This window comes from Syntrophotalea acetylenica, assembly GCF_001888165.1.
Lineage (GTDB): Bacteria > Desulfobacterota > Desulfuromonadia > Desulfuromonadales > Syntrophotaleaceae > Syntrophotalea > Syntrophotalea acetylenica.
The window spans coordinates 1,720,371-1,777,377 of record NZ_CP015455.1 but is presented as its reverse complement, the minus strand read 5'-3'; the positions used below and the strand labels follow the sequence as shown (position 1 = coordinate 1,777,377).

Genomic DNA, 57,007 nt, shown 5'->3' with positions numbered 1-57,007 from the left:
CCCTTTTCCGCCGCGGTTCGCTACCCTCAATATTACCACGTTTCCATCACGCGTTATCAGGACGTCAGCACCGACGTTTGGTGCCGGGTTTTATTCTTCCCGGAGAAAACGGCGCAACAGATGATCAATGGTGGCATGTATTTCAGCCTGGCCGTCTACGCGTAACACGCCTGGCTCGTTTCCGGTTGCCTCGAAACAGGCCGCCTGCTGATCGTACAGCGCACACCGCCCGTCGGAGGCATCTGTTTCGTGCTTTTGCCGGTGGTCGAGGCGTTGCAGGGCCACCGCACGATCACAGGTCACTTCCACTGTCCACACCCGGTACCCTGCGTTTTTTGCCTCCAGGCGAAAACGTTCCCGATCCCGGCGGGCATGGAAACTCGCGTCAACGATCACCGGGCGGCCTGTCTTCAGAGTCTCAAGGGCTCGTTCCCGCAGGGCATCGTAGGTGGCCTGGCTGGTCTCGCTGCTGTAGAGTCCCTTGCCGTAATCCTCGGCGCGGCGCTGTTCGGGAGACAGTCCCGCGAGTTCCTTGCGAATTACGTCGGATCGCAGCAACCGGGCGCCCATGGGAATGGCCAGTTTGCGGGCGAGCGTTGTTTTGCCGGTTCCCATCAGACCGCAGGTGAGCACCAGTTGCGGAGTGCGGCAAAGATAGCCGAGGGCCTGATTGAAGTATTGTTTTGCCCGTGCCGCGGCGGCTTCGCGGGTGGAGGCATCGGCGCCGGCGTCTGCGCTCAGGAAGGATTCGACCTTGCCGCGCACATAAGCCCGGTAAATCTGGTAGAAAGGCAGCAGCAGGTCGGTATCCGCCGTTTGACCGACGATTGCGAAGTAATTTTCTCGAACGATGGTCGCCAGATCATAGTGATTACGCATTTCGAGATCCATGACCAAAAAGGCCAGATCGGCCAGGATATCGGCGATGCGGAAGCGCCTGTTGAATTCGATGCAGTCGTAAATGGCGATCTTGTCGTCCATGAAGCAGATATGCTCGCAGTGGAGATCGCCATGTCCATCGCGAACCCAGCCCTGTCGCTCGCGCCGCCGGAACAATTCGGCCTGGCGGTTCTCAAAGTCCAGGATATGCCTTTTGAGCAGATCGAAGCATTCCGAAGAGATGGTTTTGGCGATGAAGGGCTCGGTCTGAAGAAAATTTTCCTGCCAGTTGTTTCGCACCACATCGAGATGGCTGATGTCTGTTGCGGGGCCGATACTTTGCAGTTGCTGGTAAAGCCGCGCCACATGACGTGCCAGTTCGGCGACGCGCCGGGGCAGGGCGGGGTCATTGCGGGCCAGCAGGCGCGGCAGCATGTTGTCTTCGGGAAGGCGTTTCATGACCACGGCATATTCGATGGTATGCCCCGGTCCGTTGATCGTGATTGTGCCGTTTTGTTCGCGGATCTCCGCAACCTCCAGATAAATCCCGTCGCAGAAGCGCTGGTTGAGGCGTAGCTCTTCCTGGCAGAAAAAGGCGCGTTTTTCGAGGGTCGTGAAATCAAGAAATCCGAAATCGACCGGTTTTTTGATTTTGTAGACGCGGTCGCCGACAAAATACAAACGTGAAATATGGGTCTCTTTGAAGTCGATGCCGGCCACCTCGGAATCAAAGGTACGAGGTGCGAGAAGGGCCTTGTGAAGGGTTTGTGAATCCATTTTGTCTCCCGGTATAAATATACGATATCGCTGTGATTTTAACATAAGGACGATTCCTGTAAAGAGGTTTTGTGCCGGGGGTAAAGTGATTGACGGTATCGGTATGGTATGCTAGTTTCATTCTCGTTTTCTCGTGGCCGGCGTCTTTGCATCGATTACTTCCGTCGCCGTTTTCTCGTTTACCTAAAAGCCTTCTTTATTCCCTCTGCCCGTGGGGGCTCCGGATGTTCAAGCAGGGTTTGACGTTTTTACTGGTTGGTATTGCGTTGGTCGGATGTCTGTCCGCGTCCTGGTCGGGACAGCCCCCTCTTGATGAGAAAACAGTCAGCTCGCAACAGGGCGGATCGAAGCAGTCCACTTTTTCGAGCAAGGCTCTCTATGAGTTTGCCCGGGCCCGGCTGCTGGCCCTGGCAAACCGCTTGCCGGAGGCTGAAGAAGCGCTTCGCAAGGCGATTCACTACGATCCACGTTCGGCATATCTGCGGATGATGATGGCGGAAATCATGCTGGCGCGGGGCGACCAGAAACAGGCCGAGAAGTCCCTCGGTGACGCGCTTGTTCAAGATCCGGATTATGTCGATGCGCACTTGCTGCTGGGGAACCTTCTATACAATCGGCAGGCATTCAGCGAGGCGATCGTGCACCTGAACCGGGTGCTGGCACTCGATCCCTCTCTTGAAAAAGTGTATCTGCAGCTTACCGCGGCTCATGTGCGTCTTGAGGACAGTGAGGGTGCCATCCGGGTTCTGAAGAAAATGCTTCAGAAAAATCCCGATTCCGTTGCCGGGGGGCTTGCTCTGTCGCGACTTTATCGACAGCTCGGGCTGACATCGATGGCCGAACGTACCTACCGCGAATTTCTTCAGCGGCATCCCCAGGAGGTTCAGGGATATGTCGAGCTGGCCCGGATTTTCCAGGATCTGGGGCAAAAGGAACAGGCTTTGGCCGTATTGAAGCAGGGCATGGCCGCCAACCCCTCCGCGGATGATTTTCGTTATCAGCTTGTGCGGGTTCTGGTGGAATCGGGGCAGCCCGATCAGGCACTCGATATATTGCATGCCATGCTCAGGGAACAGCCCGACCGTCTCGAGGCGCGCCGCATGCTCGGTCTGCTGCTGATGGAAAAAAAGGCCTGGAAGGAGGCGGGTGAAGCCTTCGAATTGCTACTGGCTGCCGAACCGATGCATGAGCAGGGTCTCTTCTATCTGGGGGTGGTTCGCGAAAACCAGGAACAATGGTCCGACGCCATCGCCGCTTTTCTCAGGCTTCCCCCGGAATCGGAATTTTTTCTCGATGCCACCAGCCATCTGGGCTACCTGTATTACAGGGACGGACAGCGCGATAAGGCCATCCGACTGCTTGAAGACCGCCTGCGGGACAATGACGGGACTCCTCAGCTGTACACTTTTCTGATCAGCCTGTATCATGAGCGGGGAGACGATACCAGTGCCGGTCCATGGCTGAAGCGGGGGATGGAAAAGTTTCCCGACTCCGCCGAACTGCATTACCAACGCGGGTTGCTTCTGGAAAAACAGGACAACCGTAAAGGCGCCATCCAGGACATGCGGAGGGCTATCGAGCTGGACCACAAGCATTATGAAGCGATGAATTTCATCGCTTACAGTTTTGCCGAACAGGGCGAGAACCTGGAGGAGGCCCTTACTCTGGCACGCAAGGCCCTTGACCTGAACAATGAAGCTCATATCATCGATACCCTGGGTTGGGTCCTTTTCAAAATGGGACGTTTCAGTGAAGCTCGCAGGGAACTGGAGGCTGCAGCGGCCCTGCTGCCCGAGGATGCACTGGTTCTTGAGCATCTTGCGGATCTGTATGGAGCAATGGAAATCTGGGAGAAAGCCGCCGCCGTTTACGAGCGTGCATGGAAGTTGAGGCCGGATGATGGGGATCTGGAAAAAAAGCTGCGTGGCGCTCAATCGCACCTGTGAGCCCGGATGGGGCAGGCTGGTTGCTGGCCTTCTGGCGCTGGGCCTGTTATTGGCAGGGGGCTGCGCGCCCCTGCGACCTCCCGTTGAAGGTTTGCCTGCCGTCGATGCGTTGACCTTGATGAAAAACCTTGAGGTGCAAGGTCGCCGCTTTCATTCCCTGCAGGGAACGGCTTCCCTGCGCGTTGTCAGCGGCGAGGAAGAGCAGAATGTCAAGCAGGTCCTGCTCATCCAGCGGCCGGATCTTTTCCGGGCCGAGGTGCTCGGGTTGTTCGGGCAGCCGGTGGTGACCGTTGCCGCGGCCGATGATCGGTTGTCGGCCCTGGTTCCCGGCGAATCCGCCTTCTATACGGGGCCGGCCACGCCCGAGAATCTTTATCGACTGGTGCGGTTCCCTCTTGAACTGAGGGAGTTGCTCCAGTTTGTGTTCTGTGATGTCCCTTTGTTGCCGGGATACAGCGGCCTTGTGGAGGTTGATGAAGGTCTTTACAGCATGCGCCGCCACGCCCAGGATGGACGCGAGCAGCGATTGTATTTTGACCGACAGAAACAGTTGCGCCAGGTGTCTTATAGCAGCGACGGCATGGAGCTGTTAAGGGTTGAATACAGAACCGTTCGCCCGGAAGACGGGTTGCCTCAGCAGATATATATGAGCCTGCCTGCGGTTGACATGGAACTTGAGCTGATCTGGAGGGATGTGCGGGTTAACGCCGAGATTCCCGCGATCCGCTTTCGCCTGACGCCCCCGGCCGGCGTGCAGATCAGGAACTTGCCGTGAAATGCATCGAACGCTGTCGGTTCATTTGTCTGCTTTGTGTTCTGGCCGCAACTCTTGGTCTGGTCGCCGCTTGCGATACGCACCAGCCTGGTGTCTCATCGTCTGACCCGACCGGATCACCGGCTTATGGCGATACTCTGTTAATGGGCAGTATCGGCGAACCGAGCAACCTGTTGCCGGTACTGGCTTCCGACTCGGCTTCGAGCGACATCAACGGGCTGGTCTACAACGGTCTGGTCCGTTACGACAAAAATCTGCAGCTCGAGGGGGAACTCGCCCGCGCATGGGAGATCTCTCCGGACAATCTCACCATCACCTTTCATTTGCGACAGGATGTGCGCTGGCACGACGGCCACCCATTTACCGCAGAGGATGTGCTGTTCACCTATCGGCTGCTTGTCGATCCCACCGTTCCCACGGCTTATGCCGAACGCTACCGGCAGGTGGTGCAGGCACAGGTTGTCGATCCGTACACCTTTCGCGTCCGTTACGGCAAGCCTCTGGCCAGCGCCCTGATCAGCTGGGGTTTCCCCATTCACCCGAAACATCTTCTGACAAACAGGGATGTGACCAGAAGTCCCCTCACGCGGGCTCCAATCGGCACCGGACCCTATCGCTTCGTGGAATGGAAATCGGGGGAAAAAGTCGTTCTGGAGGCCAATCCCGATTATTTTGAAGGACGCCCCAACATTCACCGCGTGGTGTACCGCATCATTCCCGATCCATCCACCATGTTCCTCGAATTGCGATCCGGTGGCATCGATTACATGGGGCTGACGCCTTTGCAGTATGTCCGGCAGACGGAATCCCCCGCCTTCCGCAGGCGTTTTGAAAAATTCCGTTATCCCGATTTCTCCTATACCTATCTCGGCTTCAATCTGCGGCGGCCGCTTTTTCAGGACGTGCGGGTACGTCGCGCCGTAGCTCACGCCATCAACAAGGAAGAACTGGTTGAGGGTGTGTTGTTCGGCCTCGGCACGCAGGCCACGGGTCCCTACAAGCCGGGTACCTGGCCACACAACTCCAAAGTCCGCCGCTACGCCTACGATCCTGACCTGGCACGTCGCATGCTGGCCGAGGCCGGCTGGGTCGATACCGATGGTGACGGCATTCTCGACCGGGACGGCAAGGCGTTTGCTTTTACCATTGTGACCAACCAGGGCAACGACACCCGGGTCAAGGCAGGGGAGATCATTCAGCGCCGTCTGCTGGAGGTTGGGATCTCCGTTAAATTGCGGGTCATTGAATGGGCATCCTTTCTGAAGGAATTTATCAATCCCGGGAATTTTGATGCCACCATTCTCGCCTGGAACATCACCCTCGACCCGGATGCCTACGATGTCTGGCATTCGAGTAAAACCCGCGCCGGAGAACTCAATTTCATCGGTTTCCAAAACGACGAAGCGGACCGTTTGCTGGAAGAGGGCAGACATACCTTCGACCAGGGTCGACGCAAGCGTATTTATGACCGGTTTCAGGAGATTCTGGCCGACCAGCAGCCGTATGTTTTCCTTTATGTTCCCGAAGCCTTGCCCGTGGTCGCCCGGCGCTTCCAGGGCATTGAGCCGGCCCCGGCCGGCATCATGCATAATTTTATCCGTTGGTACGTGCCCCAAGACCAGCAGAAGTACCAGCGCTGATTGAGATGTCGTCATGATTGTTCCGATCGTAAAACGTCTGCTGTTGATGGTCCCCTTGCTGCTGGGCATCACGCTGATATCCTTTGTCGTGATTCATCTCGCACCGGGGGAGCCGACCGATTTGCAGACCCAGCTCAATCCCGAGGTCAGCGCCGAATTGCGTGAGCGGCTGCGCGCTCAGTACGATCTGGACAAACCGTTGCTGGTGCAGTACGGCAAATGGTTGGGACGGCTGGCCCGTTTCGATTTCGGCGAATCCTTTGTGCAGGACCGCCGCCCCGTTGCCGAAAAGATTGTCGAGCGGCTGCCGGTCACCATCATGATCAATCTGCTTTCCATCAGCCTTATACTGCTGGTTTCCGTGCCGCTGGGAGTGATTTCCGCAGTGCGCCGCAATTCCCTGTTCGATCGGTTTACCACCGTTTTTGTTTTCCTGGGGTTTGCCACGCCGTCGTTCTGGCTGGCGTTGCTGCTGATGGATTTTTTTGGCGTGCGTCTCGGACTGTTTCCCATTGCTGGCCTTAAATCCCTTGGCCATGAATATTTCAGTGCCTGGCGGCAGGTGGCCGATGTTCTGCATCATCTGGTTTTACCGGTATTTGTTTCGGCATTTGGAGGGCTTGCAGGGTTTTCCCGCTATATGCGCGGCAATATGCTGGAGGTGATCCGCCAGGATTATATTCTCACGGCGCGTGCCAAGGGATTGTCGGAGAAAGCCGTCATCTTCAGACATGCCTTGCGCAATGCCCTGTTGCCGGTCATCACCATACTTGGTCTTTCGGTGCCGGGCCTGATCGGCGGCAGTGTGATTTTTGAAACCATTTTCGCCATCCCCGGAATGGGCAAGATGTTCTACGATGGCGTTATGATGCGGGATTATCCCCTGATTATGGGAGTTCTGGTGATTGGTGCGGTATTGACCCTGTTCGGCAATCTGATTGCCGATGTTGCCTATGCCCTGGCCGATCCACGCATCCGGAAACGTTGAAAGGTTCAATGGTTTGCCGCTTAAGAGCTTGACATGGGATGAGGGCCATGCCCCCCCGGATCCAGATCGAGAGGTGCTCGATGCGTGACAAGAGAGCGAAGCTGGGACGGTTATTGCTGGATGCCGGACTGGTTGGCGAGCAGGAGTTGAAGGCGGCGCTGTGCTACCAGAAAAATCAGCGATGTCTTTTGGGTGCATCCCTGGTGAAGCTGGGTTTTCTCTCCGAGGATAAACTGCTCGATTTCCTGGCGGAGAATCTGCAGTTGCCACGGATAAACCTTGACGGTTTTTTTTCCCCTCCGGAGGTGCTTGATTGTGTGCCCATGGAGCGTGCTTTCGCCTTTACGGTTTTTCCACTGGCGCGACTCCAGTCCAGTAGCGGGCCGGTGCTGCGCGTGGCAATGGCCGATCCCTGCAACCTGACAGTTATTGATGCTCTTGAGTTTATGACGGGTTTCAGCATTTTGCCAGTGCTCGCATCCGAATCCGCCATTTATGGCGCCATCCAGAGAAATTATGTTCAAAATCATCCCGCCGGGGCTGGTTTTAAAAAACAAGCATGCAATGAAAGTAGCCAGGAAACAGATGTTTATCGTGATAAGCTTGATAAATTGATTGAACTTTTGGAAAACAAGGGAATATTGTCCCCCGAAGAAATTCAACGTCTTGGTCGGGAATGATCATGGACACTTTTACGAACGTTGCAAGCGGCCCCGGGATTTTTTGGGGACAGCTGAGAAGCAACCGACTGGCATTGGCGGGAGCTGCTATTGTCGTGTTGATGTTTGTACTGGCTCTGCTGGCTTCCTTCGTCGGACGGGATCCCGGTGCCATCGATGTGGGGCATCAATTGCTGGCGCCTTGCCCGGAATACCCCCTGGGAACCGATGATCTGGGGCGCGATGTGCTGGCGCGTATTCTCCATGGTGCGCGCATTTCCCTGCTGGTAGGTTTTGTGGCCGTTGGCATATCGACCTGCATCGGTATTGTGATTGGTGCGCTGTCCGGCTATTACGGTGGCTGGATCGATGGCGTGATCATGCGTTTTGTCGATATCATGTTGTGCTTTCCCAGCTTTTTCCTGATCCTGGCGGTGGTGGCTTTTCTTGAGCCTTCCATCTGGAATATTATGATCGTCATTGGTCTTACCAGCTGGATGGGGATCGCCAGGCTGGTCAGGGCCGAGTTTCTTTCCTTGCGCGAACGGGACTATGTCCTGGCGGCAAAGGCTCTGGGCGCCCGCGACGGACGGATTATTTTCCGGCATATTCTGCCCAACGCCCTGTCGCCCATTCTGGTGTCCGCCACGCTCGGCGTGGCCGGGGCGATTCTCGTCGAGAGCGCACTGTCGTTTCTCGGCATCGGGGTACAGCCGCCGACACCTTCATGGGGCAACATGCTTATAGCCGGCAAGCAGACCCTCGGGACGGCCTGGTGGCTGTCGGTGTTTCCGGGGCTGGCCATTCTGGTTACGGTGCTGGGATACAATCTTTTGGGGGAGGGCATACGTGATGCTCTCGACCCGCGCCTCAAGCAATGATCGATAGGGCAGGTATGGCGGACAACAGCGGAAAAAATGCTCACATGCTTCAGGAAGCCGCGCAACTGGTACTGAACCGATGCGAGGCATTTCGTAGAAATGACTTCAGGTTTATTTTTTCAACTTATCACAAAGACGCCCCTTTTTTGCAGGCCTTCGCCACTTGTGAGGAATATCTCCAATATGCAAGGCAGCATTTGCAGGGGGCTTTCCGGATCCTTTCCTGCCGGGTGATAGGAATGCGGAGTGTTGCTGGCGATGAAGCCCAGGTGCTGTTCTGTCTGGAGGTTGCCTGCAGCGGCGTGGTGCAGAGCACCGTGGAACTGGCCTGCATCAGGCGCGTAGGAGAAAAGTTGCATTATCATTCGGGGGCCAAGCGCAATCTGTCGGAATTCTCCGGTCGGGTCGAGAACATTACATTCGAGGATTTCCTGGATTCCGATTCGCTGCTTTTTTTCTGAAAATCAGGGGCTGTCACACCCATTCGCTAGGTGAAGGAAAACTCTATGGACGCTCGTTCCTCGACTCGTAAAGGGTGGGCCAGTCGGGCGGGTTTCGTTCTGGCCGCGGCCGGCAGCGCGGTCGGTCTTGGAAATATATGGAAGTTCCCTTACATAACAGGTACTTATGGCGGCGGCGCATTTGTCCTGGTTTACCTTGGGTGTATCCTGTTGCTGGGATTGCCGATCATGGTTGCCGAGTTGATCATTGGTCGCTGCGGTCAACGTGACGCCATCGGTTCTTTTCTGGTTCTCGAGGGACCGGACAGTCGCTGGAAATGGGTTGGCGCTGTCAGTGTGGTGGCTGCGTTTTTGCTGCTGGCGTTCTATTCCGTGGTGGCGGGATGGAGTTTTGATTATGTCTTCAAGGCCGCCAGCGGCGAGTTTTCAAAAGGGGGAACGGAACAGATCGGCGGCCTGTTCCTGAAGCTCACCGCCTCCGCTTTTCGGGGGCTGTTCTGGCAGGCGCTGTTTCTTGCAGCGACCGCCGGCATTGTGATCGGCGGCATACGGGGCGGCATCGAGCGCTGGAGCAAGATTCTCATGCCCGCCCTGTTCGGGTTGCTGATTCTGTTGTTTCTGCATAGTATGTTTTCGCCGGGCGGGATGTTGGCGCTGCGGTTTCTGTTTACGCCGGATTTTTCCTTGCTCACTCCCCGAGCCCTGCTCGGTGCTTTGGGTCACGCTTTTTTCACCCTGTCGCTCGGGGCGGGGGTGATGATCACCTACGGTTCCTATCTCGATGCCGAAGCCGACCTGTTCGGTCTTTCCTTTCGTATTGCCGCGCTCGACACGCTGGTGGCCCTGCTGGCCTCGCTGACCATTTTTTCCGTCGTGTTTTCCGCCGGGATGCCCATTGACGGGGGACCGGGACTGGTGTTCAAGACCCTGCCCATTCTTTTTCTGCAGCTTCCTTTCGGCAAACTGCTTGCACTGCTGTTTTTTCTGCTGCTGGCTTTTGCCGCTCTGACTTCGGCCATTTCCATGCTGGAAGTAGTTGTCGCCTATGCGGTCGATGAATGGTGCTGGCCCAGAGGACGCGCTACCGGCGTCGTTGGTCTGGCGGCGTTTTTCCTCGGTATCCCCTGCGGATTGTCATTCAACGTTCTCAAAGGATTCGCCTTGTTGCCAGGGCACACGGTGTTCGAATCTCTCGATCTGCTCGTGTCCTCCTACATGCTGCCCCTTGGGGGCTGATGGTGGCCGTTTATGTCGGATGGCGGTGGACCCGTGACAGGCAGTGCTCGGCCTTCGTTAATCTGCATCCGGAAGGCCGGCTGTTTGCAGCCTGGCGATTTGTGCTGCGCTATTTCGCCCCCGCTGCGGTTTTGATCATACTTTTCAATGAAGCCGGATGGCTGGGCTGAACATGCCTGAGTTGCCTGAAGTCGAAACCATACGGCGGGGGATCAGTCCCTGGCTGCTGAACCGGACGGTAACCCAGGTCATTGTGCGTCAGGACCGGCTGCGCTGGCCGGTACCCCCCGACCTGGAAAGCTGCCTGATCGGCCGGCCTTTTACCGCCGTTATGCGCCGGGCCAAGTATCTGCTGTTGAAAAATGCCGCAGGCTGGCTGTTGATTCACCTGGGCATGAGCGGTACATTGCGTATCCTGGAGTCGACGGCGGGCGTGACGCTTCACGATCATGTCGATCTGCTGCTGGATAACCGGCGCTGCCTGCGGTTAAATGATCCCCGGCGTTTCGGTGCGGTATTGTGGGTCGATGGCAGCCCCGAAGAGCACCCGCTGCTGGCTCATCTCGGACCCGAACCTTTTTCGGAGGCTTTTGACGGAGCGCTGCTGTATGCCCGCTCGCGGGGTCGCGCGCTGGCCGTCAAGAATTTCATTATGGACCAGCGCATCGTGGTTGGCGTCGGCAATATCTACGCCAGCGAAGCGCTGTTTCGTGCAGGCATCCATCCCGCCCGGCCGGCCGGCCGGATCTCCCGTGCTCGCTATGACGCGCTGGCCGTGGCGGTGCGGGAAGTGCTGTCCGCCGCCATCGAGGCTGGAGGCACCAGCTTGCGCGATTTTACCAACGAGCACGGCCGACCGGGGTATTTCAGCCAGCAACTGCTGGTTTACGGTAAAAAAGGACAGGCGTGCGTGCAATGCGGCGCCGTCATACGTTGTGAAGTCATCGGCCAGCGCAGCAGTTATTTCTGCCCTCATTGTCAGCGCTGATTCTTTCGGCAATCGCATGGCAAGATTGTCGTGTTCCCGGGCCACAGGAGGTGAGTTTGAAGGATTTCCGCTTTACCATGCCTTACAGGGTGCGCATTGCCGATATCAATTACGGCGGTCATGTGTCCAACGCCGCCGTTCTGAGTTTTTTTCAGGACGCGCGCATCGGTTATCTCGGCACGCTCGGCGCTTTCAGCGAAATGGATATCGGAGGGTGCGGCCTCATTCTGCCCGAAGCCCATGTTCTGTATCGCGCCGAAATGTTTCTCCAGGATCAACTGACTATCGGAGTTCGGGTCAAGGAACTGAAAAATTCATCCTTTATCATGGATTATCGCATCGAAAGGGACGGAGTTCTGACCGCGGAGGGGAACACGGCCCTGGTCGCGTTTGATTATGGCAAGCGCCGCCCCTGTCGCCTGCCGTCCGGTTTTCGTGACGCCGTGCTGTCGTTTGAACCGCTGATGGGCGCTCCAACGGATAATGACACGGGAAAATAGAGCCGTTTTCATTCGGAGTTTCCGTAGGGATACCAGGCTATTGCGCTCGTGACGGGCGCTTCGCGAATTTTAAAGAATTCCGGTCGGGAAGGCACTGGCGGCGGCGACCCCTTAATAGTTGACAAAATTGATCAGGCATGTTATCCCTAGGCCAGAATTGATCCTGTTTGAACCGCTGCGGGGGGCTTTGGTGATTAAAACGCTCAAGGAAGATATCCGGACTGTTTTCGATCGTGATCCGGCGGTACGCAGCGTGCCGGAAATCCTGTTTTGTTATCCGGGGTTTCACGCGCTGTTTTTTTATCGTCTCGCGCACGCCCTGTGGGTGCGCAAGGTGCGTTTTCTGGCGCGCTTTGTGTCCCATCTTGGGCGCATGTTTACCGGCATAGAAATCCATCCCGGGGCCCGCATCGGACGCCGGTTTTTCATTGATCACGGCATGGGCGTGGTTATCGGCGAAACGGCTGAAATCGGTGATGACTGTACCCTTTACCACGGGGTGACGCTCGGCGGGACCTCCTGGGCGAAAGAGAAGCGGCATCCGACTCTTGGCAACAATATCGTCGTGGGTGCCGGAGCAAAGGTGCTGGGTCCTTTCCGGGTCGGCGACAACAGCAAGATCGGAGCCAATTCCGTCGTGGTGCGGGAGGTGCCGGACAATTCCACCGTCGTTGGCGTTCCCGGCCGCATTGTTTATGCCAACGGGGAAAAAATCGGAGCACAGATCGATCTTGAACATGGTCAGTTACCCGACCCGGAAGGTAAAGCACTTTCTTGCATGTTTGACCAGCTGCGGGCTCTGGAACGGCGGGTGCGCGAGCTTGAGGGTGCCGGGGTGGACAAGTCGGACCCCCGGGAGCAGAAGGTTATCTGAATCCATGCGTTTGTCCAGCAAAGCCCAGTATGCCGTGCGAGCCATGGTGCGCCTCAGCCTCGAAGGCACGGATGTTCCGGTGTCCAGCAAGACCATAGCAGACCTCGAAGGTATATCCCTGACCTTTCTGGAACAGATTTTTTCCAAATTGCGACGCGGCCGGATTGTCAGAAGCGTGCGCGGCCCCGGCGGGGGCTTTGTGCTTGCGCGTCCCGCTGAAAAAATTCGCGTGGATGAAATCATCGAGTGCGTCGAAGAGCCCCTGATGCCGGTTGCCTGCATGGACGAGGAAGGGGCATGCCTTTGCGAGGAGCTGTGTTTTACCCATAAGGTCTGGGCCGGTCTGGGGCGGCGCATCAAGAATTTTCTGGCATCGATCACCCTTGCGGAACTGACTCGCGAGGCATCGCTGCTCCAGGGAGAAACCCGCGAGCAGCGGGATATATGAGATTGGACTGGGAGGATCAGCAGTGAAACGGATCTACATGGACAACAATGCCACCACCGCCGTGAGGCCGGAAGTTCTGGACGCCATGCTGCCTTTTTACCGGGAGCATTTCGGCAATCCTTCGAGCATCCACTGGGCGGGGCGGGAAACCGGCGCTGCGCTCGAAGCGGCCCGCGAAAAGGTGGCAAAGCTTATCAATTGCAGCCCGGCGGAGATTGTTTTTACCTCCTGTGGCAGCGAGGGCAACAATCTTGCCATCAAAGGTGCGGCAGAAGCCCTGCGGGAACGCGGCAACCACATCATCACTACCGCTGTGGAGCATCCTGCCGTATTGAGCACCTGCAAATACCTGGAAAAGCATGGCTATGAGGTGACTTATCTGCCCGTGGACGGCGATGGCATGCTGGATATCGTCGCTCTCGAGGCTGCTATCACTGAAAAAACCATTCTGGTTTCCGCCATGTGGGCCAACAACGAAACCGGCACACTGTTCCCCGTCGATAAAATCGGCGCCGTGGCCCGCAACCACGGTATCTGTTTTCACACCGACGCCGTGCAGGCTGTCGGTCGGGTACCGGTCGACGTGGAGGCGGCCAAGGTCGATCTGCTGAGCATTTCCGGTCACAAGATCGGCGCTCCCAAAGGGGTGGGGGCCCTGTATGTGCGCAAGGGCATCCGCCTTGTTCCGCTGATTCACGGGGGACATCAGGAACGCAACCGTCGCGGCGGCACCCATAACCTGCCCGGCATTGTCGGGCTTGGCGTCGCCTGCGACCTGGCCGGTCGCGATCTGCCGGAAGTGTCGCAGAGGTTGCGCCGCCTGCGTGATCGTCTGGAACAGGGACTGCTTGCCGCGATCCCGGAAAGCCAGGTCAACGGTCATCCTAGCGAACGGTTGCCCAATACCTTGAATGTAAGCTTTAATTATATCGAAGGCGAAGCGGTGCTGCTGTTTCTCGATATGCAGGGAATCGCAGCATCTTCCGGATCCGCCTGCATGTCCGATGCTTTCGGGCAGTCCCACGTCATCGACGCCATGGGCGTCGATCCGATGATGGCTAATTCGGCGATCCGGTTTGGCCTCGGTTATGACAATACCTGCGAGGATGTCGACCGGGTGCTGGAGATCCTGCCGGCAATCGTCAAAAAACTTCGCGACATGAGCCCATTTTACCATGAGCGGGATGCCGCCAGCGTTACAGCCTGAAACTGATAGCCCAGTTTGTCTCTGTCCCGGGGCGGGCAGGACCGGATTTCATGAAAAGGAGACCCTATGTATTCGGAGAAGGTCATCGACCATTTTACCAATCCCCGGAATGTCGGTGAAATCGAAAATGCCGACGGCATCGGCGAAAAAGTAAGTTCTTCCTGCGGTGACCGCATGAAAGTGTTTCTCAAGGTCGAGGATGATATCATCAAGGACATCAAGTTCCAGACTTATGGTTGTGGCGCGGCCATCGCTTCCTCTTCCATGATGTCGGAACTGGTGCTGGGAAAAACCCTGCAGGAGGCGCTTGATCTGACCAACGATCAGGTTGCCGACGCTCTTGGAGGGCTGCCAGCGCCCAAACTGCACTGTTCGAACCTGGCGGCTGACGCCCTGCATGAGGCCATCAAGAACTATCGTGCCGCCAAGGTCTGATATTTTCGTTTTATGTTGAATGAATCCGGGGGCCATTCGCACATGTGAATGGCCCCTTGGGTATCCCATAAGGCCGGATATGCCGAAGCAAGCAAAACATATCGCGGTGGCGATGAGTGGTGGCGTCGACTCGACCGTTGTCGCTGCCCTGCTGCAGGAGCAGGGTTACCAGGTTTCCGGCCTGACAATGCGGGTTTGGGACGTCAGCCCGCTGGCCGATGGTCAAGACCCGCCTCATGTCACGGATGCACGCAGGGCCGCGGCCCATCTCGATATCCCGCTGCATGTCATCGATCTGCGGGATGCCTTCCGCCAGCAGGTGGTCGGACCTTTCTGCGATGCTTACCATGCCGGACGCACCCCCAATCCCTGCGTGCTTTGCAATCGGGTTTTCAAGTTCCGCCGCCTGATCGACGAAGCGGACCGTATCGGTGCCGACGCGCTGGCGACCGGGCATTACGCCCGCATCCTTGATGATGGCGGAGCCCGCCTTCTGGCCAAGGGTACCAGCCTGCCAAAGGACCAGAGCTACTTTCTTTTTACCTTGACCCAATCGCAGCTGGAAAAGGTTGTTTTTCCGCTCGGAGGGATGGACAAGAACGAAGTGCGGGCCCATGCCGACCGGCTTGGTCTGCATGTGGCGCAAAAAGGTGACAGCCAGGACATCTGCTTCATCCCGGACGGGGATTACGCCGCCTTTCTGGAACGCGAGGCCGGAATGCCCTTCGTCGGCGGGGACATTGTGCATGTCTCCGGCAAGGTGCTTGGCAGGCATGGCGGAACCTGCCGCTTTACCGTCGGACAGCGCCGTGGACTCGGTGTCGCCTGGCCGCAGCCTCTCTACGTAATCGCCATCGACGCCGCGCAGCACCGGGTTTTCGTTGGCGAAAGGGAATGTCTCGAGGTCGACCGGCTCATAACCGAGGGAACCAACTGGATCGTTGCCGAGCCACCACGGCCGCTGCGGGCCCGCTGCCGCATCCGTTATCGGCATCAGGAGGCGCCCTGCACCCTGGTTGTGCTGGGCGGCGGACAGGTGGAAGTGCGGTTCGATGCGCCTCAGACCGGCGTTGCGCCCGGACAGGCCGCCGTGTTTTACGATAGCGACAGGGTGTTAGGCGGGGGCTGGATTGTATGAACGACAGTTTCGCCATTGTCACCCTGGGGTGCAAGACCAACCAGTTCGAATCCGCGGCCATGGCCGAGCAGTTGGAGCGGGCAGGCTACCGGAGGATCGATTTTGCTGCCGGCGCGCAGCTGGTGATCGTCAACACCTGTACTGTAACCGCGGCTACCGACAGCCAGTCGCGTAATCTGATCCGGCGGGCGCGGCGCCTCAATCCGGCATGCCGGGTCGTGGTCACCGGCTGTTATGCCCAGGTCGCTCCCGGTGACCTGGAAAATCTGCCAGGTGTCGATCTGGTGCTGGGCAACGAGGAGAAGGTCGATCTGGTCCGCAGGATCGACGTTCCGGGACCAAGGGTGCAGGTTGGGGATATCCGCCAGGCGCGAGGCGTACCCCTTGATCTGGACTCCTTCGGTAGCCGCAGCCGCGCCTTTGTGCAGATTCAGAACGGTTGTGACGCCTTCTGTTCCTATTGCATCATTCCGCATGCCCGCGGCTCCAGCCGCTCCGCCAGCCCCGAACAGGTGGTTGGGCAGGTCTCCAGATTCTGTGCCGCCGGTTTCCCGGAGGTTGTGCTGACCGGCATTCACATAGGTGGATACGGACGGGATCTGCGCCGACCCATGACTCTTGCCGACCTGGTCCGGCGCTTGCTCGACGAGACGCCGGTGCGGCGTTTGCGCCTTGGATCCATCGAACCTCAGGAGGTTTCGGATAATCTGATCGGCCTGGTCGCGGACTGCGACAGGCTGTGCCCGCATTTTCATATTCCCTTGCAGGCCGGTGATGACGGTGTCCTGAAGGCCATGAACCGTCATTACTCCGTGGCATTTTTCCGTGAATTGATCCGGCGGCTTAAAACGCGGATTCCCGACGCGGCTGTCGGTCTGGATGTGATTACCGGCTTTCCCGGCGAGAGCGCAGGCGCCTTCGGCCGTACACTGGCACTGGTAGAGGAACTGCCGGTAACCCATCTGCATGTGTTCCCCTTCAGCCGCCGTCCCGGCACGCCGGCCGCCAGCATGAAAGCTCAGGTATCCGGTGCCGTGGCCCGGCAGCGTGCCGCGCTGTTGCGTGAGCTTGGCGAGGAAAAACAGAGCCGGTTCGCTCAAGGCTTTGTTGGCCGACATCTGGAGGTGGTTCTGGAAGGGTGCAATGACGGGGTGCGCAACGGACTGAGCCCGCACTATCTGCCGGTTTCGTTCACCGGCGGCAGCGGCGGAGAAAGGTGCCTGACCCTGCGTATTGACGCAAGCCGCGGCGGGGTGCTGCTGGCCGCCCTGCCGGATTGACCTGGTTGCAGCACAAGAAAAGCCCCGTATCACGGGGCTTTTCTTGTGCTGTTTTGCAAATCGTGGTTGGCTATTTGGAACGAATGAATTTGCTGCTGTCAACGCCGCATTTGGGACAGTATTTGGGGGCCGCTTCACCCTCGTGCTTGAGGCCACAGACGGTGCATTGCCAGGTTTTTGCAGGCATGATTCACTCCTTTGGCTGAAATTGAACAGGGTTGAGATATAACTCCGAAATTTCCCCATATGTAACCAAAAAAGTTATAATTGTCAAGGCAAATCCTGTAACCCTGCCGAATTTAATCGCCACCTGTGAGGTTGTTCATGCAGGTCTTTCGCAACAACCAGGGACGGTCGCTCATCAATCCATCCACGCCCAGCCCGAGCAGGCGCAGCATATCGGCGGCCTCGTTGACGGTCCATACGTGGACCTCGATGCCGAGAGCATGGGCGGCCGCAACGGTCTGTGGCGTGACCAGCCGCAGGCCCTGGTAGGTTTCGGGGATCTGCAGCGCCTCGGCCGGGGGAGCATAATCCGTTTTGCAGCCGCCCTGCAGCCAGTCGAAAAAGGCGACCAGTTCCCCGTAACAGAAACTGGTGGGAATGCCCCGAGCAGTGCATGAAGGTCGCAGGCGGCACATGACCGCATCCTTTTCCGCCGCCAGTAAAACCCGGTCTTCCATCCCCGTGCGGCGGATAATCTCCAGAGCTGCCTTCACCAGGGTGTCGGAATCCTGCTTCAGTTCGATGTTGAACAGAGCATCGGGAAAAGTGCGCAGGATTTCTTCCAGGGTGGAAATACGGATTCCCCGGTCGCGATGTGGAAAACTGCGGCCACCGTCCGGGCTGAAAGTGGCGCCGGCATCGCAGCTTTGCACCTCGGCCAGCGTCAGCTCGGCGACGTTGCGATCCACGCCGCAGGTGCGCAGCAGCGAGGCATCGTGCAGAACCACAGCCTGTGCGTCGGCCGTGGCGTGAATATCGAGTTCCAGGTAGGGCATGCCTGCGGCGACGGCATCGGCGAAAGCGGGCAGGGTGTTCTCGGGGAATTCGGCACAGCTGCCCCGGTGGCCGAAGAGGCGGGGCAGAGGGGCATCGAAATAGCGGGTATTCATATTCTTGCCTCCAAAGCGGCCTGACGTCCGCGAGAGACGTTGACGGTAAGCAACAGGACGATGCCCGCCAGGAAGAAAAGTCCCAGACCGAGAATCGCCAGGCGGTTTGATCCGGTCAACTGCGCCAGCAGTCCGAAGGAAAAAGGTCCGAGGATCGAGGCAAATTTACCGCTTACGGCATAAAAACTGTAAAATTCCGCGTATTTGCCTGCAGGAAGCAGGCTGCCGTACAGAGAGCGGCTGATGGCCTGGCTACCGCCGAGTATCAGAGCAACCGCCACTCCCATCACCCAGAATTGCCAGGCTTGCTGCATGCGAAACGCATAAAGTGTTATCCCCAGAAAGCAGAGCAGCGACAGCAGCACGGCATTTTTGGCGCCGTGGCGGTTCGCTATCCGGCTGAACAGCAGGGATCCGGGCATGGCGATAAACTGAATCATGAGAAAACAGGCGAGGATGGTGGTGGTTCCCAGACCCAACTCGTCCTTGCCGAAGATCGCGGCCACCGCGATAATGGTCTGAATGCCGTCGTTAAAAAACAGATAAGCCAACAGAAAGCGCAGCAGGTCCGGATAGTTCAGCAGTTCTTTCCAGACGTTCCACCAACTGCGCAAACCCAGCTGAAAACCTGCATTGCTTCTGGTCGGGGGGACCATATCTTCCCGCAGGAACAGAAAAGTCGGCAGGGAAAAAAGCAGCCACCACAAACCTGTCAGGAAGAACCCCAGCCGTGTGGCCTGGGCCGGGGATGTCAGTCCGACCAGGCCGGGAGAACGGATCAGAACAAAGGTCAGAAGCAGCATCAGTCCGCCGCCGATATAGCCCAGGGCGAAGCCCTGCGCGGACAGGCGGTCCATCTCCCGTCCCTGCGCCAGCGCCGGAAGGAAAGCGTTATAGAAAACGTTGGCGGCGGCAAAACAGGCATTGGCGAGCATGAACAGACCAGCCGCCAGCAGGTAGCGTTCAGGCCCGGCCAAAGCCAGCAGGCAGGTGGCGAAGCTTCCCGCGACGCTGAGAAGGGCCAGCCACAGTTTGCGCCGTCCGGTGCGGTCCGCCAGGGCGCCGAGGCCGGGGGCGGCGAGGGCCACCAGTATCATGGACCCGGCTACGGCGTAACTCCACAGCGCGGTGGGGGTCAGAGGTCCGCCGATAATCGGTAGCACAACCCCCTGCGGCGGCACCAGCGATACGAAATAGACCGGCAGTACCGCCGCTAAAATAACGGTTGCAAAAGCCGAGTTGGCCCAATCGTACATGCACCAGCCAAACCGCGCCCGGCGCAGCGATGAGGGGGATCTTTTTTCCACGGAATCGTGCATGTCAGCGTTGTCCTGATTGGGTGTGGATCTTTGTCACAAAAGGTCGTTTCAGGGGCCTGCGGGATTTTCAGGTTCCGCAGGCTCGTCCTGGCACATGCTGTTGCCGCGCATGTACTGCACGTAGGCGCAATCTTCCGGCAGCCAGTCCGCGTCCCTGACGATTTCCGGGGTCAGTTTGATGCACCCTTCGCCAACCTCGAACCTTTTATGGTAGACCTTGCAACGCCGGCTCACCACATCGAGGAAACGGCAGGCGATGTCGGAGGTGTGCCAGCGCCCATGTCTGTCAACCACCTTCTCAAAACAGCAGGCACCGCATTGCCGGCAGATAGCTTCCCATTTCGTCAGGCGCATTCCGAGTAGCCGCAGGCGTGACACACGCAGCAGCCCCCTTCATGCTCCACCGGTCCGCCACATTCCGGGCAGGCGCCACCATGGTTGACGGGATTGGCGACGGCGGCCCCCTCCTCGGTTTCCGTTTGCATGTGCATTATAATCGCCCGGGCGACGGCGTCGGCACAGCTGGTGACGCGGTTTTCTCCGAAGCCGGCCGGCTTGTGACAGGTGATGCCGATCAGCTGTTTGATCACCTGGCGGGCCTGCACGCCGCTGCGCCAGGCCAGGGAAACCAGCCGGCCGATGGCCTCGCACTGGCTGGCGGCGCAGCCCCCGGCTTTACCCATGGTGGTGAACAGTTCGAACAGGCCCTTGTCGTCCTGGTTGATGGTCACATATAGCGGACCGCAACCGGTGGTCATCTGGTAGGTTTTGCCGGTCAGGGCACGGGGCCGTTCACGTTTGTGGCCGGTTTTGCCAGATTCGACGGGCATGTTGGGCTGCTCCGTCGGTTCGGAACTTCTGGCCACCGAAAGCACCTGCATGTCGCGCGATCCGTCCCGGTAGATGGTTACTCCCTTGCAGCCTTGCATGTAAGCGAGGCGGTACACCTTGGCAACCTCGTCGCGTGTTGCCGAGTGAGGGAAGTTGACGGTTTTGGAGACGGCGTTGTCGGTGTGTTTCTGAAATGCCGCCTGCATCCGTATATGGTCTTCCGGGGTGATGTCATGCGCCGTGACGAACAGCTTCCGCACCTTTTCCGGGATTTCCTCAAAACTCTGGATGGTGCCTTTTTGCGCGATGGCTTTCATCAGTTCCGGGCTGTAAAAGCCCTCTGCACGGGCCATCGCTTCAAAAAGCGGATGCACTTCGACAAGGATATCCTGGTCAAGCACCTGCCGCAGGTAGGAGACGGCAAACACCGGTTCGATGCCGCTCGAAGTATTGGCAATGATAGAGATGGTGCCGGTCGGCGCGATGGTGGTGCAGGTGGCATTGCGCAACTCAGCCTCGCCGTCCTCGTCGAAACGGCTGCCGGGAAAATTAGGAAAGGCGCCGCGTTGTTCGGCCAGCTTGCGGGACGCATCGCGCGCCTGGTCGGCGATGAAGCTCATCACCCTGTCGGCAAGCTCGATGGCCTGGTCGCTGTTGTAAGGCATGCCAAGCAGGATAAGCATGTCGGCCCAGCCCATGATGCCGAGCCCTATTTTGCGGTTGGCGCGGGTCATTTCGGCAATCTGCGGCAACGGATAGCGATTGATCTGAATGACATTGTCGAGAAAACGTACCGCCATCGCTACCGTATCGCCGAGCTTTTGCCAGTCGACCTGGCTGTCGTCAGTAACCATGCGCGACAGGTTTATCGAACCGAGGTTGCAGGATTCGTAGGGCAACAGCGGCTGTTCTCCACAGGGATTGGTCGCTTCAATATCGCCCACATGGGGAGTGGGATTGTCACGGTTGAGACGGTCGAGAAAGATAATGCCCGGCTCTCCACTGTTCCAGGCCATATCGACGATGCGATCAAACACCTTGCGGGCATCGAGTTTTTTGATCGGCTCGCCGGTGCGCGGATTGATCAGGTCATATTCGCGGCCATCCTCCACGGCCTTCATGAATTCCTCTGTCAGGCCGACGGAGAGGTTGAAATTGGTTAAAACCGTCAGGTCTTTTTTGACCATGATGAAATCCATGATGTCCGGGTGGTCGACCCGCAAAATTCCCATATTGGCGCCGCGCCGTGTGCCGCCCTGCTTGATGGTTTCAGTGGCGGCGTCAAAAACCTTCATAAACGAAATCGGTCCGGATGAAACGCCCTTGGTGGACAACACAACGTCGTTGGCCGGGCGGATGCGCGAGAAGGAGAACCCGGTGCCGCCGCCGCTTTTGTGAATCAGAGCGGTTTGCTTGATGGCTTCAAAAATGCTCTCCATGGAATCCCCGACCGGCAGCACGAAACAGGCGGCAAGCTGGCCGAGTTCCCGTCCGGCATTCATCAGAGTGGGTGAGTTCGGCAGAAACTCCAGGCGGGTCATGGCGTCATAGAAGCGATCAGCCAGGGCGGCGGCTTCTTCCCCATGTCCGAATTGATCTTCGGCCGCGGCTATGGCTGCAGCAACGCGCCGGAACATGTCCGCCGGCTGTTCGAGGATGCGGCCCTCGGGGCTCCGCTTGAGATAGCGGCGCTCAAGAACAGTGATGGCATTATTGCTGAGACGGGATTCCAGATCCGCAGTGGTCAACATGGATGCAGTCCTTTTAATTAGTTAAGATGTGTGCCGCCAATATCCTGTGGCAGGCCATCTATAAACCACAATATGTTGGGTCTGTCAAGATATGCGTGAGGGCTGTTTGCCGGGCACCGGCAATCCGGAGGGGCATGCCCAATGCCAATATGTACAAAATGAATTTTACCCGGAAAGAAGGGTTGTTGTACAATACGCCGGCAGTCGAACGGGCGGCATGCACATCCTGCCGGTCCGGAGCTTTCGCCAACCGGAAAGGGGTTGCCAAACCTGCTGTCCAATGGTAGTTTCACACAGTTTTTTTCGCGCTGCGTACGCCATGTCCTCTGATCTCGCCGAATTGCTGCGTCACCCAAAATTCTTGTATTCACTCTTGTGAGGGAGCGTCATGAAAAAGGTTTTTGTTCTCGATACCAACGTTTTGCTGCACGACCCTCAGGCCTTGCTTCGATTCAAGGACAACGACGTGGTCATACCCATTACGGTGGTCGAGGAAATCGATACCTTTAAAAAGGATCTCAACGAGACCGGGCGCAATGCCCGTGAAGTTTCCCGCCTGCTTGACAGTTTTCGTGCCAAAGCGCACCTGGTCGACGGCGTGCGGCTGGACGACGGCGGGATGCTGAAGGTTTTTATCTATACCGAGCAGGCCATGCGGCGCATGCCCCCGGAATTGCGGGTGGACCGGGGCGACAACCGTATCCTGGCCGTCGCCCTGCAAATGAAGGAAGAGTGCCATTGCCCCGTGGTGTTTGTCACCAAGGATACGAATCTGCGTATCAAAGCCGATGCGGTGGGGCTCAATGCCCAGGATTACGAGTCCGACAAAGTCTCCATCGAGGAACTCTACACCGGCATGGCCGAAGTGGTTCTGCCCCGCGAGCAGGTCGATCGCTTTTACGGCCAGGGGCATGTCGACATTGATGGCGATTATCGCGAAAACCAGTGTCTGACCCTGGTCGACGAAAGCAATACCTCGCATACCGCCCTTGGACGTTACGAGGCGGCTCTGGGGCGGGTGGTACCCCTGATCCGGCTTCCCAAGGAAGGTTTGTGGGGCATCACCCCGCGCAACCGGGAGCAGCAATTCGCCTTCGATCTGCTGCTCAACGACGATATTCAGCTCGTGACGCTGGTGGGCAAGGCCGGTACCGGCAAAACCCTGCTCGCCATTGCCGCCGGTCTTGCCAAGTCGGCGGACGAGGGCGGTTACAGCCGGCTGCTGGTTTCACGTCCCATCTTTCCTTTGGGCAGGGATCTGGGTTTTTTGCCTGGTGACGTCGAGGAGAAACTGGCGCCCTGGATGCAGCCCATTTTCGATAATGTCGAACTGCTGCTTGGCATGGTGGACGAGCATGGCAAGCGCAAGCGCGGTTACAAGGAACTGGTCGAAATGGGGTTGTTGCAGATCGAACCTTTGACCTACATTCGGGGACGGTCGATCCCCAAACAGTTCATGATTGTCGACGAAGCACAGAACCTGACTCCCCATGAGATCAAGACCATCATCACACGGGCGGGGGAGGGAACCAAAATCGTACTGACCGGCGATCCTTACCAGATCGATAACCCTTATATCGATTCTTCGAGCAACGGCCTGACCTACACCGTTGAGAAATTCAAGAGCCAGTCCATCGCCGGACACGTAACCCTGATGCGTGGAGAGCGCTCGCCACTGGCGGAACTGGCGGCCAATCTGCTCTGACCGGCCGCCGGCTCCCGTTAAACAGACCCTCTCGGAAAGTAGAATTTTTTGCATGTTGTTGCTGACCATAGAATCATCTTGTGACGAGACCTCGGCGGCGGTGGTGCGCGACGGTCGCCAGGTTCTGTCGAACGTCATCGCTTCCCAGGTCGATGTGCATGCACTGTATGGCGGCGTTGTGCCGGAGCTGGCTTCCCGCAAGCATCTGGAGGCCGTGACCGTGGTGATTGACGATGCCCTGCGTCAGGCAGGCGTTGGTCTTGAAGCCATCGAAGGCATGGCCGTCACCCGCGGGCCGGGCTTGATTGGCGCCCTGCTGGTGGGCCTTTCCGTAGCCAAGGCCATGGCCGTGGCTCTGGAAATCCCCCTGGTCGGGGTGCATCACATGGAAGGCCACATCCTCGCGCCGCTGCTGGAAAACGACATTGCCTTTCCCTATCTGGCGCTGGCTGTTTCCGGCGGGCACACGCATCTGTACCGGGTGGATGGCATTGGCCGTTACCGAACACTGGGCCGCACCCTTGACGATGCGGCGGGAGAAGCCTTCGACAAGGTTTCGAAGCTGCTCGGGCTCGGTTATCCCGGCGGCGCGGTCATCGACCGGTTGGCTGCCGAGGGCAATCCCCGCGCCTTTGATTTTCCCCGTCCATTGCTGAAAAAGCCGAATTACGATTTCAGCTTCAGCGGCATCAAAACGGCACTGCTGTACTATGTGCAGGGCCAGAATGGCCCCATCGAGGGGACGCACCTGTGCGACGTCGCGGCCAGTTTTCAGCAGGCGGTGATCGAGGTGCTTTGTGAAAAGACCCTCCGGGCGGCACGGGATACCGGATTGAACCGCATCGTCGTGGCCGGCGGTGTGGCCTGTAACAAGGGGCTGCGACGCCTGATGGGAGAACGGGCCGCGCTGGACGGATTCCAGGTGTTTTTCCCCAGTCCGTCTCTTTGTGCCGACAATGCGGCCATGCTTGGCGTGGCCGGGGATGCCTACCTGGCGGGAGGGTGCGCCGCCGACCAGGACCTCAATGCCAAGGCCAGCTGGCCCCTTGACCAGGCTGGCTGGGCGCAACAGCCGTAACCGCGAAATGGATAACATCGTATGTACCGGCGATGGCCTTTGGCCAGGCAGCTCAAATTGTTGGTTCTGAAATTCATGCGGCTTCGCGGTACCCCGAAGAAGTCGCCAAGGGGTTGGCGCTCGGTATTTTTATCGGATTGACCCCGACATTTGGCTTTCAGATGCTGCTGGCCGTGTTTCTGGCGGTGATTCTCAACGAAAACAAGTTCGCCGCCGTACTGGGCGTCTGGGTGACCAACCCTTTTACCGCGCCTTTCATTTATGCCCTCGAATACGAATCGGGGCGCATTCTGCTCGGCATGGATTATGTGCGCATGCCCGAATCCCTGAGCTTTTCCGCCCTTAAAAGTCTTGGCTGGGAAGTCATGCTTCCTCTGACTTTTGGCAGTCTGCTGTGGGCGATATTGTGTTCCGTGGCGGTTTACCTGGCTGCGATTCGTATCATTCCGCTGGCGCAGAAGTGGAAAATTTCCCGCTGGCCGAGACGCCCCCGGCGCGGGCAGGGGAGAGAGCTGTGAATCACCGTCCCAAAAAACGTTTTGGTCAGAATTTTCTGCAGGATCGCCACATTATCGACGGCATCCTTGCGGCTGCCGCGCTGGAACCCCGGGACCGGGTACTGGAAATCGGTCCGGGACTCGGTGTTCTGACCGACCGTCTGCTGCCGTCGGTGGCGCGACTGCACGTCATCGAGATCGACCGGGATCTTGTCGAAGGCCTGCAGGCACGTACCGCGCCGCACCTGACGGTGCATGTGGGGGACGCGCTGGCGCTGGACTGGGAAGCGATTCTGTGCGAACCTCCGTACAAACTTGTAGCCAACCTGCCGTACAATATCTCCAGCCAGATCCTTTTCAAGATTCTCGATCACCGGCACCTTTTTTCGCGACTGGTGCTGATGTTCCAACAGGAAGTCGGGGACCGGTTGTGCGCCGCGCCCGGCGGCAGGGATTACGGCATTCTTTCCGTACTGTGCCAGGTATGGTTCGATATCCGTCGGGTTTTGCGAGTGGCACCCGGAGCCTTTTATCCACCGCCGAAAGTATATTCCTCAGTGCTGTGCTTCGAAGCACTTGCCCGTCCCCGGATCGAGATTGCAGATGAGCGGTTTTTCCGGCGCACGGTCAAGGCGGCATTTGGTCAGCGCCGCAAAACTCTGCGCAACAGTCTTGCCGGAGGCGGTCTCGGTTTCGACGGGCTCGAGGATGCGCTGCGCGAGGTCGGGATCGATTCGGGTCGTCGCGCCGAGACCCTTTCGCTCGAAGAATTCGGCCGGCTTGCACAGGTGCTGGCACGGCATGTTTCCCCTGCCTGAAAACCCGCAACCGGCCTACCAGTCGCCACAACAAATGCCTGACTTGTTTACACGACGCAAAACCCCTTCCGCTCCGGAAGGGTTTTTTTTATGGTGTGTCTTCGGCAGGGCAGGGACGGCGTGATGTATAATAGAGGCAAATATAGTCCAGGGAGAGTTTGTGGTGAGTCTTTTCATTCGCAAGGCGGCAGACCATAAGGCGGCCGTATTGACCCGACTGCTGGCGGTTGCGCGTCGGCAAAGTCCGGCCGACATGCTGTTGCGTAACGGAAAAGTCATCGATCTGGCAACGGGTGACATTGCTGAAGCGGATATTGCCATGGTCGGTGCCTATATCGCCGCGGTCGGCAAGAAACTTGACGGTATTGAAAGTTATGATCTCAAGGGCCTGTTTGTGGCACCTGGCCTGGTGGATGCGCATGTGCACATCGAAAGTTCCATGTTGCGCCCCCGTGAATTCGCCCGTCTGGTCGTTTCGCGGGGGGTAACGACAGTGGTTGCCAATCCTCATGAAATCGCCAATGTCTGCGGGCTTTCAGGGATTCGTTTCATGCAGGACGATGCACGGCAGACCCCCGTCGACATATTCATGACCATACCTTCCTGCGTGCCGGCGACCTTGCTGGCAGGCTCCGGCGCCAGCCTGGGGCCGGAGGATTACAGCCGGCTTCTGGCTTGTCCGGATGTGGTGGCTCTTGGCGAAGTGATGGATTTCCAGGGGGTCATCACAGGCGAGCCCCGGCTGCTGGCGGAACTCGACGCCGTTCGCGGGTTTCCCGTCGACGGCCATGCTCCGGCGGTCGAAGGTGGCAATCTGGATGCCTATGCGGCCGCCGGCATAACTTCCGATCACGAATGCTGTACCGAGGCCGAAGTGAGGGACAGGCTGCAACGGGGGATGTGCGTTTTTCTTCGGGAAGGCAGCGCGGCTCGTAATCTGCAGACCCTTTTGCCGACAGTTTCCTGCGTAACCGAGCGTTTTCTGGCGCTATGTACCGATGACCGGGATGCGGCGGATCTGCTGTCCCGCGGCTCCATAGATCAGATGGTGCGTACCATGGTTGCAGCCGGGGTTTCGCCGCTGACGGCGCTGCGCATGGCCTGTCTCAATCCGGCGGTGCACTACGGCCTGCTCGATCGCGGTCTGATTGCCCCCGGCCGCAGGGCCGATCTTGTAGCGTTTTCCAGCCTCGACAATTTCCGTCCGGAACGGGTCTGGCATGCCGGCCGACTGGTGGCTGTGGGCGGGCAATGTGTCGACGAAAAATCCGGCGGCACAGGCGACGAAGTTGCGCCCTGGCTGAAAAATACCATGCATGTCGACTGGTCAAGGGTCGATTTTCGTATATCCGGTCCGGGTTGCAAGATGCGGGTAATCGGTGTGGTGCCCGGACAACTGGTAACCGAACAGCGGATTCTTCACGGCTTGAGCCGGGAAGGGGAGATGGTGGCTGACCCCGAACGGGATCTTGCCAAGCTTGCGGTGATCGAAAGACATCGCGCCACTGGGCGATGTGGCAAGGGATTCGTCCAGGGGCTGACCCTGCGGCGCGGTGCAATGGCTTCAAGCGTGGCGCATGACCACCATAACCTGATCGTGGCTGGGATGGACGATATGTCTATGATGACCGCCGCCCGGGCCGTGGCCGAATCCGGTGGCGGCCAGGCGCTGGCAGTGGGCGAGCGGCTGCTTTGGCAGCTGCCGTTGCCTGTCGGCGGGTTGATGTCCTTGGCCGCCGCCGAAGAACTGGTGTCTTGCCAAAAGTTTCTGAATCAAGCCCTGAAAGAGGTGGGTTGTGCGATTCCGGGGCCATTCATGACGCTGAGTTTTCTGGGGCTCGAGGTCATTCCGGAGTTGAAATTGACCGACTTCGGCCTGGTGCATGTGCTGTCGCGGCAGCTGGTGCCACTGTTTCTCGAAGACTGAGGAGGAAGGCATGCCGGGATCTCCACGCAGGATATTGATCGGTGAAGAGGCCATTCATCGGCGCGTTGCTGAGCTCGCGGCGCGGATTTCAAGCGATTATGCCGCGGTTGAAGAGCTTTTTATGGTCGGCGTGCTGCGGGGCAGCTATATTTTTCTGGCCGATCTGTCCCGCGCCCTGAAGATACCGCGGCGCATCGATTTTATAGCTCTTTCGTCTTATGGCAAAGGAGCCGTCAGCGGCGCCGTGCGTCTGATCATGGATGTGCGAACCGATATCACGCAAAGACACGTGCTGATCGTGGAGGATATCGTCGACACCGGGCATACGCTTGATTATCTGCTGCGATTGTTCCGGGCGCGAAAACCCGCCTCGCTGAAAACCTGTACACTGCTACGCAAGGCCGGCACCATGCAGGTGCAGGTGCCCGTTGATTATGTCGGGTTCGATATCCCCGACGTCTGGACGGTCGGTTATGGACTGGATTTTGCGGATAAATTCCGGGCCTTGCCCTACATTGCGCAACTTTCATCCGATGAATGCGAGACGCTCTGATGCCGTGGAGCACCCTCCGTCCCGGAAGATCATCTTTTGTCATAACGATGTTTTTAAATGCCTGATAAATATCCGGAAACATCGCAGTGGATCGCCTCCGATCCTGTTTACGAAAAGCCGTTTCCGGGTTTTTCGCGCAGCCTGTCGCTTTTGCCAACCTATTGAAAATTCTTAAAGACCGTTACCCCTGGATTTATTTTTTCCGATATCGGTAAAAAAGAGATTGAAATGATATTTTATCGGTGGTATCTATCTCTTGGCCGTTATTTGGCGGAATCATGCATTGAACAATTCAAAGAATTGGATGTTTTGTTTCGCTTTCTGCCGGCCACGTTTGCATTGTGTTTTGGAGAGGAGGAGAAATAGCCAGGTCGCACGGCTTGGCTATTTCCCCGCAAACCTGCATTTTTTATCAAAAACCAGCATAAGCGTGCGTTGTCCTGCATCGCGCGTCGTTTCATGTAGCATGTCAACCGGGATCCGGGTGTCCCGAACGGCAGAATGGGGTGCGTCCGGCTGAAAAACCGGGCTGCGCGGTTCTGCGGGTATGTTCATGTCCGGATGTAAATGCACGGAAACCATGCTGCTGTCGCTCAGGATGTGCCATCTCGAGTTGCTGCCGGGACGTTTCGCGCCTTGGCGTGCTGTATTGCGCCCGAAGAGGCCCCAGCGTTTTTTCTCCCATCCCGCAGGATGCCGCATTCCCGTCACCAGGCAGCAGTTTTTCATGCATCTTCGGACAGCCCCCGCTGTCGTTTCTGTTCGGATTCCAAACATCATTCAGGGGAGGACTCATGTCCAGTTGTCAGGAAAAAAAGGAATGCGGAACCCAGCAGGCTTACGAGCTGCCGGAAAACCTGTTCCGCGAGCTCGATGCGTTCATCGACAGTTTGCCGACCAAGAAAGGTCACCTTGTCACGGTGCTGCACAAGGCCCAGAGCCTGTTCGGGTTTCTGCCCGTGGAGATTCAGGAGTATGTCGCCGAGCACATGGATGTACCGGTCGTGCATGTGTTCGGGGTGGTGAGCTTCTACACCTTCTTCACCATGAAACCCAAAGGCAAGCATCCCATTGCCGTGTGCATGGGTACCGCCTGCTTCGTCAAGGGCGCCGACAAGGTTGTCGAGGCGCTCAAGCAGCAGCTGAACCTGGAGGTCGGTGAAGTGACATCGGACGGCAAATTCTCCCTCGACTGTCTGCGCTGCGTCGGTGCCTGTGCGCTGGCGCCGGTGGTTATTGTCGGTGAGAAGGTCTACGGCAACGTGACCACCGACCAGGTGAAGAGCATCATTGCCGACTTTGCTTAACACGGGGAGATAATGCGATATGGCCAAGATCAATTCTCTGGCGGAACTGCAGAAAAAGCGCGAAGACCTGCAGGCTGCCGCAAATAAATCCAAAAGCGAAAAAATCATCGTCAACGTTTCCCTGGCGACCTGCAGCATCGCCTCCGGCGGCAAGGAAACGCTGGAAGCCATGAAGCAGGAATGCGCCGCGCAGGGCATCGACAACGTGGAATTCGGTCAGGTCGGCTGCCATACCTACTGCTATGCCGAGCCGACCGTGGAAATCATCCTGCCCGGCAAACAGCCGGTGGTGTTCGGTTATGTCAAGGGTGACAAGGCCAAGGAACTGGTGCAGAAATACATCAAAGACGGCGAGTTGGTCGGGGGCGTGATTCCGGTCAACTATGAGCGCGTTGTTTTTTAATACGGGGAGAGAACAGCTATGGCAAATCAGCTTAGAATAGCCACTCGCAACAGCGGGTTCATCGATCCGGAATCCATTGAATCCTACATCACCGTCGGCGGCTATCAGGCCCTGGGCAAATGCCTGGCCGAGATGAAGCCCGCCGATGTTATCGAATTGGTTAAAAACAGCGGCCTGCGCGGTCGTGGCGGCGCGGGTTTTCCCACCGGCGTCAAATGGGGTTTTGCCGCCAAGTACGCCTCCGACACCAAATATGTCGTCTGCAACGCCGACGAAGGCGACCCGGGCGCGTTCATGGACCGCGCGGTGCTCGAAGGCGACCCGCACAGCATCTTGGAAGCCATGGCCATTGGCGCATATGCCATCGGCGGCAACAAGGGCACCATTTACATCCGCGCCGAATATCCGCTGGCCATCAAACGCCTGAAAATGGCCATCGAACAGGCCAAGGAAATGGGTCTGCTGGGTGACAACATCATGGGCACCGACTTCAGCTTCGACCTGGAACTGAAATACGGCGCCGGCGCCTTTGTCTGCGGCGAGGAAACCGCCCTGATCAACTCCATGGAAGGCAACCGCGGCGAGCCGTACACCAAGCCGCCGTTCCCCGCCGAAGCCGGTTACTGGGATAAGCCGACCATCGTCAACAACGTCGAGACCCTGGCCAACATTCCGGCCATCATCATGAAGGGCGGCGACTGGTTCAGCAAGATCGGCACCGAGACCTCCAAGGGTACCAAGGTTTTCTGTGTCGTTGGCAAGATCAACAACGTCGGCCTGATCGAAATTCCCATGGGAACCCCGCTGAGGGATGTCATTTTTGAGATTGGCGGCGGTATTCCGAACGGCAAGCAGTTCAAGGCGGTGCAGACCGGCGGCCCCTCCGGCGGCGCGCTGACCTACAAGGACCTCGATGTTCCCATCGACTACGAGAACCTGATCGCCTGCCAGTCGATGATGGGTTCCGGCGGCATGATCGTGATGGACGAAGACGACTGCATGGTGGCGGTGTCCAAGTTCTTCCTGGACTTCACCATGGACGAAACCTGCGGCAAATGCACCCCCTGCCGCATCGGTTCCAAGCGTCTTTACGAAATGCTGGACAAGATCACCAAGGGCCTGGGCACCGAGGAAGACATCGAGAAGCTGCGCAGCCTGGCGGTGAACATCAAGGACACCGCCCTGTGCGGCCTTGGCCAGACCATGCCCAACCCGGTACTGTCGACCCTGCGCGTGTTCGAAGACGAATACCGCGCCCACGTGCAGGACAAGAAGTGTCCTGCCGGGGTCTGTACCGAACTGCTCGAGTTCACGGTGGTGGCGGAGAAGTGCGTGGGTTGTACCCTGTGTGCCAAGGTTTGCCCGGTCAACTGCATCAGCGGCAAGCCGAAGGAAGTCCATGTCATCGACCAGTCCGCCTGTATCAAGTGCGGCGCCTGTCTGGACAAGTGCAAGTTCGACGCCATCATCAAAAAATAACGAAAGGAGACGCGTCACATGTCTATGCTGAATATAACGATAGACGGGCAGGCGGTCGAAATGCCTGTCGGCAGTACGATTCTTGAGGCAGCTAAAAAAGTCGGGATCGAGATTCCGACGCTGTGCCATCTCGATATGGAAAAGCAGTTCAACCAGCAGGCCGCGGCCTGCCGCATCTGCGTGGTTGAAGTGGAAAATCGGCGCAACCTGGCTCCGGCCTGCGCTACTCCTCTTATGAACAATATGGTGATCAAGACCGATACCCCCCGCGTTATCGAAGCGCGCAAGACGGTTCTTCACCTGATGCTGTCCGACCACCCCCTGGATTGTCTGACCTGCGAAAAGGCCGGTAACTGCAAGCTGCAGGATCTCTGTTACCAGTACGGCATCGAGGAAACCCGCTTCCCGGGTCTGCGCAACGATTTTCCGCTGGATGACACCAACGAGTTCTATGTCCGTGATCTGAACAAGTGCGTGGCATGCCGCCGTTGCGTGCAGGTCTGCACCAAATTCCAGTCCACCAACGCCATCGGCTTCGGCAATCGCGGCTTCACCACCCATCCCGTGGCTCCCTTCGACAGGGGCATGGATGCCTCCGACTGCGTCTCCTGTGGCAACTGCGTGTCGGTCTGCCCGGTAGGGGCCCTGCTGCCGAAAAACAAGGAGAAATATCGCAGCTGGGAAGTGAAAAAGACCCAGACGACCTGCTCCTACTGCGGTGTCGGCTGCCAGATGAACCTGCTCAGCAAAGGCAACAAGGTGGTCGGCGTAGAGCCGCTCAGCGGTGCCTCCAATGATGGTCTTCTGTGCGTAAAGGGCAAATTCGGCTTCAATTTCATCAACCATCCGGATCGCCTGACGACGCCGTTGATCCGCAAAGATGGCGAACTGGTCAAGGCAACCTGGGATGAAGCCCTTGATCTGGTGGCTTCCAAAGCTAAGGCCATCAAAGCTGAATTCGGTAGCGAAGCTTTCGCCGGTTTGAGTTCCGCACGTGTTACGAACGAAGAAAACTACCTCTTTCAGAAAATGGTGCGCGCGGGGTTCGGCACAAACAGTGTCGATCACTGCGCTCGACTTTGACACAGCTCCACCGTTGCCGGTCTGGCAACTACGCTTGGTAGTGGCGCAATGACCAACTCCATCAACGAGTTGATCGATAGTAACGTTATTTTTATCAGCGGGTCCAACACCACCGAAAACCATCCGGTTATCGGTGCCAAGATCCGTCAGGCAAAGGCTAAAGGCGCGAAAATCATCGTTGTCGATCCGCGAAATATCGACATTGCCGCCGATGCCGATGTTTTCCTGCAGGTCAATCCCGGCACCAACATCGCTCTGGCCAACGCCATGATGAACTACATCATCAGTGAAGGCCTGGATGCTGCCGAGTATGTCAAAGAGCGCACCGAGGGCTTCGATGAACTGGTAGCGACCGTGGCGGATTACACCCCCGAAAAAGCTGCTGAAATCTGCGGTGTGAGTGCCGAAGATATCAAGAAGGCAGCTCGCATCTACGCCGAAGGCGAAAAAGCCTCCATCGTTTACTGCATGGGCGTTACCCAGCATTCCACCGGTACCGAAGGCGTTATGAGCATGGCTAACCTGGCCATGTTGTGTGGCAATATCGGTATCGAATCGGGCGGGGTCAACCCGCTGCGTGGTCAGAACAACGTTCAGGGTGCCTGCGATATGGGGGCCTTGCCCGGGACCTATCCTGCGTACCAGAGTGTGGCGAATGCCGACGTCAAGGCCAAGTTCGAAAAGGCCTGGGGTGTTGCGTTGTCCGACAAGGTCGGCCTCACCCTGACTGAAATCGTGCATGGTGCTGGTCATGGCGATATCAAGTTCCTGTACATCATGGGTGAAAACCCGATGGTTTCCGACCCGGATCTGACCCATGTTGAAGAAGCACTGAAAAACACCGGATTCCTGGTGGTGCAGGACATTTTCCTGACCGAGACGGCTCAGTTGGCCGACGTGGTTCTGCCGGCCGCTACTTTTGCTGAAAAGGACGGTACCTTCTCCAATACCGAACGGCGCGTACAGATGGTGCGCAAAGCCATCAATCCGATCGGAGATTGCAAGCCTGACTGGCAGATCCTGTCGGAGGTCCTGAAGCGTCTTGGAATCGGGAAAAATTATGCCAGCCCTGAGGACGTGTTTGCTGAGATCCGCGAGGTAACGCCTTCCTATGCCGGTATCAGCTATGATCGTCTCAATGAACTGGGCAGCCTGCAGTGGCCCTGTCCGACCGAAGATCACGCCGGCACCAAATTCCTGCATGTCGGCAAGTTCGCTCGGGGCCTTGGTTTGTTCAAACCCGCTGCGTTCAAGCCCAGTGCTGAGTTGCCTGATGACGAATACCCCGTGATCATGACCACCGGTCGTGTGCTTTATCACTATCACACCCGCACCATGACCGGTAAAGTTGACGGGCTGAACGCCATGTCTCCCGAGTCTTTTGTGGAGATCAATCCCGAAGCTGCTCGCAAATTGAGCATTGCCGAAGGAGACAAGGTCAAGATCAGCACCCGCCGCGGTTCTATCGTGGCAAAGGCCAAGGTAACGCCTAAATTGAAGGAGAACGTCATCTTCATTCCGTTCCACTTTGCCGAGGGCGCGGCCAACGTCTTGACTAACCCGGTAGTCGATCCTATTGCCAAGATTCCTGAGTACAAGTCCTGTGCAGCCAAGCTTGAAAAAGTGGCCTGGGACTGGTCGGAAGAGGCTGACGGAATCCGATAAACCTCATTGTTGCAAGGACGGTCTTTGCCGTCCTTGCAACAGCCATGTTATTTATGGTAGAGTTTTGTCCGGCCAGATAGAAGGCCCGTAAGTTATATACGAAAGGGTCTTCGCAAAGAGTATAAATCTGACATCGCCCCCGTACCGACATTGTTCGGCACGGGGGCGATGTTATCATTGGCATATCCCACTTTTCGGCGAGGGAGGATTGATTCATGATTGAAAAAAACGTGGTTACCGATTTTTGCAGCCAGGTCTCCGAACCTGAGATCGGTTCGGGAACCTATGTTCACCCCTTGGCTGCCGTTATCGGAAATGTTATTCTTGGAAGGAATATCATGGTATCACCAACGGCGGCTGTAAGGGGCGACGAAGGGCAACCTCTCTTCGTTGGCGATGATTCCAATATCCAGGATGGGGTTGTCATTCATGCTCTGGAAACCGAATTGAATGGCGCGCCGGTTGCCAAGAACCTCTACGAGGTCGATGGCCGTTCCTACGCTGCGTATGTCGGATGCCGTGTTTCGCTGGCTCATCAGGTTCAGATCCACGGCCCCGCCGTGGTTTTGGATGATACCTTCGTCGGGATGAAATCACTTGTATTTAAATCCTTTGTCGGTAAAAAATGTGTGATTGAACCCGGCGCTATTATCATGGGCGTTACGGTGGAGGATGGCCGGTATGTCCCGGCCGGCTCGATCATTCGTAGCCAGGAAGAAGCCGATGCTCTGCCGAAAATCACCGACGACTATCCTTTCAAGGACATGAACAAGGGTGTCGTGCATGTCAACACTGCGCTGGCCCGACAGTACCTGGCATCACATAAAGGATAGATATGTACATAAAAATATGATTATATCCAGACGGGAAGCACTTGAGGTTTCCCGTTTTGGCTATCTGGTGTCCATCCGGAAACTCCGGATGAAAAAAGTTTATGGTTAATCAGCGCGGGAAGACAGCATGGAATCAGTCAGGGATCGGCGGCAGTACGAAATTCTGCAGTGTCGGCAGGGAGATTTCAGAAAAGTAATGGATGTGGTGGTTGCCGAATACAACCTGGAGATCGAGGTTAACGGCCAACCGTTCGTCATTTTGCTTTGTACCCCCCGATCCCTGGAGAATCTGGTAGCAGGCTTCCTGTTCTCGGAGGGGGTTATCCGCGGGCCCGGGGATCTGCAGGAAATTCAAATTGATGTGGATCAGCAACGGGCGCGAGTTACCTTGAGAGGTAGTGACGATTTTGCCCTGGCTGCCCAAAGATCGCATATACGCCAAACCGTACCCACCGCCGGTGGTAAAGGCCATTCCACGCTTGATGCCGCGGTTCTGCAGTCTTTGACCGAAGGGTATGATGGCCGCATCACAATCAGAGCGGCAAGGGTGCCGGAACTGATGGATCGGTTCGGCAAAATGTCTCAACTGTTTGCCGATACCGGCGGGGTGCACAGCTGTGCCCTGTCCGACGGCGAGCAGATTTTGCTCTTTGAAGACGATATCGGCAGGCACAACGCTCTGGATAAAGTCCTGGGAGAGGCCATGATGCGCGGCATAGCGCTTAACGACAAGGTCGTGCTTACCAGCGGCAGGATATCGACGGAAATTCTCGCCAAAGTGGCTCGCCGCGGAATCCCGGCCATTATCTCCCGTTCCGCGCCGACCAGTGCGGCTATCGATCAGGCCCGCACTCTCAATATGACTCTGATCGGTTTTGCCCGGGGCCAAAATTTCAATGTCTACACCAACTTTTCCTGTCTCGATATGGATTGAAATACGCACATAAAGGAAACTGGACATGAAGTTCGGCAGTGCGGTAATCCTTGCCGGCGGCAAAAGCCGCCGCATGGGATTCGACAAACAATTTTTGCAGATCAAGGACCACTATCTTCTTTGCTGGCATGGTGAACAGCTTGCCACCATGTTTGATCAGATCATTGTCGTCAGCAACACCCCCGAATTGTACCGGGGAACGCCCTTCGTCGTAGTGAGCGACGAACTCAGGCACCAGGGACCGCTGGGCGGCATACACATCGGGCTTAAGACCGCACTGTCTCAGAACGTGTATTTCCTGGCCTGCGATATGCCCAATATCAATCTGGACTATATCCGGCGCATGCAGCAATGCGTCAGCCAAAGTCACGCCCCTGCCTGCGTAACGAGATATGGTGACTGGATCGAGCCGTTCAATGCCTTTTATTCCCGCGTTTTGATCTCGGCTATCGAAGCTTACCTTGCCACCGGACGCCACTCCCTGTTCGATTTTCTGGAAACCTGTGAAACCTTTTATATTCCGGAAGCGGAGGCCAGGCAGTACAGTCCGGACTGGAAGATGTTTCTCAACCTCAATACCCGGGAAGATTTTGAAAAGTGGCGCAGTCTCAGTCTTGCCCATGGTTTCGATAATGCCGCTTGCGGCAAATCCTGCCGAAGATAACCTCTCGATTCAACCCGACAAAACCGGGAATTTTCTCGTCCGCCAGGCCTTTTATTAATAAATCCGGTACATTCCATTACGCCATACCCCAAAACGGGGCTGAAAATAAAAAAAGGCATAGGGAAAACGTTCTTCCCTATGCCTGTCCCGATCGATTGAAGGATTATTTGTTAGGCAGCTTTGGCAGTCGGTGCCGCGGCGGCTTCAGCTTTCTGCGAGGTGCCGCGAACGAAGGCCCACCAGTAAACCACGCCGCAGAGAATGGCGCCGCCAACGATGTTGCCCAGGGTTACGATGATCAGGTTCTGGGTCCACAGGGTGGTCCAGTTGAGGGCGGTCAGGGCTTCGAGGGATTTGCCGGAAGCGGTGACGGCTGCCGTGGACGCTTTGGCGAAGATGCCGGCCGGAATGAAGTACATGTTGGCAACGCAGTGCTCAAACCCGGAGGTGACGAACGCCATGATGGGGAAGAAAATACCCAGAACTTTACCGGCGATGTCTTTGGCGGAGATTGCCATCATGACGGCGAGGCATACCAGCCAGTTACAGCCAATGGCGCGCCAGAAGTACATGGCCGTGTGAGCATCGGCACCCGCTGTAACCTTGCCGTAGGCAATGTTGATCGCGGTAGCGCCGACTGCGCCGTCCAGCAGGCCGCTGCCCATGGCGATCATCCATGCCAGGGCAATGGAGCCGACGAGGTTGCCGGCATAAACGATGATCCAGTTGCGCAGCAGCTGTGCCAGGGTGATGTCCTTGTTGCACAGGGCGATGGTCATCATGTTGTTGCCGGTGAAGAGTTCCGAACCCGGAATCACGACCAGCATAAGTCCTACGCTGAAGACCGCGCCAATGAAGAATTTCTGCAGACCGAAGATGCCCCATTCGCCGGTAGCGACAGTCGTGGCGAGGTGTGCTGCAAACCCGATGAAGACCCCTGCGAGAATACCCAGCACGAAAAGTTTGATGGCGGTGTTGGTTGCCTTGGCTTTGCCAATGGCGATAAAGGATTTGCTAAGTTCCGCAGGCGGTACGAAGTTAGACATTGTTCCCCTCCTCATGAGATGTGTTTGTATCGATCAGGCCCAAGAATAATGGGATTTCAGCAGGTTTTAAACTTTTTTGAAAAAATGTTTTAATCCTGTCTGAAGCTGCGCGCAGAACACCCCTCCAACCAGTTCAAAAATCCGGCAGCGTTACCCCAACCCAAATGGTTATTTGTGACAAAAACGAATCTTGAAAATTCACAGCAAAAGCGTCGGCAGTATAGAGTTGAAAAAACCCGACTGTCAACCCAAAATTGCTGCAGATCGTGACTTTTCCCTATACTTAGGAAAACTGTGATGGTAGCATTAGAATGCCTTTTTAGTCCTCCGCCTGGGTCGTAGTGCACCACGGATTTTGTGGAAGCGGTGACGGGCATTTTTTCTGGTCTCAATGTGTCGCAGTTGCACGACACTTACGAATTGAGGCCCATAATGCCGGTCAATGTTTGCATGTTCACATAGGGGGTGGTATAGTCAGGTCTCGCGATATGAAGATTTACTTTCTTGTTATTCGAGCCAGGCCGGTTCCCGGCAATCCGAATTATCGCGTAGTGCCGGGAGTCAGCGCCAGGTTCTGGGTCATGGAGCAGAGTTCATCAGGGGCTCTGCATCGTGCTCTGTATTTTCTGAAATGCAAGGGTTATGTTGCCATCGGTGTCGAACAGCCGGCAATTCCTGCCGGCGCGGCCATGCATGCCTGGTCTGAAAACGAGATGGCGGGATACCAGCGGGCGAGGAATTTTGGGATTTCGATGTTTTTGACCTGACTGCTGGCTGTCGATGGGGCGAACAGTAATAAAAAATTATTTTGTTCCCATTTGTAACATATTGAAAACATTGATAAAAAAACAGGCTTTTCAGGCCGCAAAAAAAAATTGCCGCTTTGCAAAATTTCTGTTGATTTTGTTGTAAAAAGGAGTATTTTTTGGCCGTCTGTCACAGGGACAGACGATTTTCAAGTACAACATTCACGGGGTTTAGGAGATTTGTCATGATGAAGAAAGTTGTTGTGTTTCTTTGCGTCCTTCTTATGGCTGGTATGACGGTTGCCTGTCAGAAAAAAGAAGAAGCTCCCGCTGCCGTTGAGCAGGCCCAGGAAGTTGCTCCGGCTATGGATCAGGCTGTTGAAGAAGCTGCCGAGACCGCTGAAGCCGTGGTCGACGAAGCTGCTGAAGCCGTTGCCGACGAAGCTGCTGAAGCTACCGAAGCCGCTGCCGATGCCATGGCCGAAGAGAAGCCCGCTGCCGAGTAATTCGGACGGATGGCTTCCCTGGTCGGTGCATACGCACTGCTCCGCAGGAAACCAGCACCATAAAAAAGCCTCCATGTGCTTGTCACATGGAGGCTTTTTTCTTGAGAAGAGATTTTCGTTTTGGCTGCACCAACAAGCTGTATGTCTGTCAAATCCCATCAAAAACTGGTGTGTATCCAACCGTTTGTCTGGTGCGAGATTCACGCCGATGGTTCGGTCTTTGCCTGCTGCCCATCCTGGGTGAATGTCCCCCTGGGCAATCTTCTCCGGGATTCTTTCGATTATATCTGGAACGGCCCGGTTGCCATGCGTCTGCGTCAATCCGTTCTGGACGGGAGTTTTTCCCTGTGCGACCAGGTGCGCTGCCCCCGCCTGGCAGGACGGCAGGCTCCTGTGATGCCGCAGGATGCGGTACCGTTGCCATATCTTCGGGAGGTCTTGCGTCGGAACGACCTGCATTTGCCTTTTGGGCCTCGTCAGCTCAATCTCTGTTACGATGCGCGTTGCAATCTTGCCTGTCCCAGTTGTCGAAAGGGGTTGGTTCGGGTCGGCGGGCGCTACCTGGGGCGCATTCGGCAGATAGAAGTCCGCCTGAAGCAAGCCTTCGGACCGAGCGTAGAGGAAATAACCGTGAGCGGTTACGGGGACCCCTTCGGGAGCCCATCCTACCTGGCCTTTCTGCAAAATCTGGATACTTCCGATTTCCCCCGACTGCATACGCTCCGACTGCATACCAACGCGCAACTCTGGGATGCGTCTGCATGGGAGGGGCTGGGTTTGGCCCGAGCCCTGATTCGTTCGGCGGAAATCTCCGTCGATGCCGCCAGCGCACCAACTTATGCGGAGAATCGTCGCGGCGGTGATTTTGGTTGTCTGTTACACAACCTGGCTTTCATAGCAACGCTTGGCTTGCGGATTCGGCTGAGTTTCGTGGTGCAGCGGAACAATTTCCGCCAAATGCCGGCCTTCGCAGCGCTGGCCAAAGACTTCGGTTTCTCGGCCTATTTCAGCCAGTTGTCTGACTGGGGGACTTTTTCAGGGGAGGACTACAGACATCGGGCCGTTCACAATCCCGGGCACACCGAGCATGAGGCTTTCAAGGACATTGCGCGACGCTTGGTGGGTGTGCCGGGGGTGGACCTGGGAAATTTGCTGCCGTTGCTGGCCGATGCGCAGGCCTGAAACGGTGCCGATGTCAGCAGTGTGCAAGGTACTCTATTTTTGCGGTTCGCTATGCGCTGTTTGCATTCTGGTCAGATATAGCGGATGTTTACTTCCTTGAGATACTTTTTTTGCAGTACACGCGCCAGGCGCTTGGCTATGTTGCGGCGGATCTCCAGGTCTTCCGGGTGGCGCGGGGACTGGTGCGCCTCGTTGATTTTGGTGCCGATCACAAACTGGATGCTGTCGCTGTCACGCAGAAGGTTGGTCAATTGGGCGGCACCGTTGCTTTCCTGGGGGCTTCGCCGCGTTCCAGATACTGGGCGGCGTGGGTCAAAGTCAGAATGCCTTCCGTAATCAGGTCGACGCCTTCCATGGTCGCCAGGGGAGGGATGCCTTTGGCGACCGTGGAGAGGTCCGTGTGGATCTCCCTGCCAAGCTCCCGCGCCACGATTTCCGCGGAGGTTCCTCCGCAAATGACCTTGTTGCCCCGGAATGCATTGAGGATCCAGGCATATTCCCGGTCGTAATTTTTGGAAAAGGGGGTCCTGTCAGCAGAATGGTGCGTCGCGGGGTGCGGAAGTAAAATACGGCGGCTGTCATGTCATCGCCGGGTTGGCGATTTTCCTCGAGACTTTTCGCCGTATCGACGATCTGTCGGGCCAGTTCCCGGGCGGATATGGAAGGATTCCCGCGCACCAGATCGATCACATGTGAAGCGCATCCCTGGCGGCGCCAGCCGAGTTTGTGCTGGTCGGACCCAAGGCCTGCCTGGCTGATGCCGTCGGACATGAAAATCAGCCGGTCCTGAGGTTTTACATCGACTTCATAAATCCGCATTTTACGGTTTTCATGACGCGGCGACCATACTTCCTTGAAGGCCGGGTCCAGGAGTTTGCCGTTGCGGATCAGGATAAAGGGCGGATTGTCCATCTCGATGATCCGTACGGTTTCGCCGGGTATGTAATCGATGATGGAAAAGGTGGCGTAACTGATTTTGCGTTTCTGGCAGATGGGCAGGGCGTCCATCATGGTTTCGGCGGAGGGAATGAGTGCCTGGTTGCTGCCGATGAATTTCAGGGCCATGGACGCCGTCATGTTGGAAAGGATGCCGGCCTTGACCCCGTGTCCCAGTCCGTCGGACAGCACCGCGATAATGCGATTGAAGCCCGGCGTTTTCTCCATCATGAAGCAGTCGCCGCAGATATCCTCGCCGACGCAGTTATATTGAAACGATTCTATTTCCACGAACAGTGAGTTGTTCATCGCTGCTTACCTGTCCTCTTCGCGGAGTTCTTCGTCCACCACCGGGCGGGCCGGAGCGAAGCCTTCCGCCAGCGAACGCAGGAGAATCTCCGTCTCCGCCATGTTTTCTCCGAGTTTGCAGGCGATTTCCTGAACCGTCTTGAGGTTTTTATGGATGACTTCCCGAGCCCGGCGGGCAATCATCTCCCGCGGCATTTCGTGCGCCGTAATATCGCTGATGACGCCGCCGGTGACATGCCCCGGTTCAATGGGGAAGATGTTGATCTGGAAGATGCGATCTTCAACATGCAGGGCATCGTGCTGCAGAGTCGCGCCGCTGTCCAGGGCTTGTCGAAAAAGCTGGGGAAAGGGCAGGATGTGTTCCAGTACCGCGCCCTTGAGTCCCGGGCAGTAATCATAGGTTTCCGCCAGGTCTTTGCTGAACAGTTCGGCGAACTGCCGGTTGCAGTCCACCACCCGCAGATCCTTGTCTACCAGGACAATGGCCGAAGGAATGCAATGCAGCAGCGCATTGGCCTTGCGCTGCGCCTGACGCCGCAGGTAGGACAGGCACATGGATACTTCAGCGTGTCCCGAGAGAATGGCGTGAGCGAATTCCCGGCAGGTTTCGTACCCGCATCCTCCGCAATTGAGTTCGTCCTCGGTTTTTTCCTTGTCGATCAGACGCAGGGCCTGGTGGATCTCCTGATCGCTGTAGTGCTGTGTCTGCAGGGGTTGGTCGAAAATGGTTTCCATGATGTCGCGTCGCGGCATCCGCTGCAGTGGCGCGGCCGGCACTTCGGCGCGGGCAATGATTTCCTGCCACTGATCCAGATTGCCTTCCCGCATCTGGGCGCAGGGCCCGTTGATGCAGCCCCCGCGGCAGGCCAGCAGTTCCATGAACAGCGGTTGCGGCAGGGTCTTGGGCTTGAATCCCGACAACACGTGGCGGATGCCGTTGATGCCAGCGACCGTAATGCAGCGCACATTATCGCAGTCGCCATGCAGGCGTATGGTCTCGATCATGCCTCCTTCCACGGGGTAGAGGGCGCCTTCCTGGGCGTTTTGGGGGACAAAACAGTCTTCGCCGCCGGGACGCAGTGCGGCCGGGTCGATGTGTTCGTCGAGCAGCCACTGGCGCAGATCGGCAAAGGTGATGGCCGCATCCAGCAGTTCCGGATGCCGGTCAGCTTCATTTTTCTTTGCGCCGCAGGGTCCGATAAAGACAATGCTCGCGTCGTGGCCGAAATGTTCCCGCAACATGGTACAGTGCGACAGCAGGGGGGAATATACCCTGGTTATCGAATCCGAGAGTTCGGGCAGGTATTTCTGGATAAATGTCACCGCTGCCGGGCAGGCGGAGGAAAGATAGAGACGATTTTCGCCCTTGGCCAGTTCCGTGGCCACCAGGGCCGACACTTCCTGGGCGCCGAGGGCAGTCTCGCTTACGCCGGCAAAGCCAAGTTTGCGCAACGCCGCGATGATGTGGGTCGAAGGGATGTCGGGAAACTCGCTGACGAAGGAAGGGGCGATGGAGGCGAAAACCCGCGCGCCGGATCGAACCAGATGGCGGATCTGGTCGAGGTCGTTACGTACCCGCTTGGCATTGGCGGGACAAACCCGGACGCAGGTTCCGCAGCTGACGCATTTTTCCGGAACGATACGGGCTTGCCCATCGGCGACCTTGATAGCTTTGACCGGGCAGTACCTGACGCATTTGGAGCAGTCCTGGCACTCTGTTTCCTGGGTGAAAATGGCCGGTTGAAGAGACGGGTTCTGATTCATGTAAAGACCTTTTCAGATTTTGTGCCGACAGGGACGGAGTTTTGGAGGTCTTTTTCGCAGGTTGGCGACGGGCGGATTGCAAGCCTGCAGCAGAGCTGGGCGATTACGACCCGGCCGGCGTGGATCCGTCATCGCCGAGCAGCTGTTCCTCCAGGATTTTGATAAGATCCGCCTTGTTGGCATGGAAAAACACTTTGTCGTCGATCTTGAGGATGGGGCCGCGATCACAACTGTCTTCGCAGCGCGCGCCGCGCAAATCGATCTGATGTTCCATTTTGTGTTCCGCGATAAAAGTTTCGATGATTTCAAGATTTCGATCGTTGCCGCGGCTGAAGCAGGAGCTTCCCATGCAGATGACTATTTGTTTTTTCATGCGGATATTCTCCTCAAATCATGCAGATTGTCCCTCACCTGCCGCTCGCCGGACCGGATCCCTCCCCCAGGGATGCAGCCCGTTTATTCATCGGATGCCGTGCGGCCACAGTCGGGTAATTCCAAGCCTGCATCGAAGGCGGTTCGTTCAGTAAAGGATGATTTAGCGCTTTGTGGCAGGCTTGATCAGCCCGAAACATAGCATTTTCGATTCATTATACGGGAAAGTTTCTTATGAATAAAACAATTTGAAACAGAGAAAAACATTAAATGTGGTTTATGGCATAGCCTCGTATCGTCGGGTTTTGTCGCGCCGGCGACGGGAGGTTTCAGATCATGGGCGCAAATGTGGCGTGGCTGGCCGGGGCCGGCATGGCAGCCTCCAGGATGCGATTTCGGCCGGAAACCCGTTGCCGGATGTGGAAATCAGGGAAAAATCTGGACAGCGCCGCAATCCTGTGTTATAGATGCCCAACTTTGAGAAAGAGGTGGATGCAGGCCCGGAACATGAGCCGGAGCCGCAGGGGGTCTGCCTTTTTCGCACGTTTCATACCGCCTGGATCCATTGGACCGGGACGGAAGGCAGTTGTACCACCGGGAGCGGTATTCGTATGTCTCCTGCAGGCACAGGTCTTTCGGACGGCGTCCGAAAGGCTTTTTTTTTGGCCGGGATCCGAACAACACGTCATGGAGAAGAGCCATGCAGAAACGTAAAACGGTTCTCGATATCCAGCGCATGAAGGCCGAGGGGGAAAAGATCGCCATGCTTACCGCCTACGACTATCCCTTTGCGCGACTGATGGACCTGGAGGGGGTCGACATGGTGCTGGTGGGCGATTCCGTCGGGGTGGCGGTTGCCGGTTACGAGCATACCCTGCCGGTGACCATGGAGGAAATGATCTATCATTGCCGCGCCGTGGCGCGCGGGTTAGGGCAGGGCTTTCTGGTGGCAGATATGCCCTTTTTGTCCTACCAGGTCGACCTGCGCGAAGCGCGCCTCAATGCCGGACGCCTGGTCAAGGAAGGGGGCGCCCAGGCTGTCAAGATCGAAGGCGGGGAGCATGTCGCCGACATCGTACGGGCTATCGTCAATATGGACATCCCGGTGGTTGGGCATGTCGGGCTCACTCCCCAGTCGATCCATCGCATGGGCGGCTATCGGGTGCAGGGCAAGCAGGATCAGCAGGCCCGCCAACTGCTGAATGACGCGCGTGCCGTGCAGCAAGCCGGTGCTTTCGCTGTCGTTCTCGAAGGCATACCAGCGGCGCTCGCCGCCCAGATTACCGCAACCCTCGACATCCCGACCATTGGTATCGGCGCGGGTGCTGCCTGTGACGGCCAGGTGCTGGTGATTCACGATATCCTCGGTCTGTGTGAAAAGTATTCCCCGCGATTCGTCAAGCGCTATGCCGATGCCGCCACTTTGATCCGGCAGGGGGTCAGAAGTTATATCGACGAAGTGAAGCAGGGCGTGTTTCCCGGCCCTGAACACAGTTTTTCCTGAAACGAGGATGTGCTGAGCTGTTATGGAAATTATCTATGATATCAAAGTGGTTCAGAGCCGCTGCGAAGAAGTCCGCAGGAGCGGAAAGCGCATTGCGTTTGTGCCAACCATGGGGTGTCTGCATGAAGGCCACCTGTCGCTGATGCGGGAGGGCCGCGAACGGGGCGACCTGCTGGTGGCTTCTATCTTTGTCAATCCCACCCAGTTCGGACCCAAGGAAGATTTCGCCGCCTATCCCCGGGATCTCGAGCGCGACGCCGAACTGGCACGGCAGGCCGGTGTCGATATTCTCTTGCATCCGACTGTAGAGGGTATGTATCCCGGCGGCTTTGCAACCTATGTCAACGTCGAGGGACTGACCAAAACCCTCTGCGGGGAGAGCCGCCCGGGGCACTTTCGCGGGGTGACAACGGTGGTCTGCAAGCTGTTTAATATTGTCCAGCCCCATGTCGCCCTGTTCGGTCGCAAGGATTTCCAGCAGTTGACCGTGCTGCGCCGCATGGTTGCGGATCTCAACATGCCCATCGAGATCCTCGGCATGCCGACGGTGCGCGAGCCGGACGGGCTGGCCATGAGTTCGCGCAATATCTATCTGTCCCCTGCTGAACGCCGGCAGGCTCTGGCCCTGATCGATGCCATGCGCCAGGCCGGCGTGGCCGCTCGCCACGGGGAGCAGCATGTCCGGCGCCTGGTGGGACTGGTGCGCGAGCGTATCGGACGGGAGCCGGATGCCCGCATCGATTACATAAAAATCTGCGACGGCGACACCCTGGAAAGTGTCGAACGCGTGGATACCAACTCTGTCCTGTTGCTGGCTGTATATATCGGCCGCACACGACTGATCGACAACAACTACATCTTCGAGGAGGTTTGACATATCCTATGAAGCGGAAAATGCTCAAATCCAAAATCCATCGTGCTACCGTGACCGGTGCCGATCTCGACTATGAAGGCAGCATCACCATCGATTCCGAGCTGATGAAACAGGCCGATATCCTGCCGTACGAGGCGGTAGATATCTGGAATGTCACCTACGGAACCCGTTTTCAGACCTACGCCATCGAAGGACAACCGGGAAGCGGGGTGATCTGCATCAACGGCGCGGCTGCCCGCCTGGTCTCCCGGGGTGACAAGGTCATCATCGCCAGCTGGCTGGAGATCGATGCCGAAAAGGCCTCCCTGTACGAGCCGAAGCTGGTATTCGTCGATGACAGGAACGTCCCGACCTCCCAGAAAAGCGAAAGCCCGGGCCAGGGCAACCTGCGCAACGCCATCTGAGAGCCGCCGAATCCATGGCGGCCAACGCACCGACGATTTTTCTGGCGCGATATCTGCTGACCATGGTGGGGCCCTGTATCGAACACGGTGCTTTGCGGGTTGCAAAAGGGCGCATTGTCGAGGTCGGTCCGGCGGTCCTTCTTCTGAATGATGCCCAGGGCCTGCCAATCGTCGATTTCGGCGAGGCGGTGCTGATGCCGCCCATGGCCAACGCCCATACCCATCTGGAACTGACCCATGTTCCCCGGTGGGACGCGTCGGGAGAAACAGGGCGCGTCTGCGAATTCACCGATTGGCTGTTGAAGCTGATCGGCGTTTTGCGTGGCGTGCCGCTGGAGGAGTACAGATTTTCGCTTGCCGACGGCATGACTGCGGTCATGCGCTGCGGTACCGGAGCCGTCGGGGATATTCTGTCTCGCATTTCCGCGCGTGGTGTCTACCGCAAAAGCCCGCTGCGCGGGCGGCTGTTCCTGGAGGGTCTGGGGAATGATCGCGATCGTTGCCGTGCGAGCCTTGACATTCTCGAAAAGACGCTTCGGGAAGATGCTCCCGGTGCCATGGAGTACGGCCTTGCGCCCCATGCGCCCTATACCTTGTCGCGGGATTTTTTCCGGCAATTGTCGGACCTTGCGGCGCGGCTGTCTCTGCCTCAGTCGATGCATGTCGCCGAGTCCCCTGCGGAATCCGCCCTGTTAATGGACGGCTCGGGAGCCTTCGTGGAGCGACTCTATCCCCGGATAGGGTGGGGGAGGCGCATCCCGCCGGCCAGCGGCAAGACTCCGGTCGAATGGGCTTTGAGGGAGGGGATGCTGCATCCTGGCGATCTGCTTGTCCATGGAGTTCAGGTTTCGGCAAAGGATATCGATGCGATTGCGTCCCGCGGCCTGTACGTGGTGCTCTGTCCCCGCTCCAACGACCGTCTCGGGGTTGGCAAGGCGCCGGTTGGCGCCTACCGTGCCGCCGGTGTGCCGCTGCTATTGGGCACCGACAGCCTGGCCAGTTGCGACAGCCTCTCCTTATGGGATGAGGTGGCTTACGCGCGCCGTAATTTTGCGGGGCATCTCGACCCGCCTGCACTGCTGCGCATGGCGACCTTCGAGGGTGCCAGCGCTTTGGGGCTCGAAGGGGAAATGGGCGCGCTGGCTCCAGGTTACGGAGCGCATTTTCAGGTGCTTAAACCGTCGCGACTGCCCGGCATCGCGGAACTAAACACGTTTTTATGCGAACCCGGTCGCTCCGACGAGGTGCAAGCCCTCTACCTTGACGGCAAATCTTGCATTCCCGCAGCCGGCTCTTTATAATCTCTTTTCCCGAAACAACATCTGAAGGATACCAGCATGCTTCGCGCCTCGGTGCTCAAGCGTTTTTTGCGAAAGAAGCTTCGGCGTTATTTCTTTGCCGGCCTGCTGGTGATGGTGCCGGGTGGCCTGACCATCGTCGTGGTAAGGTGGATTGTCAGCCTGATGGATGGGCTGCTGGTGCGCAAGTTGCCTTACCGGTGGCAGCCGGAACAGCTTTTCGGGTTTCCCGTACCTGGCCTGGGTTTGGTGCTGACCTTTTTGCTTATTCTGCTGGCCGGCATTCTGGTAACCAATTATTTCGGGCACAAGCTGGTGCAGGCTTCGGAAAAGCTGGTTTGCCGGATTCCTCTGGTAAAGGGTATTTATACCCTGTTTAAACAGGTGGCCGACACGGTCCTCAGCAGCGACCGGCAGGGTTTTCGCAAGGTGGTGCTGATCGAATATCCCCGGCGGGGCATCTGGTCGATCGGATTCGTCACCGGCGTCAGCGAAGGCGAGCTGCAACGCATCACCGAGCGTCGGGTCATCAACGTGTTTGTACCCACCACGCCCAACCCGACCTCCGGATACTACGTGCTGATCCCCGAAGAAGATGCGAGGGTTCTGGCCATGTCGGTGGAGGAAGCTTTCAAGCTGATTGTCTCCGGCGGTATGGTGACGCCGCCTGACAGATTCAGGGGAGGGCCTGCCGCCGGCAGCAATGCGGGCACCTTTCCGCCCAATGGCGAAGTACCGTAACGGCAATCCGGCTGCAAAACGAGGATGTGCCCATCCGGAAACTACGGATGGACACAGCGTAGTTTTCATATGGGAAACGAACAATTTTTCGTTGTGGCAAGGAAATCAAGGGGTTGCGCGGAGGCGTACATCGGTACGCCGCACAAGCAAGCCTGCGGATTGACGCCGCCACGGCGGAAAAGGGCCGTTTCCGGATGAAAACGAGGATGCTGCCATGATGCAGGAAGAGGGCACCGTCATAGAGCTCAAGGGCTGCCATGTGGCCATGGTGTTGTGCCGCAAAAGTACCTTTTGCGCGAGCTGTGCCGCCATGGGGCTGTGCCAGCTTGGCGACGACGGCCGTTCCATGCTGGTGGAATCGCATAATGTGCTCGGCGCCGCGATTGGCGACAAGGTGCGCCTGGGGTGTCGTCCGGAGCAGTTTCTGCTGGCCTCGTTCCTGCTCTACGTTGTTCCCTTGCTGGCGCTGATCGGTGGCGCGGTGCTCGGTGAATGGCTCGGTACACGATATGCCCTGCAGATCGATCGCAACCTGCTGGCTGCGATTCTCGGCATAACATTCATGGTGGGCTCTTTTTTTACAATCCGCATCGGCAGTCGCGTTATACCCCGTGGCACCTTCATGCCGGAAATCACCGAAATACTTCCCGCCGAGGAGTGCGGCAGATAATACGATGGGCATTAAAATTATCGCAACCAACAAAAAGGCCTACCACGACTACTTCATTGACGAAGTTCTCGAAGCCGGCATGGTGCTGCTCGGCACCGAAGTCAAATCCCTACGGCTGGGCAAGGCCAATCTCAAGGACGCCTTCTGCCGGATCATGGGCGGGGAGCTGTATGTCAACAACCTGCACATCAGCCCCTACGAATTCGGCAATCGTGAAAATCCCGATCCGACCAGGGTACGCAAACTGCTGGTCCATCGTGCCGAACTCGACAAGTTGGCCCGCAAAGTCGACGAAAAGGGCCTGTCCCTGGTGCCCACCAAGCTCTATTTCAAAGACGGCAAGGTCAAACTCGAAATCGGCGTGGCCCGTGGCAAAAAACTGCACGACAAACGCGAAACCCTCAAAAGCAAGGAAGCCGATCGCGAAATGGCCCGCGCCATCCGCGACCGGCACTAAGCGCCTTGGCTTTTTCGTCCAGTCGTGCGATAATGGCTTTGCTGGGAAAACAAACGGATATTTTATCTGTTGAGTCCCGGTACTCAGCACTCAAAACATATTAAAATGGGGGTGACACGGTTTCGACGGGGATTGGAAGCGAAGGTGGCATGCCGGGGACGCCAGTTGGCCTCGATAAAAAACTGGCACAAATACAAACGCCGATACTGACGTTTCGTACGCACTGGCAGCTTAATTGCTGCCTCGTCTTGAGTTCCGATGCCTGCGCGGGGCTTAAAGACGTCAATTAAGTAGGCTAGCTTGAGCGAGTGTTTGCGGCGCAAGAGCGAAACTTAAGCGAACTCGCCTGATACACATCCTGTCGATGGGAGTTGTATCCGGTTAAATTCAAAACACCGACTACGCATGTAGAAGCCTTATGTGAAAGATTTTCGGACGCGGGTTCGATTCCCGCCACCTCCACCATTTACTTAATAACCTAATAAATACAATAGGTTATTCAACATTATAGAGCCGATTTCTTGTGGTTTACCACCGTTTTTACCACAGGAGATCGGCTTTATGTCTTTATCTCACCTTAGATGTCTCAACGGGTATTTCTACTTTCGTATCCGTGTTCCAAGTGATCTGTTGCATCATTTTGGATATCCTGAGATTCAAAAATCCCTAAAGACAACAAATGTTTCCCTGGCTAAGAGCAGAGGGAAGGTGCTTGCTTCGTCTGCTGAGTATCTGTTTGGTCAGATAAGGTCTGGTTTGCTTGATGACCATCAGGTAGTCCAACTAATAGAAAAAGTATTTCCGATCCGAAAGACAAGACTGGTTAAGGCTGAGAGGCCTAAATTGCTACAAGAGGGTATAGAAGCCTATGTGAAGGAACATGTTGTCCTTGGTAAGTGGACCGAGAAGACTAAACAGGAAGTTGAAAGTGCCTTATCACTTGCGCTTGAAATTCTTGGAAATCGTCCACTGAATACCATTGATCGTGGTGTAATGGTGGAGTATCTGAGTAAGCTGCAGAGATTGCCTGCGAATCTTAAAAAGAGTGGTGAATATCGGGATCTTTCTATTGCTACGGTGTTGGAGAAAGATATTCACCGGACGATGGGGCAGAGGACTGTTAACAAATATGTGGGGCGGGTAAGCTCACTGTTTATCTGGTGCATTAGACAGGAGTACATGCAGTGGAATCCTGCACAAGGTCTGACTACCCCTATAGAAGCCAAGGCTGAAGAAGAGCGCAAAGCCTATACAAAAGACGATCTTAAGAAACTTATACATTCCCTAGGAAAAGTTAAGAAAGAAGCTCCTGAGCGGTATTTTGTCCCGTTGATATCCATGTACAGTGGTGCACGGTTAAGTGAAATTTGTCAGCTTTATGTTAATGATATTAAACAGTTGGAAGATATCTGGTATTTTGATATCAATGATGATGCTGATAAGCGACTGAAGAACAGGGCTAGTAGAAGAGTGGTCCCGCTGCATCCGGAGCTGGTACGCTTAGGTTTATTAGACCATGTGGAGGAAATGAAGGCTGCTGGGATTCCTAGACTATGGATGACTTTAGGTAGCAAGCGTGATGGGTATGGACATGATTTCAGTAAGTGGTATCAGAGATTCAACCGCAAACATATCACCAAGGACCCTAAAAAAGTCTTCCATTCTTTCCGACATACCGTAGCTGATACCCTAAAGCAAAAAGGCGTACCTGAAGGTGTTATTGCAGAGATACTTGGGCATGCTAATGGGAGTATTACTACTGGTAGGTACGGTAAGAGATTTAGACCAGGTGTTTTGTTGGAGGCGTTGAAACATTTGGATTATTTCAAGGAGGGTATAAGTGTTTGAGTTTCAAAGGCTTGCTAAAGAAGATTATGAATTAATGGGCCGGTGTTTTTCCTGGACTACTGAAGATGCTCGGGTTTTGCTGACCTCTTTCGAGATGGAAGTGTCAGGTGTGTTTGGTGACTCTCAGGAGCATTATGAGTTTGATAGGCGAGCTAACCTTGAGACTCTTGAAGGCTTGGATAAGGTTTTTCACAAGACCTGGGAAAAGTGGTTTGAATTTTTATGGAAGTATATGGAAAGTGGTGATTTGCCCTATGCGAATGCCCTTAAGAAGGGTGAACTGAATGATCCGGCAGAGCCTGGTGCGACAGTTGATGAATATATGTGTAGATGCAACATAGTACCTTCTGAGCTGCTGGAGTGTATATCTAAAGCTGTTGGTGCTGGTGAACTGACTTTTGACCTTAAGACCTTTCAGGGCTTTTTAGCTGGTCATGCCAGTGCACCAGAGCGATATGTCAGGGTGGTGAAACAACCCATGGATAAAAAGGATATGGCTGCTGCTTTAGCTAGTGGGAGAAATGAATCATCCAAAGACGAAATACGAGAATATATTGCTAGTCAATGGGCTCAAGGATGCACTTGTTGGCATAATGTCATGAGGGAGCATGTCTGTTCTCATTTTCTGGATGCGACAGCCGGTGAAAAAAAAGAGAAGGTGTTAGGCCTGTCAATGCAAGTTTTGCTAAAGACTATCAGAGAGTTTTATATCGCTTCCGGTAAAGATGAATGGATCTATGACAAGGCCAAGCATGGTGGTGAGATAAACAGATGTCCTCTGCACATCCCTGCCAACGATTAACCCACCAGTACTCCTTTCCGTAATAAATCTTCAAAAAAATCAAAAAAATATCTTTAAAGAAGCCCCCTAAAGCGTTCCGGATGCCTTCCGGAACGCTTCTAACTACATGGATTTACGTATAAATCTATTCTATGTTTGCCTCACATTCTGATTGAGGAGGTGCATAGATGAGAGACCCGCCATGACATTGCTGGAGCATGTAGTTTTTGCGTAGGAATACTTTTTAGGAAATTAATACTAAACAATGGAGAAAGCAAAATGAATATTCAAAGCAATGTAGATTTCACGAATATGTCACAAGAAGAAATTATTGAACTGGCTAAAAAGCTGGAGAAGCTGGAAGAAGAGAACCGTGCGTATCGTCTTGCTGAAGAGCTTCGCCAGGAAGAAGAGGCCCTAAAGGAAGAACGGAAAAAAGAGAGTAAACGTTTTCTCCCTACCCGAAACACCCTGGTTCTTCGCCGGACTCCGAATCATGAAGTAATTGCTCCTACCCGCGATGTGTTGGATTACCTGAACGTGTATGACCTGAAGGCGCCTCTTACCGATGAAGGCAAGAAAACCAAGGTAAGCGAGGAAGAGCTTAAGACATATCAGGGTCTTGTGACTGAAGGAGTTCAAAATATCACGGTCGAAATGATTTCTGAAAGTGCTGCCATGAAGGATAAGAAGGAGGTTCCTTCAAGCACTGATGAAGAGGAGGAAGATTCAAGCACGATGGAGGAGCAAGATTAAGTGAAGTGGTTCTCGGCAGCCCCAGAGCATTAACTCTCTGGGGTTGTCTGCCTTAAGATACTAGGATGGATAGTTTGAAATGTGTTTTTTGAGGAAAGAAAGACCTGTGTAAAAACAACAGGTTATAAGGCATTTGTTTCAGTCTCTTTAGCTTGAAAAATGACTGCCTCAGACCTGTATCTATGCTGTTTTAGCGGGATAGAGGGCTATTGTTTCAGTTGTTCGGTTCCTTGGTTGCGTGAAGGCCTCTAAACACTTCCCACTGTTACCAAGGCCACAACCGCTATGAGAGGGAATTTTTGAGCATGTCTTATATGGATTGCCAATAGGATGTGCTCGGTGAATGGCCTGGTGAAGAGGATAAAGAGGCTCCACGTAATGACTATTTTCTACCCCAAGGGTCCATTTGGGTGAAGGTATATGATGGATGATAAGTCGCAATTGACCTGGGAAGAGGTCTCTGAAGAGGATGATGGCGATCCTGGTTATGAGAACTTTTCACGGATAGATTTTAACCTGTGGACTGATGACCCTAGTGTGCTTAGAGCCTCTGAGGATCTTGTATCAGGGTTGAAGGGACACAAAACGCTGAACCGTACTTGTATGATGGTTTTGTTGCTAAACCTCTATAGGTGCTGGCTGATGGATGAAACAAAGTGGCTTGCCTACATGAGGGGCAAAGATCGATATTGCCTGTGTCGGAAATATAATAAAAACGATATATCTTGGACTGGTTTGACAAGGAGTGTTGACCACCTGATATCACTCGACCACATAGAGCATAAGATAGGTTTTTATTTTCGTGGTGTCGTTGTCGAGAAGGGCAAGTGTTCCAGGGCTAGGTTACGTGGATCATTTGCAGACTTGCTAGAGAGTGAATATGGGTTTACGGATAGCGTGATAAGGAGACATCCTCAAGAGGAGGTTGTCATCCTCAAGGATACCGATAAGATCCCAATCGACTATAAGGACACAAACCATAATGATGCAGATGGTAAACGCAAATTCCTCAAGCGCTATAACGAGTTGTTGGAAGGCACCTATATAGACCTTGATGCAGGAGACTACAAGGCAAAGGAGTCTATGTGGGTAGACCTGTCGCGCAAGCATTGCTATCGGGTCTTCAATAACGGGAAGAAGACCCTTATCCATGGTGGACGTTTTTATGGAGGTTGGTGGCAAGGTATCCCAAGTGAGCTAAGGCTCAAGATAATTATCAATAATATGAAGGTTGTAGAATGTGATTATTCGGGCATTCATATCAACCTGCTGTACGCCAAAGAGGGGATCGACTTCAATTGCTTAGGGAAAGACGCTTATCAGTTGCCTGAGTATGATATCACCAGAGAATATCGAAACTTCTTTAAGGTTCTCCTTTTGGCAGCCCTCAATGCCAAAAATGATGGTTTAGCTAAGAAGGCTATAAACCGGAAATTCAATAAGACACCTTATAAGTTCCCATCCGAAAAGCCGAATTTGGATGAGGCTATCAAGCATTTCAAAAACTACCATAGCCCAATAGCACATCACTTCTTCAAAGGGGTAGGACATGCATTAATGAACACTGACGCAAAAATAGCGGAATATGTCCTAAGGAAGATGACAGAGCAAGACATACCAGTGCTATCAGTTCACGATAGTTTTATTTGCCCTAAGATCCATGAAGATAGCCTGATTTCATCTATGAGAGAGGCATTTTCCAGACATTGTGGTTTCAGCCTTGAGAGGGCAATCCGTTTTTACAGAGAAAGCGAGAGCCCCATAAAGAGGGCTCGACCTAGCAGGGTTCCAAGAGTCAATATCACATATGAGGAACACAGCACTAACGAAGCACTAGGAGTCTACTCTGACGACTTCATGGTTGACTTGACTAGCATAAATGACTCTAGGCTTGTTAACAGGATTATGAATTATGACCATAACGGAGAGATAGCTAAGTATGTATCTATACCTATAGAGAAGGAACCTGAAGTTCCTTCTATGAGGATTGTACCGAGAAGAGAGTTAATCGTTCATTAGGTAGGATTCTAGAGTGTGATTACCTATTGATTATTCTAGTGTGTGTACCTGCCTTGCTCTGGATTACTAGTACGAAAAGTTCGTAACATATTGAAAAATAAAGAAAAATGTCTCCCGTTTTGTATCTGGAGGTTTCGCTCGAAATTTTTGCGGGTCGGGCCGAACGGCGAGAAGCATTTTAGACGATCTGGATACACGGGATATGATGCTACAATTAGACCTTAGGCCAACTATCCATCATTCCCACTTAGGCTTCTTCCCACCATCATTTTGTCCATCGGGAAAGTCTAGAGATTAACAGTCCAAATTATATTTTATAGGCAAGATAAAATGAATAAATAATTATTCTGTCTTTTGCTTGACGAGCATTTCATTCTCGACTAGATTGAAATAGGTTAATTTTCTGGCCTTGTGGGAGGTGGGAATGATGCGCTTAGATGGTATACATCAATTTTGGGGAACTAGCCGTCTATACTAGCGTTATGCTAGCTGGCGGTTTTTTTTGTGCTCAACAGACTCCCAAGTGGAGAATTCAGGGATGTTTTTATGCCAAAACGAAGTAATGCATTTCAACAGGTCGTAACGCTTTTGCATAAACAGTTTAAGAATAATGGGATAATTACTGAATCAAAGTTCCTTTGCGATTCTATAACAGGGAAACTTCGTGAAGTAGACATTGTGATAGAGACAAAAGTTACTAACTATACGGTTTTTTTGAGTATTGAATGTATAGATCACAAAAGGCCTGCAACAGTTGAATGGGTTGAGAAAATGATAGGGAAACACCAAAACCTTCCAACAAGCAGACTTGTGCTTGTGTCTAAATCAGGGTTTACAAAAAACGCTGAGAAAAAGGCTCAAGCATATAACGCAGTGACATTATCACTTAAGGAGGCAGAGAGAACTTGTTGGCCTGACATTCTGACCATTGAAACATTGATTGCTAAATATGATGGTTTTCTCATGGTTTTCGAAGGTGAAGGAATTAAACTTCTCCCTCCATCTTCCAACTGGGTACTTTACGATAAAAATGAAGGAATTATGTTCCCCGTCAAAACCATTATCGAATTTTTGATTAAAAAACCAGAGATTGGTGAAAGTTTTTTACAACATATGGCAAGGGAGGGAAAAGACCAAAATAATTTTACTTTGGATTTTAATTTTCCACATCCTCTTTGTTGTAAAGGTTTTGACAATCAGGAATTAGAGGTTGTGGGACTCCGTGTATTGTTTTCGGCTAATAAAACAATTGTTCCAATCTTTCTTTCACAAGGAGAGATAGCTGAGTCATATGTTGCTTTCGGAGAGCCCACTGATAATAAGTCCCAACTTCAGGCTGCATTTATAAAAAAAGATAATCAAGAAATAGTTAGTGAAGTTAGGATAAAGGAAGATTCCGATTGGTTGAATCTTATAAAAGTTGGTGGTGATTCTGGGTTAAGCTAATTTAGGAGGTACTTATGAAAAGAGAGTCGGCTCTTTTGAAAAAACTAAAATTTTTGAAAATAAGTCTTGTTGTCTCTTGGATTTGTTATGGAATAATGGTCATTCTTGGTGTTTCGGAAGATAGTGGATTGATAAATTATGAGATACTTACTGTCGCCGCTATTGTCTTATGGTTAATTATTTTCATCATGGGTATCCTATTCATTTTTTCACTTGGAGGTCTTGCTGGAGATTTGAATAGAAGTGGCATTGTTTGGATTGGACTATCAATAAT

General features: G+C 55.4%; 57 protein-coding genes and 1 other RNA gene (1 of these 58 running past the window's edge). 46 read left to right on the top strand and 12 right to left on the bottom strand.

Going from position 1 to position 57,007, the window contains the following annotated elements; genetic code table 11:
• Positions 1-90 precede the first annotated feature (90 nt).
• The gene (locus tag A6070_RS08185) at positions 91-1,656 is read right to left on the bottom strand and encodes a bifunctional aminoglycoside phosphotransferase/ATP-binding protein (protein WP_072287849.1); all 1,566 of its coding nucleotides are present in this window, start codon (positions 1,654-1,656) and stop codon (positions 91-93) included.
• A 224-nt stretch (positions 1,657-1,880) separates the two neighbouring features.
• Between A6070_RS08185 and A6070_RS08180 the strand changes: the two genes are divergently transcribed.
• The 16 genes from A6070_RS08180 to mtaB all read left to right on the top strand — a co-directional run bounded on the left by A6070_RS08180 (position 1,881) and on the right by mtaB (position 17,112).
• Positions 1,881-3,602, top strand: a complete 1,722-nt coding sequence (locus A6070_RS08180) for a tetratricopeptide repeat protein (RefSeq protein ID WP_072287848.1) — start codon at positions 1,881-1,883, stop codon at positions 3,600-3,602.
• On the top strand, positions 3,553-4,377 hold the full coding sequence (locus A6070_RS08175; protein WP_072287847.1) for a DUF4292 domain-containing protein: 825 nt from the start codon (positions 3,553-3,555) through the stop codon (positions 4,375-4,377). The genes A6070_RS08180 and A6070_RS08175 overlap by 50 nt, the downstream gene beginning before the upstream one ends.
• Positions 4,374-6,017: a peptide-binding protein gene (locus A6070_RS08170; RefSeq protein ID WP_235605433.1), complete on the top strand. Its 1,644-nt coding sequence runs from the start codon at positions 4,374-4,376 to the stop codon at positions 6,015-6,017. The genes A6070_RS08175 and A6070_RS08170 overlap by 4 nt, the downstream gene beginning before the upstream one ends.
• A gap of 13 nt (positions 6,018-6,030) precedes the next feature.
• Positions 6,031-7,005, top strand: coding sequence for an ABC transporter permease (locus tag A6070_RS08165; protein ID WP_072287846.1), 975 nt, complete (start codon positions 6,031-6,033; stop codon positions 7,003-7,005).
• A gap of 113 nt (positions 7,006-7,118) precedes the next feature.
• Entirely contained in the window at positions 7,119-7,685 is a 567-nt protein-coding gene (locus A6070_RS08160) for a GspE/PulE/PilB domain-containing protein (RefSeq protein ID WP_072502058.1), read from the top strand.
• A gap of 2 nt (positions 7,686-7,687) precedes the next feature.
• Complete coding sequence (locus A6070_RS08155; RefSeq protein WP_072287844.1) at positions 7,688-8,545, top strand: ABC transporter permease; 858 nt, start codon at positions 7,688-7,690, stop codon at positions 8,543-8,545.
• Complete coding sequence (locus tag A6070_RS15570; RefSeq protein WP_327191986.1) at positions 8,542-9,006, top strand: YchJ family metal-binding protein; 465 nt, start codon at positions 8,542-8,544, stop codon at positions 9,004-9,006. Before A6070_RS08155 ends, A6070_RS15570 begins: the two co-directional genes overlap by 4 nt.
• Positions 9,007-9,051: 45 nt before the next feature.
• Positions 9,052-10,242 carry a sodium-dependent transporter gene (locus A6070_RS08145; RefSeq protein ID WP_236718876.1) on the top strand — a complete coding sequence of 397 codons (1,191 nt, stop codon included), beginning with the start codon at positions 9,052-9,054 and terminating at the stop codon, positions 10,240-10,242.
• Positions 10,243-10,414: 172 nt separating this feature from the next.
• Positions 10,415-11,230 (top strand): bifunctional DNA-formamidopyrimidine glycosylase/DNA-(apurinic or apyrimidinic site) lyase, encoded by an 816-nt coding sequence (gene mutM, locus A6070_RS08140; protein WP_072287841.1) that lies wholly within the window; start codon positions 10,415-10,417, stop codon positions 11,228-11,230.
• Between the two features lie 56 nt (positions 11,231-11,286).
• Positions 11,287-11,730 carry an acyl-CoA thioesterase gene (locus A6070_RS08135; RefSeq protein ID WP_083558826.1) on the top strand — a complete coding sequence of 148 codons (444 nt, stop codon included), beginning with the start codon at positions 11,287-11,289 and terminating at the stop codon, positions 11,728-11,730.
• Between the two features lie 190 nt (positions 11,731-11,920).
• Positions 11,921-12,604 carry a serine O-acetyltransferase gene (gene cysE, locus A6070_RS08130; RefSeq protein ID WP_072288198.1) on the top strand — a complete coding sequence of 228 codons (684 nt, stop codon included), beginning with the start codon at positions 11,921-11,923 and terminating at the stop codon, positions 12,602-12,604.
• 4 nt (positions 12,605-12,608) lie between these two features.
• Positions 12,609-13,052, top strand: a complete 444-nt coding sequence (locus A6070_RS08125) for an RrF2 family transcriptional regulator (protein ID WP_072287840.1) — start codon at positions 12,609-12,611, stop codon at positions 13,050-13,052.
• A gap of 22 nt (positions 13,053-13,074) precedes the next feature.
• Positions 13,075-14,259, top strand: coding sequence for a cysteine desulfurase NifS (gene nifS, locus A6070_RS08120; protein ID WP_072287839.1), 1,185 nt, complete (start codon positions 13,075-13,077; stop codon positions 14,257-14,259).
• A 66-nt stretch (positions 14,260-14,325) separates the two neighbouring features.
• Complete coding sequence (gene nifU / locus A6070_RS08115; protein ID WP_072287838.1) at positions 14,326-14,694, top strand: Fe-S cluster assembly scaffold protein NifU; 369 nt, start codon at positions 14,326-14,328, stop codon at positions 14,692-14,694.
• A gap of 79 nt (positions 14,695-14,773) precedes the next feature.
• Positions 14,774-15,832 (top strand): tRNA 2-thiouridine(34) synthase MnmA, encoded by a 1,059-nt coding sequence (gene mnmA / locus A6070_RS08110; protein WP_072287837.1) that lies wholly within the window; start codon positions 14,774-14,776, stop codon positions 15,830-15,832.
• Entirely contained in the window at positions 15,829-17,112 is a 1,284-nt protein-coding gene (gene mtaB, locus A6070_RS08105) for a tRNA (N(6)-L-threonylcarbamoyladenosine(37)-C(2))-methylthiotransferase MtaB (RefSeq protein ID WP_072287836.1), read from the top strand. Before mnmA ends, mtaB begins: the two co-directional genes overlap by 4 nt.
• Positions 17,113-17,182: 70 nt before the next feature.
• On the opposite strand, the gene A6070_RS08100 is transcribed toward mtaB, so the two are convergent.
• The 5 genes from A6070_RS08100 to A6070_RS08080 form a co-directional block, all read right to left on the bottom strand.
• Positions 17,183-17,299 (bottom strand): rubredoxin-like domain-containing protein, encoded by a 117-nt coding sequence (locus tag A6070_RS08100; protein WP_072287835.1) that lies wholly within the window; start codon positions 17,297-17,299, stop codon positions 17,183-17,185.
• A 112-nt stretch (positions 17,300-17,411) separates the two neighbouring features.
• Positions 17,412-18,227: a glycerophosphodiester phosphodiesterase gene (locus A6070_RS08095; RefSeq protein WP_072287834.1), complete on the bottom strand. Its 816-nt coding sequence runs from the start codon at positions 18,225-18,227 to the stop codon at positions 17,412-17,414.
• Positions 18,224-19,546 carry an MFS transporter gene (locus A6070_RS08090; protein WP_072287833.1) on the bottom strand — a complete coding sequence of 441 codons (1,323 nt, stop codon included), beginning with the start codon at positions 19,544-19,546 and terminating at the stop codon, positions 18,224-18,226. Before A6070_RS08090 ends, A6070_RS08095 begins: the two co-directional genes overlap by 4 nt.
• Positions 19,547-19,594: 48 nt before the next feature.
• Positions 19,595-19,900 carry a CxxCxxCC domain-containing protein gene (locus tag A6070_RS08085; RefSeq protein ID WP_072287832.1) on the bottom strand — a complete coding sequence of 102 codons (306 nt, stop codon included), beginning with the start codon at positions 19,898-19,900 and terminating at the stop codon, positions 19,595-19,597.
• Entirely contained in the window at positions 19,891-22,128 is a 2,238-nt protein-coding gene (locus A6070_RS08080; RefSeq protein ID WP_072287831.1) for a vitamin B12-dependent ribonucleotide reductase, read from the bottom strand. The genes A6070_RS08085 and A6070_RS08080 overlap by 10 nt, the downstream gene beginning before the upstream one ends.
• 388 nt (positions 22,129-22,516) lie before the next feature.
• Between A6070_RS08080 and A6070_RS08075 the strand changes: the two genes are divergently transcribed.
• The 6 genes from A6070_RS08075 to hpt all read left to right on the top strand — a co-directional run bounded on the left by A6070_RS08075 (position 22,517) and on the right by hpt (position 28,706).
• Entirely contained in the window at positions 22,517-23,833 is a 1,317-nt protein-coding gene (locus tag A6070_RS08075; protein WP_072287830.1) for a PhoH family protein, read from the top strand.
• A gap of 52 nt (positions 23,834-23,885) precedes the next feature.
• Entirely contained in the window at positions 23,886-24,911 is a 1,026-nt protein-coding gene (tsaD, locus tag A6070_RS08070; RefSeq protein ID WP_072287829.1) for a tRNA (adenosine(37)-N6)-threonylcarbamoyltransferase complex transferase subunit TsaD, read from the top strand.
• Positions 24,912-25,024: 113 nt separating this feature from the next.
• Positions 25,025-25,429, top strand: coding sequence for a DUF2062 domain-containing protein (locus tag A6070_RS08065; protein WP_236718875.1), 405 nt, complete (start codon positions 25,025-25,027; stop codon positions 25,427-25,429).
• Complete coding sequence (gene rsmA, locus A6070_RS08060) at positions 25,426-26,226, top strand: 16S rRNA (adenine(1518)-N(6)/adenine(1519)-N(6))-dimethyltransferase RsmA (protein WP_072287827.1); 801 nt, start codon at positions 25,426-25,428, stop codon at positions 26,224-26,226. Before A6070_RS08065 ends, rsmA begins: the two co-directional genes overlap by 4 nt.
• 163 nt (positions 26,227-26,389) lie before the next feature.
• Positions 26,390-28,153, top strand: coding sequence for an adenine deaminase (ade, locus tag A6070_RS08055; protein ID WP_201257956.1), 1,764 nt, complete (start codon positions 26,390-26,392; stop codon positions 28,151-28,153).
• 10 nt (positions 28,154-28,163) lie between these two features.
• Positions 28,164-28,706, top strand: coding sequence for a hypoxanthine phosphoribosyltransferase (hpt, locus tag A6070_RS08050; RefSeq protein WP_072287826.1), 543 nt, complete (start codon positions 28,164-28,166; stop codon positions 28,704-28,706).
• Positions 28,707-29,090: 384 nt separating this feature from the next.
• Here hpt and A6070_RS08045 read toward each other — a convergent pair whose 3' ends face one another.
• A complete protein-coding gene (locus tag A6070_RS08045) occupies positions 29,091-29,435 on the bottom strand; it encodes a hypothetical protein (protein ID WP_072502057.1) in 345 nt (114 codons plus the stop codon).
• Positions 29,436-29,500: 65 nt separating this feature from the next.
• On the opposite strand from A6070_RS08045, the gene A6070_RS08040 reads away from it, so the two are divergent.
• From A6070_RS08040 to mobA, 7 genes are all read left to right on the top strand, one after another.
• The gene (locus A6070_RS08040) at positions 29,501-30,013 is read left to right on the top strand and encodes an NADH-quinone oxidoreductase subunit NuoE family protein (RefSeq protein ID WP_072287824.1); all 513 of its coding nucleotides are present in this window, start codon (positions 29,501-29,503) and stop codon (positions 30,011-30,013) included.
• A 19-nt stretch (positions 30,014-30,032) separates the two neighbouring features.
• A complete protein-coding gene (locus A6070_RS08035; RefSeq protein WP_072287823.1) occupies positions 30,033-30,416 on the top strand; it encodes a (2Fe-2S) ferredoxin domain-containing protein in 384 nt (127 codons plus the stop codon).
• A gap of 18 nt (positions 30,417-30,434) precedes the next feature.
• The gene (locus A6070_RS08030; protein ID WP_072287822.1) at positions 30,435-31,895 is read left to right on the top strand and encodes an NADH-ubiquinone oxidoreductase-F iron-sulfur binding region domain-containing protein; all 1,461 of its coding nucleotides are present in this window, start codon (positions 30,435-30,437) and stop codon (positions 31,893-31,895) included.
• 24 nt (positions 31,896-31,919) lie between these two features.
• Positions 31,920-34,643 (top strand): formate dehydrogenase subunit alpha, encoded by a 2,724-nt coding sequence (gene fdhF, locus A6070_RS08025; protein WP_083558870.1) that lies wholly within the window; start codon positions 31,920-31,922, stop codon positions 34,641-34,643.
• Between the two features lie 215 nt (positions 34,644-34,858).
• The gene (locus A6070_RS08020) at positions 34,859-35,476 is read left to right on the top strand and encodes an LbetaH domain-containing protein (RefSeq protein ID WP_072287821.1); all 618 of its coding nucleotides are present in this window, start codon (positions 34,859-34,861) and stop codon (positions 35,474-35,476) included.
• A gap of 127 nt (positions 35,477-35,603) precedes the next feature.
• Entirely contained in the window at positions 35,604-36,410 is an 807-nt protein-coding gene (gene fdhD, locus A6070_RS08015) for a formate dehydrogenase accessory sulfurtransferase FdhD (RefSeq protein WP_072287820.1), read from the top strand.
• A gap of 25 nt (positions 36,411-36,435) precedes the next feature.
• On the top strand, positions 36,436-37,074 hold the full coding sequence (mobA, locus tag A6070_RS08010; protein ID WP_072287819.1) for a molybdenum cofactor guanylyltransferase: 639 nt from the start codon (positions 36,436-36,438) through the stop codon (positions 37,072-37,074).
• Positions 37,075-37,244: 170 nt separating this feature from the next.
• On the opposite strand, the gene A6070_RS08005 is transcribed toward mobA, so the two are convergent.
• On the bottom strand, positions 37,245-38,120 hold the full coding sequence (locus A6070_RS08005) for a formate/nitrite transporter family protein (protein ID WP_072287818.1): 876 nt from the start codon (positions 38,118-38,120) through the stop codon (positions 37,245-37,247).
• A gap of 488 nt (positions 38,121-38,608) precedes the next feature.
• On the opposite strand from A6070_RS08005, the gene A6070_RS08000 reads away from it, so the two are divergent.
• From A6070_RS08000 to A6070_RS07990, 3 genes are all read left to right on the top strand, one after another.
• Positions 38,609-38,887 carry a hypothetical protein gene (locus A6070_RS08000; RefSeq protein WP_072287817.1) on the top strand — a complete coding sequence of 93 codons (279 nt, stop codon included), beginning with the start codon at positions 38,609-38,611 and terminating at the stop codon, positions 38,885-38,887.
• A 224-nt stretch (positions 38,888-39,111) separates the two neighbouring features.
• A complete protein-coding gene (locus tag A6070_RS15565) occupies positions 39,112-39,372 on the top strand; it encodes a hypothetical protein (protein ID WP_158514042.1) in 261 nt (86 codons plus the stop codon).
• A gap of 141 nt (positions 39,373-39,513) precedes the next feature.
• A complete protein-coding gene (locus A6070_RS07990; protein WP_072287816.1) occupies positions 39,514-40,554 on the top strand; it encodes a radical SAM/SPASM domain-containing protein in 1,041 nt (346 codons plus the stop codon).
• A 71-nt stretch (positions 40,555-40,625) separates the two neighbouring features.
• Here the strand turns inward: A6070_RS07990 and A6070_RS15795 are convergent, their stop codons facing one another.
• The 4 genes from A6070_RS15795 to A6070_RS07975 all read right to left on the bottom strand — a co-directional run bounded on the left by A6070_RS15795 (position 40,626) and on the right by A6070_RS07975 (position 43,936).
• Positions 40,626-40,805: a hypothetical protein gene (locus tag A6070_RS15795; RefSeq protein WP_201787897.1), complete on the bottom strand. Its 180-nt coding sequence runs from the start codon at positions 40,803-40,805 to the stop codon at positions 40,626-40,628.
• An 85-nt stretch (positions 40,806-40,890) separates the two neighbouring features.
• A complete protein-coding gene (locus A6070_RS07985; RefSeq protein WP_201787896.1) occupies positions 40,891-41,799 on the bottom strand; it encodes a SpoIIE family protein phosphatase in 909 nt (302 codons plus the stop codon).
• 6 nt (positions 41,800-41,805) lie between these two features.
• Entirely contained in the window at positions 41,806-43,563 is a 1,758-nt protein-coding gene (locus A6070_RS07980) for a [Fe-Fe] hydrogenase large subunit C-terminal domain-containing protein (protein WP_072287814.1), read from the bottom strand.
• 103 nt (positions 43,564-43,666) lie between these two features.
• A complete protein-coding gene (locus A6070_RS07975; RefSeq protein ID WP_072287813.1) occupies positions 43,667-43,936 on the bottom strand; it encodes a (2Fe-2S) ferredoxin domain-containing protein in 270 nt (89 codons plus the stop codon).
• 699 nt (positions 43,937-44,635) lie between these two features.
• Between A6070_RS07975 and panB the strand changes: the two genes are divergently transcribed.
• The 14 genes from panB to A6070_RS07905 all read left to right on the top strand — a co-directional run.
• Complete coding sequence (panB, locus tag A6070_RS07970) at positions 44,636-45,439, top strand: 3-methyl-2-oxobutanoate hydroxymethyltransferase (RefSeq protein ID WP_072287812.1); 804 nt, start codon at positions 44,636-44,638, stop codon at positions 45,437-45,439.
• A 22-nt stretch (positions 45,440-45,461) separates the two neighbouring features.
• Entirely contained in the window at positions 45,462-46,313 is an 852-nt protein-coding gene (panC, locus tag A6070_RS07965) for a pantoate--beta-alanine ligase (RefSeq protein ID WP_072287811.1), read from the top strand.
• Between the two features lie 8 nt (positions 46,314-46,321).
• Positions 46,322-46,717, top strand: coding sequence for an aspartate 1-decarboxylase (gene panD / locus A6070_RS07960; RefSeq protein ID WP_072287810.1), 396 nt, complete (start codon positions 46,322-46,324; stop codon positions 46,715-46,717).
• A 14-nt stretch (positions 46,718-46,731) separates the two neighbouring features.
• On the top strand, positions 46,732-48,018 hold the full coding sequence (locus tag A6070_RS07955) for an amidohydrolase family protein (RefSeq protein ID WP_072287809.1): 1,287 nt from the start codon (positions 46,732-46,734) through the stop codon (positions 48,016-48,018).
• A 66-nt stretch (positions 48,019-48,084) separates the two neighbouring features.
• Positions 48,085-48,756 (top strand): DUF502 domain-containing protein, encoded by a 672-nt coding sequence (locus tag A6070_RS07950; RefSeq protein WP_145926484.1) that lies wholly within the window; start codon positions 48,085-48,087, stop codon positions 48,754-48,756.
• Between the two features lie 214 nt (positions 48,757-48,970).
• Positions 48,971-49,426, top strand: coding sequence for a SoxR reducing system RseC family protein (locus tag A6070_RS07945; RefSeq protein WP_072287807.1), 456 nt, complete (start codon positions 48,971-48,973; stop codon positions 49,424-49,426).
• Positions 49,427-49,430: 4 nt separating this feature from the next.
• Entirely contained in the window at positions 49,431-49,883 is a 453-nt protein-coding gene (gene smpB / locus A6070_RS07940) for an SsrA-binding protein SmpB (protein WP_072287806.1), read from the top strand.
• 107 nt (positions 49,884-49,990) lie between these two features.
• Positions 49,991-50,348: a transfer-messenger RNA gene (gene ssrA / locus A6070_RS07935) on the top strand.
• A gap of 96 nt (positions 50,349-50,444) precedes the next feature.
• On the top strand, positions 50,445-51,731 hold the full coding sequence (locus A6070_RS07930) for a site-specific integrase (protein WP_072287805.1): 1,287 nt from the start codon (positions 50,445-50,447) through the stop codon (positions 51,729-51,731).
• The gene (locus A6070_RS07925; protein WP_072287804.1) at positions 51,724-52,533 is read left to right on the top strand and encodes a hypothetical protein; all 810 of its coding nucleotides are present in this window, start codon (positions 51,724-51,726) and stop codon (positions 52,531-52,533) included. Before A6070_RS07930 ends, A6070_RS07925 begins: the two co-directional genes overlap by 8 nt.
• Before the next feature lie 258 nt (positions 52,534-52,791).
• Entirely contained in the window at positions 52,792-53,268 is a 477-nt protein-coding gene (locus tag A6070_RS07920) for a hypothetical protein (RefSeq protein WP_072287803.1), read from the top strand.
• 420 nt (positions 53,269-53,688) lie between these two features.
• Positions 53,689-55,287: a hypothetical protein gene (locus A6070_RS07915; protein ID WP_145926450.1), complete on the top strand. Its 1,599-nt coding sequence runs from the start codon at positions 53,689-53,691 to the stop codon at positions 55,285-55,287.
• A 546-nt stretch (positions 55,288-55,833) separates the two neighbouring features.
• On the top strand, positions 55,834-56,733 hold the full coding sequence (locus A6070_RS07910; protein ID WP_072287801.1) for a restriction endonuclease: 900 nt from the start codon (positions 55,834-55,836) through the stop codon (positions 56,731-56,733).
• Positions 56,734-56,747: 14 nt separating this feature from the next.
• Positions 56,748-57,007 carry the 5' portion of a hypothetical protein gene (locus A6070_RS07905; protein ID WP_072287800.1) on the top strand. Its footprint extends 88 nt past the window's final position, so the window shows 260 of its 348 coding nt (coding positions 1-260); its start codon is at positions 56,748-56,750; its stop codon lies beyond the right edge, outside the window.

Excerpts from the sequence above, each read along its gene's own strand:
- panC (WP_072287811.1), top strand. The coding sequence starts at position 45,462 with ATGGAAATTATCTATGATATCAAAGTGGTTCAGAGCCGCTGCGAAGAA.
- A6070_RS07975 (WP_072287813.1), bottom strand. The coding sequence starts at position 43,936 with ATGAAAAAACAAATAGTCATCTGCATGGGAAGCTCCTGCTTCAGCCGC.
- A6070_RS08045 (WP_072502057.1), bottom strand. The coding sequence starts at position 29,435 with ATGAAAAACTGCTGCCTGGTGACGGGAATGCGGCATCCTGCGGGATGG.
- A6070_RS07980 (WP_072287814.1), bottom strand. The coding sequence starts at position 43,563 with ATGAATCAGAACCCGTCTCTTCAACCGGCCATTTTCACCCAGGAAACA.
- A6070_RS08005 (WP_072287818.1), bottom strand. The coding sequence starts at position 38,120 with ATGTCTAACTTCGTACCGCCTGCGGAACTTAGCAAATCCTTTATCGCC.
- A6070_RS08095 (WP_072287834.1), bottom strand. The coding sequence starts at position 18,227 with ATGAATACCCGCTATTTCGATGCCCCTCTGCCCCGCCTCTTCGGCCAC.
- nifU (WP_072287838.1), top strand. The coding sequence starts at position 14,326 with ATGTATTCGGAGAAGGTCATCGACCATTTTACCAATCCCCGGAATGTC.
- smpB (WP_072287806.1), top strand. The coding sequence starts at position 49,431 with ATGGGCATTAAAATTATCGCAACCAACAAAAAGGCCTACCACGACTAC.
- A6070_RS08125 (WP_072287840.1), top strand. The coding sequence starts at position 12,609 with ATGCGTTTGTCCAGCAAAGCCCAGTATGCCGTGCGAGCCATGGTGCGC.
- A6070_RS08185 (WP_072287849.1), bottom strand. The coding sequence starts at position 1,656 with ATGGATTCACAAACCCTTCACAAGGCCCTTCTCGCACCTCGTACCTTT.
- A6070_RS08175 (WP_072287847.1), top strand. The coding sequence starts at position 3,553 with ATGATGGGGATCTGGAAAAAAAGCTGCGTGGCGCTCAATCGCACCTGT.
- mobA (WP_072287819.1), top strand. The coding sequence starts at position 36,436 with ATGAAGTTCGGCAGTGCGGTAATCCTTGCCGGCGGCAAAAGCCGCCGC.
- panB (WP_072287812.1), top strand. The coding sequence starts at position 44,636 with ATGCAGAAACGTAAAACGGTTCTCGATATCCAGCGCATGAAGGCCGAG.
- A6070_RS08180 (WP_072287848.1), top strand. The coding sequence starts at position 1,881 with ATGTTCAAGCAGGGTTTGACGTTTTTACTGGTTGGTATTGCGTTGGTC.
- A6070_RS08145 (WP_236718876.1), top strand. The coding sequence starts at position 9,052 with ATGGACGCTCGTTCCTCGACTCGTAAAGGGTGGGCCAGTCGGGCGGGT.
- A6070_RS07985 (WP_201787896.1), bottom strand. The coding sequence starts at position 41,799 with ATGAACAACTCACTGTTCGTGGAAATAGAATCGTTTCAATATAACTGC.
- A6070_RS08000 (WP_072287817.1), top strand. The coding sequence starts at position 38,609 with ATGAAGATTTACTTTCTTGTTATTCGAGCCAGGCCGGTTCCCGGCAAT.
- A6070_RS07910 (WP_072287801.1), top strand. The coding sequence starts at position 55,834 with ATGCCAAAACGAAGTAATGCATTTCAACAGGTCGTAACGCTTTTGCAT.
- A6070_RS07955 (WP_072287809.1), top strand. The coding sequence starts at position 46,732 with ATGGCGGCCAACGCACCGACGATTTTTCTGGCGCGATATCTGCTGACC.
- A6070_RS08100 (WP_072287835.1), bottom strand. The coding sequence starts at position 17,299 with ATGCCTGCAAAAACCTGGCAATGCACCGTCTGTGGCCTCAAGCACGAG.
- A6070_RS15570 (WP_327191986.1), top strand. The coding sequence starts at position 8,542 with ATGATCGATAGGGCAGGTATGGCGGACAACAGCGGAAAAAATGCTCAC.
- mnmA (WP_072287837.1), top strand. The coding sequence starts at position 14,774 with ATGCCGAAGCAAGCAAAACATATCGCGGTGGCGATGAGTGGTGGCGTC.
- A6070_RS08020 (WP_072287821.1), top strand. The coding sequence starts at position 34,859 with ATGATTGAAAAAAACGTGGTTACCGATTTTTGCAGCCAGGTCTCCGAA.
- panD (WP_072287810.1), top strand. The coding sequence starts at position 46,322 with ATGAAGCGGAAAATGCTCAAATCCAAAATCCATCGTGCTACCGTGACC.
- A6070_RS15565 (WP_158514042.1), top strand. The coding sequence starts at position 39,112 with ATGATGAAGAAAGTTGTTGTGTTTCTTTGCGTCCTTCTTATGGCTGGT.
- A6070_RS08075 (WP_072287830.1), top strand. The coding sequence starts at position 22,517 with ATGAAAAAGGTTTTTGTTCTCGATACCAACGTTTTGCTGCACGACCCT.
- A6070_RS07990 (WP_072287816.1), top strand. The coding sequence starts at position 39,514 with ATGTCTGTCAAATCCCATCAAAAACTGGTGTGTATCCAACCGTTTGTC.
- A6070_RS07920 (WP_072287803.1), top strand. The coding sequence starts at position 52,792 with ATGAATATTCAAAGCAATGTAGATTTCACGAATATGTCACAAGAAGAA.
- tsaD (WP_072287829.1), top strand. The coding sequence starts at position 23,886 with ATGTTGTTGCTGACCATAGAATCATCTTGTGACGAGACCTCGGCGGCG.
- mtaB (WP_072287836.1), top strand. The coding sequence starts at position 15,829 with ATGAACGACAGTTTCGCCATTGTCACCCTGGGGTGCAAGACCAACCAG.
- A6070_RS08040 (WP_072287824.1), top strand. The coding sequence starts at position 29,501 with ATGTCCAGTTGTCAGGAAAAAAAGGAATGCGGAACCCAGCAGGCTTAC.
- A6070_RS08035 (WP_072287823.1), top strand. The coding sequence starts at position 30,033 with ATGGCCAAGATCAATTCTCTGGCGGAACTGCAGAAAAAGCGCGAAGAC.
- A6070_RS08030 (WP_072287822.1), top strand. The coding sequence starts at position 30,435 with ATGGCAAATCAGCTTAGAATAGCCACTCGCAACAGCGGGTTCATCGAT.
- hpt (WP_072287826.1), top strand. The coding sequence starts at position 28,164 with ATGCCGGGATCTCCACGCAGGATATTGATCGGTGAAGAGGCCATTCAT.
- A6070_RS08165 (WP_072287846.1), top strand. The coding sequence starts at position 6,031 with ATGATTGTTCCGATCGTAAAACGTCTGCTGTTGATGGTCCCCTTGCTG.
- A6070_RS07915 (WP_145926450.1), top strand. The coding sequence starts at position 53,689 with ATGATGGATGATAAGTCGCAATTGACCTGGGAAGAGGTCTCTGAAGAG.
- mutM (WP_072287841.1), top strand. The coding sequence starts at position 10,415 with ATGCCTGAGTTGCCTGAAGTCGAAACCATACGGCGGGGGATCAGTCCC.
- A6070_RS07930 (WP_072287805.1), top strand. The coding sequence starts at position 50,445 with ATGTCTTTATCTCACCTTAGATGTCTCAACGGGTATTTCTACTTTCGT.
- A6070_RS07945 (WP_072287807.1), top strand. The coding sequence starts at position 48,971 with ATGATGCAGGAAGAGGGCACCGTCATAGAGCTCAAGGGCTGCCATGTG.
- fdhD (WP_072287820.1), top strand. The coding sequence starts at position 35,604 with ATGGAATCAGTCAGGGATCGGCGGCAGTACGAAATTCTGCAGTGTCGG.
- A6070_RS08085 (WP_072287832.1), bottom strand. The coding sequence starts at position 19,900 with ATGCGCCTGACGAAATGGGAAGCTATCTGCCGGCAATGCGGTGCCTGC.
- A6070_RS08080 (WP_072287831.1), bottom strand. The coding sequence starts at position 22,128 with ATGTTGACCACTGCGGATCTGGAATCCCGTCTCAGCAATAATGCCATC.
- A6070_RS08155 (WP_072287844.1), top strand. The coding sequence starts at position 7,688 with ATGGACACTTTTACGAACGTTGCAAGCGGCCCCGGGATTTTTTGGGGA.
- A6070_RS08090 (WP_072287833.1), bottom strand. The coding sequence starts at position 19,546 with ATGCACGATTCCGTGGAAAAAAGATCCCCCTCATCGCTGCGCCGGGCG.